This is a genomic window from Colwellia hornerae, from assembly GCF_007954355.1.
Taxonomy (GTDB): domain Bacteria; phylum Pseudomonadota; class Gammaproteobacteria; order Enterobacterales; family Alteromonadaceae; genus Colwellia_A; species Colwellia_A hornerae.
Window position 1 is genome coordinate 115,343 of the sequence record NZ_VOLR01000009.1, and the last position, 49,094, is coordinate 164,436.

40 protein-coding genes (1 of these 40 cut by a window edge) are annotated in these 49,094 nt (G+C 40.4%); 10 read left to right on the forward strand and 30 right to left on the reverse strand.

Features of this window, described 5'->3' with window-relative positions:
* The 11 genes from ESZ26_RS08210 to deoD all read right to left on the reverse strand — a co-directional run.
* A protein-coding gene (locus tag ESZ26_RS08210; protein ID WP_146799258.1) for an NADH:flavin oxidoreductase/NADH oxidase family protein crosses the window boundary here: on the reverse strand, positions 1–823 show its 5' portion. Its footprint begins 410 nt before the window's first position; 823 of the gene's 1,233 nt are visible here — the first part of the coding sequence; its start codon is at positions 821–823; its stop codon lies off the left edge, out of view.
* Positions 824–1,196: 373 nt separating this feature from the next.
* A complete protein-coding gene (locus ESZ26_RS08215) occupies positions 1,197–2,396 on the reverse strand; it encodes a urate hydroxylase PuuD (protein WP_146799259.1) in 1,200 nt (399 codons plus the stop codon).
* 36 nt (positions 2,397–2,432) lie between these two features.
* Entirely contained in the window at positions 2,433–3,758 is a 1,326-nt protein-coding gene (guaD, locus tag ESZ26_RS08220) for a guanine deaminase (protein ID WP_146799260.1), read from the reverse strand.
* Positions 3,759–3,762: 4 nt separating this feature from the next.
* Positions 3,763–4,296, reverse strand: a complete 534-nt coding sequence (locus tag ESZ26_RS08225; RefSeq protein WP_146799261.1) for an ureidoglycolate lyase — start codon at positions 4,294–4,296, stop codon at positions 3,763–3,765.
* Between the two features lies 1 nt (position 4,297).
* On the reverse strand, positions 4,298–4,660 hold the full coding sequence (gene uraH / locus ESZ26_RS08230) for a hydroxyisourate hydrolase (protein WP_146799262.1): 363 nt from the start codon (positions 4,658–4,660) through the stop codon (positions 4,298–4,300).
* A gap of 3 nt (positions 4,661–4,663) precedes the next feature.
* Positions 4,664–5,209 carry a 2-oxo-4-hydroxy-4-carboxy-5-ureidoimidazoline decarboxylase gene (uraD, locus tag ESZ26_RS08235; RefSeq protein ID WP_146799263.1) on the reverse strand — a complete coding sequence of 182 codons (546 nt, stop codon included), beginning with the start codon at positions 5,207–5,209 and terminating at the stop codon, positions 4,664–4,666.
* Between the two features lie 105 nt (positions 5,210–5,314).
* Complete coding sequence (allB, locus tag ESZ26_RS08240; RefSeq protein ID WP_146799264.1) at positions 5,315–6,682, reverse strand: allantoinase AllB; 1,368 nt, start codon at positions 6,680–6,682, stop codon at positions 5,315–5,317.
* Positions 6,675–7,613, reverse strand: a complete 939-nt coding sequence (xdhC, locus tag ESZ26_RS08245) for a xanthine dehydrogenase accessory protein XdhC (RefSeq protein ID WP_146799265.1) — start codon at positions 7,611–7,613, stop codon at positions 6,675–6,677. The genes allB and xdhC overlap by 8 nt, the downstream gene beginning before the upstream one ends.
* Positions 7,606–9,978 carry a xanthine dehydrogenase molybdopterin binding subunit gene (xdhB, locus tag ESZ26_RS08250; RefSeq protein ID WP_146799266.1) on the reverse strand — a complete coding sequence of 791 codons (2,373 nt, stop codon included), beginning with the start codon at positions 9,976–9,978 and terminating at the stop codon, positions 7,606–7,608. Before xdhB ends, xdhC begins: the two co-directional genes overlap by 8 nt.
* Positions 9,971–11,521, reverse strand: a complete 1,551-nt coding sequence (gene xdhA / locus ESZ26_RS08255) for a xanthine dehydrogenase small subunit (RefSeq protein ID WP_146799267.1) — start codon at positions 11,519–11,521, stop codon at positions 9,971–9,973. The genes xdhB and xdhA overlap by 8 nt, the downstream gene beginning before the upstream one ends.
* Before the next feature lie 35 nt (positions 11,522–11,556).
* A complete protein-coding gene (gene deoD, locus ESZ26_RS08260) occupies positions 11,557–12,261 on the reverse strand; it encodes a purine-nucleoside phosphorylase (protein ID WP_146799268.1) in 705 nt (234 codons plus the stop codon).
* Between the two features lie 266 nt (positions 12,262–12,527).
* Here deoD and ESZ26_RS08265 point away from each other — a divergent pair, with 266 nt between their 5' ends.
* Complete coding sequence (locus tag ESZ26_RS08265) at positions 12,528–13,103, forward strand: TetR/AcrR family transcriptional regulator (protein ID WP_223271583.1); 576 nt, start codon at positions 12,528–12,530, stop codon at positions 13,101–13,103.
* Between the two features lie 556 nt (positions 13,104–13,659).
* Here ESZ26_RS08265 and ESZ26_RS08270 read toward each other — a convergent pair.
* Positions 13,660–15,303 carry an endonuclease gene (locus tag ESZ26_RS08270; protein ID WP_146799270.1) on the reverse strand — a complete coding sequence of 548 codons (1,644 nt, stop codon included), beginning with the start codon at positions 15,301–15,303 and terminating at the stop codon, positions 13,660–13,662.
* Between the two features lie 239 nt (positions 15,304–15,542).
* The gene (gene tkt / locus ESZ26_RS08275) at positions 15,543–17,537 is read right to left on the reverse strand and encodes a transketolase (protein WP_146799271.1); all 1,995 of its coding nucleotides are present in this window, start codon (positions 17,535–17,537) and stop codon (positions 15,543–15,545) included.
* A 314-nt stretch (positions 17,538–17,851) separates the two neighbouring features.
* Here tkt and ESZ26_RS08280 point away from each other — a divergent pair, with 314 nt between their 5' ends.
* A complete protein-coding gene (locus ESZ26_RS08280; protein ID WP_146799272.1) occupies positions 17,852–21,091 on the forward strand; it encodes a TonB-dependent receptor in 3,240 nt (1,079 codons plus the stop codon).
* Positions 21,092–21,256: 165 nt separating this feature from the next.
* Here the strand turns inward: ESZ26_RS08280 and ESZ26_RS08285 are convergent, their stop codons facing one another.
* Positions 21,257–22,264 carry an AraC family transcriptional regulator gene (locus tag ESZ26_RS08285; RefSeq protein WP_146799273.1) on the reverse strand — a complete coding sequence of 336 codons (1,008 nt, stop codon included), beginning with the start codon at positions 22,262–22,264 and terminating at the stop codon, positions 21,257–21,259.
* 98 nt (positions 22,265–22,362) lie between these two features.
* Between ESZ26_RS08285 and ESZ26_RS08290 the strand changes: the two genes are divergently transcribed.
* Positions 22,363–22,827, forward strand: coding sequence for an SRPBCC family protein (locus ESZ26_RS08290; RefSeq protein WP_146799274.1), 465 nt, complete (start codon positions 22,363–22,365; stop codon positions 22,825–22,827).
* Positions 22,818–23,639 carry a sterol desaturase family protein gene (locus ESZ26_RS08295; RefSeq protein WP_146799275.1) on the forward strand — a complete coding sequence of 274 codons (822 nt, stop codon included), beginning with the start codon at positions 22,818–22,820 and terminating at the stop codon, positions 23,637–23,639. The genes ESZ26_RS08290 and ESZ26_RS08295 overlap by 10 nt, the downstream gene beginning before the upstream one ends.
* A 34-nt stretch (positions 23,640–23,673) precedes the next feature.
* Here ESZ26_RS08295 and ESZ26_RS08300 read toward each other — a convergent pair whose 3' ends face one another.
* Together ESZ26_RS08300 and ESZ26_RS08305 are read right to left on the reverse strand one after the other, a co-directional pair.
* Positions 23,674–24,915: a CaiB/BaiF CoA transferase family protein gene (locus ESZ26_RS08300; protein ID WP_146799276.1), complete on the reverse strand. Its 1,242-nt coding sequence runs from the start codon at positions 24,913–24,915 to the stop codon at positions 23,674–23,676.
* Positions 24,915–26,096 carry an acyl-CoA dehydrogenase gene (locus ESZ26_RS08305; RefSeq protein ID WP_146799277.1) on the reverse strand — a complete coding sequence of 394 codons (1,182 nt, stop codon included), beginning with the start codon at positions 26,094–26,096 and terminating at the stop codon, positions 24,915–24,917. The genes ESZ26_RS08300 and ESZ26_RS08305 overlap by 1 nt, the downstream gene beginning before the upstream one ends.
* Before the next feature lie 132 nt (positions 26,097–26,228).
* On the opposite strand from ESZ26_RS08305, the gene ESZ26_RS08310 reads away from it, so the two are divergent.
* The 4 genes from ESZ26_RS08310 (at position 26,229) to ESZ26_RS08325 (ending at position 30,311) form a co-directional block, all read left to right on the forward strand.
* Positions 26,229–27,110 (forward strand): LysR family transcriptional regulator, encoded by an 882-nt coding sequence (locus tag ESZ26_RS08310; protein ID WP_146799278.1) that lies wholly within the window; start codon positions 26,229–26,231, stop codon positions 27,108–27,110.
* Positions 27,111–27,347: 237 nt separating this feature from the next.
* The gene (locus ESZ26_RS08315; RefSeq protein WP_223271584.1) at positions 27,348–28,412 is read left to right on the forward strand and encodes a C4-dicarboxylate TRAP transporter substrate-binding protein; all 1,065 of its coding nucleotides are present in this window, start codon (positions 27,348–27,350) and stop codon (positions 28,410–28,412) included.
* 24 nt (positions 28,413–28,436) lie between these two features.
* A complete protein-coding gene (locus ESZ26_RS08320) occupies positions 28,437–28,967 on the forward strand; it encodes a TRAP transporter small permease (RefSeq protein WP_146799279.1) in 531 nt (176 codons plus the stop codon).
* Positions 28,968–28,970: 3 nt separating this feature from the next.
* Positions 28,971–30,311: a TRAP transporter large permease gene (locus tag ESZ26_RS08325; RefSeq protein ID WP_146799280.1), complete on the forward strand. Its 1,341-nt coding sequence runs from the start codon at positions 28,971–28,973 to the stop codon at positions 30,309–30,311.
* 192 nt (positions 30,312–30,503) lie between these two features.
* Here the strand turns inward: ESZ26_RS08325 and ESZ26_RS08330 are convergent, their stop codons facing one another.
* From ESZ26_RS08330 to ESZ26_RS08385, 12 genes are all read right to left on the reverse strand, one after another.
* Positions 30,504–30,938: a GNAT family N-acetyltransferase gene (locus ESZ26_RS08330; RefSeq protein WP_146799281.1), complete on the reverse strand. Its 435-nt coding sequence runs from the start codon at positions 30,936–30,938 to the stop codon at positions 30,504–30,506.
* A gap of 211 nt (positions 30,939–31,149) precedes the next feature.
* Positions 31,150–31,995: a carboxylate/amino acid/amine transporter gene (locus ESZ26_RS08335; protein ID WP_146799282.1), complete on the reverse strand. Its 846-nt coding sequence runs from the start codon at positions 31,993–31,995 to the stop codon at positions 31,150–31,152.
* Positions 31,996–32,243: 248 nt separating this feature from the next.
* Positions 32,244–33,044 (reverse strand): IclR family transcriptional regulator, encoded by an 801-nt coding sequence (locus tag ESZ26_RS08340; RefSeq protein WP_146799283.1) that lies wholly within the window; start codon positions 33,042–33,044, stop codon positions 32,244–32,246.
* A gap of 331 nt (positions 33,045–33,375) precedes the next feature.
* Positions 33,376–34,302 (reverse strand): electron transfer flavoprotein subunit alpha/FixB family protein, encoded by a 927-nt coding sequence (locus tag ESZ26_RS08345; RefSeq protein ID WP_146799284.1) that lies wholly within the window; start codon positions 34,300–34,302, stop codon positions 33,376–33,378.
* A complete protein-coding gene (locus ESZ26_RS08350; RefSeq protein WP_146799285.1) occupies positions 34,299–35,051 on the reverse strand; it encodes an electron transfer flavoprotein subunit beta/FixA family protein in 753 nt (250 codons plus the stop codon). The genes ESZ26_RS08345 and ESZ26_RS08350 overlap by 4 nt, the downstream gene beginning before the upstream one ends.
* 62 nt (positions 35,052–35,113) lie before the next feature.
* Complete coding sequence (locus ESZ26_RS08355; protein ID WP_170246338.1) at positions 35,114–35,548, reverse strand: acyl-CoA thioesterase; 435 nt, start codon at positions 35,546–35,548, stop codon at positions 35,114–35,116.
* A 39-nt stretch (positions 35,549–35,587) separates the two neighbouring features.
* Positions 35,588–36,004, reverse strand: coding sequence for a PaaI family thioesterase (locus ESZ26_RS08360; RefSeq protein WP_146799287.1), 417 nt, complete (start codon positions 36,002–36,004; stop codon positions 35,588–35,590).
* A 10-nt stretch (positions 36,005–36,014) separates the two neighbouring features.
* Positions 36,015–36,749: an enoyl-CoA hydratase-related protein gene (locus tag ESZ26_RS08365; protein WP_146799288.1), complete on the reverse strand. Its 735-nt coding sequence runs from the start codon at positions 36,747–36,749 to the stop codon at positions 36,015–36,017.
* 27 nt (positions 36,750–36,776) lie between these two features.
* Positions 36,777–37,754 (reverse strand): NAD(P)H-dependent flavin oxidoreductase, encoded by a 978-nt coding sequence (locus tag ESZ26_RS08370; protein WP_146799289.1) that lies wholly within the window; start codon positions 37,752–37,754, stop codon positions 36,777–36,779.
* Between the two features lie 81 nt (positions 37,755–37,835).
* A complete protein-coding gene (locus ESZ26_RS08375) occupies positions 37,836–39,932 on the reverse strand; it encodes a 3-hydroxyacyl-CoA dehydrogenase NAD-binding domain-containing protein (protein ID WP_146799290.1) in 2,097 nt (698 codons plus the stop codon).
* Between the two features lie 24 nt (positions 39,933–39,956).
* Entirely contained in the window at positions 39,957–41,156 is a 1,200-nt protein-coding gene (locus tag ESZ26_RS08380) for a 3-oxoadipyl-CoA thiolase (protein ID WP_146799291.1), read from the reverse strand.
* 13 nt (positions 41,157–41,169) lie between these two features.
* Positions 41,170–43,017 carry an AMP-binding protein gene (locus ESZ26_RS08385; protein ID WP_146799292.1) on the reverse strand — a complete coding sequence of 616 codons (1,848 nt, stop codon included), beginning with the start codon at positions 43,015–43,017 and terminating at the stop codon, positions 41,170–41,172.
* 531 nt (positions 43,018–43,548) lie between these two features.
* Between ESZ26_RS08385 and ESZ26_RS08390 the strand changes: the two genes are divergently transcribed.
* Together ESZ26_RS08390 and ESZ26_RS08395 are read left to right on the forward strand one after the other, a co-directional pair.
* Complete coding sequence (locus ESZ26_RS08390; RefSeq protein ID WP_146799293.1) at positions 43,549–44,955, forward strand: hypothetical protein; 1,407 nt, start codon at positions 43,549–43,551, stop codon at positions 44,953–44,955.
* 111 nt (positions 44,956–45,066) lie between these two features.
* On the forward strand, positions 45,067–47,250 hold the full coding sequence (locus tag ESZ26_RS08395) for a prolyl oligopeptidase family serine peptidase (protein ID WP_146799294.1): 2,184 nt from the start codon (positions 45,067–45,069) through the stop codon (positions 47,248–47,250).
* A gap of 226 nt (positions 47,251–47,476) precedes the next feature.
* Here the strand turns inward: ESZ26_RS08395 and ESZ26_RS08400 are convergent, their stop codons facing one another.
* Together ESZ26_RS08400 and ESZ26_RS08405 are read right to left on the reverse strand one after the other, a co-directional pair.
* On the reverse strand, positions 47,477–48,301 hold the full coding sequence (locus ESZ26_RS08400; protein ID WP_146799295.1) for a DUF2059 domain-containing protein: 825 nt from the start codon (positions 48,299–48,301) through the stop codon (positions 47,477–47,479).
* Between the two features lie 378 nt (positions 48,302–48,679).
* Positions 48,680–48,832, reverse strand: a complete 153-nt coding sequence (locus ESZ26_RS08405) for a hypothetical protein (protein ID WP_223271585.1) — start codon at positions 48,830–48,832, stop codon at positions 48,680–48,682.
* Positions 48,833–49,094: the final 262 nt, after the last annotated feature.

Below are 49,094 nucleotides of genomic sequence, written 5' to 3' on the forward strand. Positions count from 1 at the left end.
GTCCATCAGCTGTATTACCCTGCATTGCTGGACTTTCATAGCTACCACCTGACAATTCAACTAAATCTACTTTTAAATGACCAAGTTCTTTTACTACGGCTAAGGCATCTTTTTCATCAAAACCACCGCGCTGAAAATCTGCTGAGTTTAACTTAACTGCTACCGCTATATTTTCAGGGATAACTTGCTTAATGGCTTTAACAATTTCAAAGAGTAGCCGCGCACGGTTTTCAAGACTGCCACCCCAGCTATCATTTCTCTTATTGGTCAGCGGCGATAAAAATTGCGACAACAGATAGCCATGGGCAGCATGGATCTCAACACCATGAAAACCCGCTTCAACCGCACGAGATGCTGTGGTAACAAAGCGCTGAATTAACGCTTCAATTTCAAGCTCTGTCATTGGACTTGGTTTACTGAATAGTTTGCTATGCTTACCCATATTCAACGCTATATCTGAGGGAGATAATACCTGTCCCCCCATAGCGGCATAAACTTGTCGGCCTGGATGGTTGATTTGCATCCATATTTTTGTACCATTTTGGCTTGCTACTTCAGCCCATTTTTTAAAGGGCGCTAAGGGAGTCTTTTCCTCTAAAGCTATGCCGCCTGGACCGGTCATTGCACGGTGGTCGACCATTACATTACCCGTGATAAGCAAACCCGTGCCACCCGCACACCATGTTTTGTAAAGTTGAAAAATATCATCGCCAGGTAAATGCCCCGTGGCAGCCATATTTTCTTCCATAGCGGCTTTTGCTAAACGATTTGGCAGTGTTGCGCCATTAGGTAGGGTTATTGGTGTAAATACAGAGTGACTCAAGTAGAACTCCTGTTAATAAGTTTAACGAGGTGGGTTTAGCGTAATTATAAGCTTAAAGTTGACTTTAATGTCAATAGTATACCGGGATTAACAGCTGAAAATTGCTGAGCGAGCAAAAAAGTGGCATAACGACAAAAACCATACGATGTTATAAACCAAAAGTTTACTCGCTAAGATAAATAAGTCGCATGACAATGTGCACGCCTAGCTACAATGGGGTGTGCTAAGCGGCTAGGTTGAGTTTAACCGGTATTTTATCGCCTTGTCAGCCAGCACAGCAAATCTAAAGAGCAACCTAGTATTAAAAAATTTAAAATTGGCTTAGGCATATATAACGAATCGCTTTATAGATTTGCTTAACTGTTACTTTATTTTAAAGGTTTATCTTTGCTCCTGCTTTGATCCACTGGGCAAGCTGTGCCCTTTCAAGATCAGTGATGTTAGTTTTATTAAGCAAAGGCATATCTTGACTGTCAACAACCCGTGCTTGAATTCTTGGAGCCCATTGCTTAAGTTGTGCTTGAGTATCAAGTACCACACCCGCTGGTGCTAAAGTAAATACATCATCTGAAGGTGTTGCTGAGTGACAGGTCGTACAGCGCTGTTGTACGATAGCCATAGCCATACTCGCATCAACAGGTGCTAAATTACTGGCATCACTGTTTGGCGATTTTGGCGCTATTACTATCGCTAAGGCGACTGTCGCCAAAACGGCAGCAATAAGGATCATCGGTTTTTGTTTACCAAAGTGACGAAGAATAAAATATTGTCTCGCCGCACCGGTAATCACTATGATTGCCACTAATACCGCCCAATTATACGGGTGGTTATAGGTGATGGGATAATGATTTGAAATCATAATAAACAACACAGGTAAAGTGGTGTAAGTATTAAAGGTTGACCGTAACTTTGCTCTTTGGGCATATTTAGGATCAGGTGCTTGGCCACTTTCAACAGCAGCCACTAATGCCCGTTGCGCGGGCATAATACCGCGAAATACATTACCAGCCATAATAGTACCTATAACTGCACCGACATGAATAAAAGCACCTCTGGCACTAAATACTTGAGTTAGTCCGTAAGCAAGACCTGCGCCCATAATCAGTAATATCAGCGCAAAAAACACCGAATTATTGGCAAGCTTAGTTACACACATCAACTCATAAGCTAACCAACTACCAAATATTACTGATAAACCAATAATAATCGCCTGCATTTGGCTAATATCGGCCACGCGAGGGTCGATAAGATAAGACTCAGCACCGACATAATACATAACAATTAACAACGCAAAGCCGGTTAGCCAAGTGCTGTAAGCTTCCCATTTAAACCAATGTAACGTGGTTGGCATTTTTTCTGGTGCCAGCTGATATTTAGCCACTTCATAAAAACCGCCGCCATGAATAGCCCAAAGGTCGCCTTTAATACCTTTGTCTGCTTTCCACTGTGGCGGTGTTTCAAGATGGTTGTCTAACCAAACAAAATAAAATGACGCGCCAATCCAAGCAACACCGGTTACTAAATGTAAGAACCGTAAAATTAAATTAAGCCATTCGGCAATATAAGGATCCATATTTTTTCCTAGTTGTTATTTTTCTTATTGTGGTCACTAATCGTGATTGATCTTGGCTAATTCGCCTTGTATATAAGTGCCTTTAACCGCGCGGTCATCCCCTAATATCGTGAAAGAAAAAAGTTTCTCTGCCAATGTTTGACACTGCTCTACGCGTAATTTCATTAGAGGCGTTGCATGATAATCTAAGACAATAAAGTCAGCCTCACAACCCACTTGAAAATTACCTATGGTACCTTCTAAATCTAGCGCCCTCGCGCCTCCTAGGGTTGCCAAGTAGAAAGATTGTAATGAATCTAATTTCTTGCCTCTAAGCTGCTGCGTTTTATAAGCATCTTTTAAGGTTTCTAATAGTGAAAAACTGGTTCCTGCGCCTATATCAGTACCTAGACCCACTTTAATATTATGTTGCTGGGCAACATCAAGTTTAAACAAACCACTACCTAAAAATAGATTTGAGGTTGGACAAAACGACAGCGCTGAATTCGATTGAGCTAAGTCATTATATTCAGCATCACATAAGTGTATGCCATGAGCAAAAACACTGCGGTTACCGAGTAATTGATGCTTTTTATAAACATCTAAATAGTTTTCGCAATCGGGATTAAGCGACTTAACCCATTCAATTTCTTTTAGGTTTTCAGACAAATGGGTTTGCATATAAACACTGGGATGCTCTTTTAACAATTGCCCTGCCAAGCTTAACTGCTCATCACTGCTGGTCGGCGCAAATCTTGGGGTTATCGCATATTGCAAACGCCCTTTGCCATGCCAATCTTCGATAAGCTGCTTAGACTGCTGATAACTACTTTGCGCGGTATCAAGTAAATAGTCAGGAGCATTTCTATCCATCATCACTTTGCCAGCAATCATGCGGAGGTTTTTAGCTAAAGCCACTTCAAAAAAGGCATTAACTGACTCAGCATGAACAGTGCCAAAAACTAATGCGGTTGTTGTACCGTTAGTCAGTAATTGATTAAGGAAAAACTCACTGATTTTACTAGCATAGGCTTTATCAGCAAACTTTTTTTCGGTCGGAAAGGTATAATCTTCTAACCATTGCAATAATTGTTCACCGTAACTTCCTATCATCTCAGTTTGAGGATAATGGATATGTGTATCTATAAAACCGGGGACGATCAGGCCGTTTTCAATATGTTCGATCGCTATAGCGTCTTCCAAATCCGCTAACATAGCTTCGGCACTACCCAATTGTTTAACCTTGCCATTTTCTATCAGCAAAATACCATCTTCAAAATACTGATGGCTGCTTTGCTCTGCTTGCGCTTTATCTTGGCAAGACGTCAAGGCTGGGTCTTCGATGAAATGTAAAATTTCACCGCGAAATGCTTTTACTGACATCGACTTAATCGCTCCGCTTGTCTAAATTGAAATGTATGGTAATTTTATTATCTAAGGTAATTTCATCGCAGTTTTTGCCAGCACCTTGTCGGTCAACAACTAAAAAGTCAGCGGTTTGACCTAAAGCTAAACTATAATGATGCCAAGTCCCTTTATGGTAATTAACACCCTGATTTGCTGAAGCAAGAAAAACCGCTAACTGAGTAACATCAAATTCGCCCGCTGGTGCAACAACCACAAGATAAGCGTTAGCAGACAACGGGTAAAAAGCCTGACTTGATAAGGGATGACGTTCCATACAATCAAGGGTTAATTGACCTTTACCGGCGTTGATCTGACAAGATTCTTTGGGCGATGAGCGAAAAACACTAATAATGCCTTGGCCTGCTTCCTCACTAATATCTAGGGTAGCTAACGCATGATACCTTTGTGTTAGCCCATAATTGATTGATATTTTTTCCGCTTCATCATTGACTTCAATGACATCACCAAAAGCTTGAAACGCCTTTTGGCTAAGTGGTTTAGCATGTAAAATCATCTTAGCTGCCACGATAGGTTGAGTAACCAAAAGCGGTCAGTAATAACGGAATATGATAGTGTTCACCAGCACCACTGATATCAAAAACAATATCAACGTAAGGATAAAAAGCTCGCTCATTCAGCGCATTAAAATAATCACTTATCGCAAAATGAACGCGGTAACTCCCCGCAGGCAATACCCGATCTTTCTCAAGTAAGGCAGGCACTCGCCCATCACTGTTGGTTTGACCTTCTGCTAATAGCGACCACTGTGCTTGGCTTTTACTGTCACTTGAACCTATAAGTTCAAATAGAGAAATAGTGATACCTGCAGCGGGTTTACCGCGACTGATGTCTAATACATGTGAAGTTATTTGACTCATAGTTTAGCTCTCTTTAACGTTTGAAGCAGGAGTTATAGGCGCAGCCGCAGCCATCATTTTTTCAATTCTTAACTGTAATATTTTTCGTTGCTCTTCTGCTGCATTGATGATTTCTTCAGTGCGATTATTCGCGTAACGCTTTACCAATATCGCTAACATCTGTGTGGCTGTTTTACCTGTGGCACAAACAATAAAGATGAAACCAAATTTTTCTTGATAGTCATCATTCAATTGTTTCAATTCACTTAATGCTTGTTCTGTCGCGGTATTAACTCCCGATTGTTCTCCTGCGGCAATTTTCTCTGTCGAGCGGTATTTTTCTCTTAGGCTAGAGACATCGCCAATTTTAGGATGCCCTTCAAAAGCCTGTAAATAATCGGCTTCTGTCAGGTTTTGCCAGCTAATATCCGCTTGTGCAGTTAACGCCACTAAATTATTATATGGCATGGCAGCCACCATTCGCACCACCCAAGCATTTGCTGTACAACACTGCATAAAGGCCGAATGGGCCGCTTGAGGTTGCAAGGCATTTAATTCGGTAATCAACATAATATTTCCTTATTCAAGGTAAGCGATAATACACTTTTTTTTAACGCAATTATCGCGGTAAAGATATAATGTACGATCACTATTGCCTGGTTTTTATCATTATTTTTAGTAGTCATGTTTTAACAAAGTATGACCTTGAGGTTGACCGATGATGTCTTGCTCGCTGTAAACCAGTTGCCCACGTAAATAAGTTTTATTGACTTCACCTGTGACACGTTTACCGACATAAGGGGTGATTTTGTGTTTATGTTTGATCATGTCGCTACTGATAATGACTTCTTTTTCATCATCAAACACTAAAATATCTGCATAAGCGCCAATGGCAATTTTACCTTTTTTATCATCTAAACCGACAAACTCAGCGGTTGCAGTCGACATTAAATGACTAATATCAGCTAAAGTAAAACCACGCTGCTTTGCTTCGGTCCAAATTAACGGTAAACCAAATTGTAGTGCAGATATACCACCCCAGGCATTTTCTAGATCGCCAGAGTCAATTTTTTTCAACTCAGGAGTACAAGGAGAGTGATCAGAGACGATAAAATCAATATCACCGGCCTTTAATGCTTGCCAAAGCTTTTGTCTGTTTTCATCTTCACGTATTGGCGGACAGCATTTAAAAAGGGTTTTACCATCAGGTATCTCTTCAGAAAATAACGTCAAATAATGAGGACAGGTTTCTGCGGTAAATTTCAAGCCAGCGTTTTTGGCATAAGTGATTTTTTCAAGGGCATCACTCGATGATAAATGAACAATATGAATATGTGCATCGACTCCAACCGCTTTCGCTTCTTCACCTAACGAGACCATCAAATCAATGGCATCGTTTTCCCATTGTCTTGGTCTAGAGTCGAGAAAGCTTTGATACTTATCCCCTATTTCTTGCGGTTCGTTGTGCGCTTTATCCAATTCAGCATGAATAAGATAAGGAACCTGATGTTTCGCCATAATCGGTAGTGCTTTTTTAACATCTTCACCACTGACATTAGGAAATTCATCCACCCCTGAGTGAATTAAGAAACTTTTAGCCCCTAACACACCAGCACTGAGTAATTCATCTAATTGAGCACCATTATTTTCAAGGCTTTCAGGGATAACGCCGCCCCAAAAACCACAGTCTACCCAAAGTTTGCCTTTGAGTGCTTGAAGCTTAACCTCGAGCGCCGCTTTTGAAACTGTTGCTGGAATACAATTAAGCGGCATATCGACTAATGTGGTAATGCCACCCGCTGCCGCTGCCTGAGTTGCGGTATTAAAACCTTCCCAGTCGCTGCGCCCTGGCTCATTAATGTGCACATGAGTATCAACCAAGCCAGGCATTAATACTAAGTTGCCGTGATCAATAAGTTCACATTCAACGCTAGACTGGTAAGGTAAAATAGCCTCAATAAGGCCATTATTAATGATAAGAGTGGCAGCTTTTACCCCTTCTGGGGTAATAACGCGTTTTGAACGTAAGGCAAAGTTATTCATTTATTTTCTCCGTAATCGATTTGCTACCGGTTACTTCATTTTTGCTCTGACGAGCAGCTTGGATTTTAGCCGCGCTATTTAGTAACGGCGTTAATGCCTTGAAACTAATACCTTGCGCGGTAGTTGATGGCTGACTCGCACTGTCATTTTTTTGATATAAACCAATAATTTCAGCCGCGATTGATACCGCAACCTCCATAGGACGTTTACCCGGCACAGCACTTAAACCAATAGGACAAGTGAGCTGTTCAATGGCTTGCTCGCTAAATTCTCGATGCTTTAAGCGATGCTGAAAGCGTTTCCATTTCGTCTCAGAGCCAATTAAACCGGCATAAGCAAAATCACCACACTTTAACAGCGCCTGACATAGTTCAAAATCTAATTGGTGATTGTGGGTCATGATGATAAAAAAACTGCCTGCAGGCATGCTAGCTATTTCATCGACCGGGTTGTCACTGACAATACACTCAATATTAGCTGGCGCATTTGCCAACATCTCGGCTGGAAACTGCTCTCGACGATTATCAACCCATTTTAGCTGGCAAGGTAAGTCAGCAAGTATGGTTGTTAGCGCTTTACCAACATGACCGGCGCCAAAAAGCATAATTTGAGTTTTACAAGCTGCAAAACTTTCAAATAAGACGCTACAGTCGCCGCCGCAACATTGCCCTAAAGAAGCACCTAAAGAAAAGTGCTCAATATGTTGATTGTTATCTTGGTCTGCTAATAATTGTTGCGCTAGCGCGATAGACTTAAATTCTAAGTGGCCACCACCAATAGTGTCATAAGTGCTGTTAGCACTAACCACCATCTTAGTACCTGAATTTCTAGGCGCTGAGCCATGCACGCCAATAATCGTCAGCAGGACAAAGGCCTCTCCTTTAACCTTTAATAAACTAACCGCTTCAGACCAACTTTGACGGTTATTCATCAGTGGCTATGCCTTGCTGCGCGTTTATTAACTGCACAGCTTTTAAAACTCGCTCTGGTGTCGCCGGTGTATCAAGCGATGGAATAACACCTTTTACTCGGTCTTGTACAGGAACAGCATTAGCAATAGCGGCGCGCAGCGCTGACCAGACAGAAATAGCCAACATAAACGGTGGCTCGCCAACCGCTTTAGAATGATAAATAGTCGCTTCACGATTAGGTGAGTCTTTTAACAACTCAACGTTAAAAACTTTTGGTGCATCGCTAATCGCAGGAATTTTATAGGTGGCCGGCCCAGTCGTTAACAAGCGCCCCTTATCATTCCAATGTAATTCTTCAGTGGTTAACCAACCGACGCCTTGAATATAGCCACCTTCAATTTGGCCGATATCTATCGCAGGGTTTAAAGAGTCACCAACATCATGAAGAATATCAGTTTGTAATAACTTGTATTCACCGGTCAGCGTATCGATTAACACTTCAGATACCGAAGCACCCATCGCAAAATAGAAAAACGGTCGACCTTGGGCATTTTCTCTATCGTAATAAATTTTTGGCGTCCGATAAAAGCCAGTCGACGATAAAGACACCCGAGCAAAATAAGCTTTTTGAACTAACTCAACAAAGCTGAGTTTATGTTGACCGGCATCAATAGCATCGTCACTAAAAGAAATATCATCACTGTCAACAGCAAAGTGCTCGACAGCAAAATCAATCAACCTTTGTTTAATCGTTTGTGCGGCGTTTTGGGCGGCTTTACCGTTAAGATCGGTACCAGAAGAAGCCGCTGTTGGTGAAGCATTAGGTACTTTGTCGGTACGTGTTGCCGATACTTTAACGTTATCAACAGCAATACCAAAGACTTGTGCCACGATTTGGGCAATTTTAGTATGTAACCCTTGACCCATTTCAGTGCCGCCATGGGTTACATCAACACTACCATCGGTATAAATATTGATCAGCGCACCCGCTTGATTAAGATGTTGCGCGGTAAAGGAAATACCAAATTTAACCGGTGTTAGTGAAATACCTTTTTTTAAAAATTTACTACTGGCATTAAAGTCATCAATTTCTTGGCAACGCTCGGCATAACGAGAGCTGAGCTCAAGTTTGGTTATCATCTCGGCTAAATTATTGTGCTCTACTTGCTGATGATACGGGGTAATATTGCGCGTATCTGTGCCATACAGATTAGCTTTACGAACAGCAAGTGGGTCTAATCCTAGAGAATAAGCAATATCATCCATGACACATTCAATAATCATCATACCTTGTGGACCACCAAAACCTCGAAAGGCGGTATTGGAGGCGGTATTCGTCTTACAACGATTTCCGGTAATACTGACATGGTCCAAGTAATAACCATTATCAGCATGAAACATCGCTCTGTCGACAATGGCATCTGATAAATCAGGTGAGTAACCACAATTACCATTGACCGTTAAATCTATGCCTTCAATAACACCTTGACCGTTAAAACCCACTTGATAATGATTTTCAAAAGGATGACGTTTACCGGTCATCATCATATCGTCACTACGATTCAAGCGCAGCTTTACCGCTTTTTGGGTTTTATTGGCAAGTACCGCCGCTAAACACGACCAACCAGCCGCTTGTGTTTCTTTACCGCCAAAACCACCACCCATACGTTTCATATCGACAACGACGCGGTTAAAAGGAATACCTAACACTTCAGCGACAAGTTTTTGAACTTCAGCCGGATGTTGGCTAGATGAATAAACGGTCATTCCGCCATCTTCGGTAGGAATAACACTCGCTATTTGACCTTCCAAATAAAAATGCTCTTGACCGCCAATGGCAATTTGCCCACTCAGCTGATGTTTAGCTTGCTCAATAGCACTGGCACTATCACCTCGTTTCATACTGTGCGGTGGACGCACAAAGCTCTTAGCTTTTAACGCCTGTTCAATAGTCAGTACGGGGGTTGTTTCTTGGTAGTCAATTTTTGCCAGCGCTACTGCTTGTTTTGCTAACTCATGGCTCGTCGCCGCAACCGCAAAGATAGCTTGACCATAAAATTCAACGACATCTTTGGTAAGTATCGGATCGCCCGGAAAAACAGGACCAATATCTGTATGGCCTACAATGTCATCTAAGGTAATAACAGCAACGACACCTTGGGCGGCGCGTACTGCCGATAAGTCTATCGCGGTAATATGACCACTGGCAATCGTTGCCATGCCTACAGCCGCGTGCAATTGTCCTAACGACTCTAATTTGTCATCGGTATAAACAGCTTTGCCAGTAACGTGCATTTCAGCACTTTCATGCTTGATCGATTGGCCAACAGCACCGGAACTTTTTTTACCTTTGAGGCCTTTATCAACGTCACTTAATTTACGCATGAGTCACTCCTCTCACGTCTAAGGTATCGACTTCAAAGGTTTCGATTCGGGTTGCTGCATGCGTTTGCTCTAGTTCATAAAAGCATTTTCTCACTAAATTTTTTGCCACTTGTAAGCGATATTCACTACTCGCACGCACGTCTGACATCGGAGAGAAATCTTTTGCTAATGCTGTCATCGCTACAGCAATATTTTGTTCACTAGGCTCTCTACCCATTAAAGCTTGTTCACAGGCAAAAGCGCGCTTTGGAATACCAGCCATACCGCCAAAAGCAATGGTGATTTCAGCCACTTTTTTGTTAGTAAACTTAATATAAAAGCAAGCAAGTACTGTTGAGATATCATCATCTAAACGTTTTGATATTTTAAAAACTTTTAAGTGTTTATTACTGTTCGCTTTTGGAATTTCAATACGTTCAATGAATTCGCCACTTTCGAGTTGCGTCACTTTGTAATCAACAAAGTAGTCTTCAACCGATATTTCACGAGTACGTTCGCCTTTGCGAAGCACTAACCTTGCACCTAAGGCGATTAACACCGGCGGCGTATCTCCAATCGGAGAAGCATTACCAACATTGCCCCCTAAGGTGCCCGAGTTTCTCACCTGCGTTGAGCCAAGACGATACAACATCTGACCAAATTCTGGATAGTACTGACTTAATAACTGATGGCTTTGCTGATAACTCACCATAGCGCCAATAGACAAAGTCTTTGCTGTTTGATTAATTTGCGCGAGCTCGCGTACATTACTCATTGAAATCATGGTTTGTATTTGCGCCATACCTTGGGTAACACTTAACGCTAAATCGGTACCGCCAGCTAACAGTTTAGCTTTCGGGTATTGCTCAACCAGTTGTGCTAATTTATCTAAGGTGTAAGGAAGATAAAGACTCTTGCCATTATTGTGCAGCTCAACAGTGTCTTGTTGCTGAGCAATAAGTTTTAGTTGCGCAATAGTCGCTGCTTGTTCGTGCTCAAACTGATCAACGTCATCATTATTACAAGCTTGTTTTGCCGCTTCCGTAATAGAGCGATAGCCCGTACAGCGACACAAGTTACCCGCTAAGCCATGTTCAATATCTTTGTCTAAATCAACATCAGGAGAATTATCTGTCGCATCGCTGAACTTGGCTTGTGCTAGATTTTTCTTTAATGAAAAAAGTGACATGACAAAACCCGGGGTACAGAAACCACATTGTGAGCCATGACAATCAACCATAGCTTGTTGAACACTATGTAATTTATTACCTTGCTGTAAATCTTCTACTGTGACTAGCTGTTTACCATGAAGTGCTGATAAAAAAGTAATACAGGTATTAATCGATTGATAACTAAGATGTTCTGTTGTTTGACTATTGGCTGATTGAACTACTTCAGCAAGCACAGCTGTACAAGCACCACAGTCTCCTGAAGCACAACCTTCTTTTGTCCCTTTTCGACTCAACTCTTCTCTTAAATAGTTGAGTACCGTCATATTAGGATCACAATTTTCGATAACTTTACGTTCGTTATTTAACAAAAATTGAATTTTATTTTCTGACATATGGTTAATTACCTATACAAATATGCGTGCTAAAACTAAAGAATACTTTCTAGAGTAACTTCAATCATTTCGCCAAATTTTAACTGACGATCTGCTGCTGACATTTTTTCGCCGGTTTTGATATGATCACTTACTGTTAGTAAACAGAGTGCTTTCTTGCCTAATTCAGCGGCAACGCCATAAAGCCCGGCAGCTTCCATTTCTACTGCAAGAATGCCGTATTTTTCTAACGTTGCGAATACTTCAAATTCAGGTACATAAAACAAATCAGCTGAAAAAACATTACCGACTTTTGGCGTTTTGCCTAAACGTTTGGCTGTGCTCATCACTTTTTCTAACAACTCATAGTTAGCTATAGCGGCAAAATCATAATTATTCAATCGTTGACGATTAACATTCGAGTCAGTGCTGGCACCCATAGCAACAACAATATCTTCTAGTTGTATATCATCACGAATTGAACCACAGCTACCAACACGAATAATACTCTCAACACCATAATCTCGGTAAAGCTCGGTCGCATAAATAGACATAGAGGGGATCCCCATACCTGAACCCATCACAGAAATACGCTTACCCTTATATTCACCGGTATAACCAAACATATTTCTAACTTCGGTGACTTGTTTAACATTAGTTAAGTAGTTGTCAGCGATGAATTTGGCACGCAAAGGATCGCCCGGCATGATAACCGTTTCGGCAAAATCTCCGACATTAGCTGAGATATGTGGTGTTGGCATAATATATTTTCCTAATCGTTCAAGATGTTTTAACTATTTTATAGTTACTTAAGTTCACATAATAGAAATAACCTGACACCAGTGTCAAGTAAAATAATAGTTCAGCTAAAATTAAAGCCCAAATTGACTATTAACTTTATTGTTGAAATAGCTTATATTTGCCTCCCTGCTAATAAATGCTGCAAAGATGATTGATTAATATGCCAATAATAAAGAATCAACAACCAAACACGTCATCAACTGGGCGGGTCAGAAAAAAGAATCAATTGATTATTTTAAAAGCTGCTGAGCAAGACTTCTTAGAGCATGGTTTTAAAGGTGCCTCTATAAAAGGCATTGCTGAACGCGCCGGTATTCCACGGGCAAACGTTCATTATTATTATAAAAACAAAGAAGCTATTTACTCTGATATATTATTAGAAATTCTTGCCTTATGGGATTCATCGATTATTACCTCGACCGAAGAGCCTGCAAAAGTCTTAGGCGATTATATTCTTGCTAAGGTTATGTATTCCAAAACCAATCCTGAAGCATCTCGGATATTTGCCGGTGAATTTATCCACGGTGCTCCTCGCTTACAGGAATACTTAAAAACCAGTTTTAAAACCTGGATAGATGAAGTTAAAGCCACTGTTGAAGGCTGGATTAACCAAGGTAAAATGGACCCCATTGACCCACTTTATTTACTCTTTACTATTTGGGGAGCAACGCAACATTATGCTGATTTTGCGCCACAAGTTACCGCAGCTATGGGTAAAGATAAGTTAAGTAATGAAGACTTTGAACAGGTGGCTAAAACCCTTACGCAAATTATTCTTAAAGGTTGTGGTATCAGTAAGTAAGAGTTTACGCTGATTGACTTACTGTTGACGGGCAATATTATGCACTAGTAGTGCGTTACTGCCTTGAAAGACAGGATGTCTGAGAGAGGCCATCCTCGGCTCGGGCATCCCTGCTTCGCTCTACCTCCTGCATCCTTGCAGTCGTGAACATCGTCACTCTTTCACATCCATGTGATCGTGACATACCGTTGACGTGCAAGGATGTACTAATGCCTTGAAAGACAGGATGTCTGGGAGAGGCCATCCTCGGCTCGGGCATCCCTGCTTCGCTCTACCTCCTGCATCCTTGCAGTCGTGAACATCGTCACTCTTTCACATCCCTGTGACCGTGACATACCGTTGACGTGCAAGGATGCACTAATGCCTTGAAAGACAGGATGTCTGAGAGAGGCCATCCTGAACATCGTCACTCTTTCACATCCCTGTGATCGTGACATACCGTTCATCCTGAACATAAAAAAGGCACTTCACCTTTTACAATGAAATGCCTTAACGTTATTTACTTAGCTAAGTTATCTAACGCTTTAACAGCCGTTTATTAGAGAACTTTCCTTAATTAGTTACCCCAAATACTGTCAACATACTCAGGATGGTCAACAAAAGGATTACGGTTGCCTTGATGACCAAGTGCAGCTTCATTACGATCAATTTCTTTTTGACTGACCGGATCATTGGTATGCCAACGCATTAACATTTCTAATTGCCATAATTCAAAGACCTGATTACTACTTCCATCTAAAATAGCATCACCATACACTGAATTATTTTGCCAGCTGCCAATCAAGTTTTCATAACGTGTTGCCATGTAAAATTGTGCGCGGGCTAAATCACCTTTAAATTCATCAATCGGTTCAAAGACCGTACCATTATAACCTAAGGTCGTGGTTGCTGAGCCTACCTTGCTGTTATTGGTTGAAGTAAAAGATGCCGTAGCGACTTCACCATAAGGGAAACCACTGCGTTTTGAATTAACAAAACCATCGGTTGCATAAATATGATGAACATCAGAGTTCATTGGCTCTACTTTACCGCCAAACCAGCTTTTCGGGAAAGTATGCTCTCGATTATAACAACCACCTTCACCGCTATAATTACCACACTGATCGGTGACTTTTATAAAATTATAATTATCACTCGCCAGCGGATTTTCCGAATATATATCTAAAATAGAACCGTCATTTTCAAAATAAACATCTAAAGAATGGTTTGCATAGAATGTCCATAGCGCTGAATAGCCCTGATTTGCATGACCTTTGATTAAATTGTAAAGCTCTGTTTTTAACGGGTAACCTGATGTCGCGCTAATACCGTCATAATATGTACCCGAATAAGTGCCTGAGCCACTGCCCCCTCCACCTGGAATACCGCCGGTGTTGCCTAAAGTAAAGGTTTTGGTTTCACTGCTGGCAAAATCACCCCCACTAATTAATGCGCTTCCGGCAAGAGAAATTTCATAAGAGCCATTACCATAAGTACAACAAATACCATCGCCATAGCTATCATTAATGGTAAAGGTATAATCATCATCGGCTAAACAATAGTTTTCATTATAGCTGGTCGAGCTTTCGTAATTATTACCACTAGCAACTTCTTGATTACTCGTATTGGTTAATGTCCAACTAGTTTCGTAACCGTAATTGTCTGTGGTTAAGCTAAAAGCGACTTCGTTAGTACTGCAACTGTTACTGCCTGTGCCACCGCCTGATGCTTGGGTAGGTTGAAAATAGTCAACATAGACAATTTCAGCACCATCAAAACCGGCAATATCATAGAAACGTAAGCCAACAGCAATATCTGATGTTGAGCTTGCGGTATAACTATGCGTAACTTGCTGCCATTGATTAACTAGACTTTCATTCGAGTAGCCCTGATAGCCATCGATATATAAACGCGCTTTAATACTACCTTCTGTATGGTATACCCAAACAGAAAATTCATAGCTTTGACCTGCTACCACACTGACCAACTGTTGCATGTCGGTAGAGCCTTGTGTACCGGTATTAACGGTAATTTCAGCTGAGCTCGTGCCTTCTTGAAAAATGTTAGTGTTTTTATTTACGCTAATACCTGAATCAATCGTCGTCCAACCCGTAGGAGAGCCTGCCAACCATGTTTCAAAACTTCCATTATTAACGTTTGCAGCAGCATAATGGCTGGTAGCACAGAGTAATAAAGCAGCAATATTATTTTTATAATTCATTTATATACCTTATGTTTTTATTAAATAATGATAGCACTCCCTATATTTTCCATAATGCGTACAGCTCCGTAATAGTACCCGAATAAAACTCACACAAATGCAGTGTAAATTTGACACGACACCAAGGTAAATAATCTTAACCAAGTAGTCAACAAATAACAAAAAGTAATATTCAAGACTGTATATTAATACCACAGCAGAAATTTTTATCTAACCGCTGTGGCATTACGCTTAAACTATCATGATAAAGCTTTAACCGTTTTAATGACCTCATTAACCGTAAAGTTAAAGTGCTCCATTAGCACTTTGCCCGGTGCTGACTCGCCAAAACGACTGATACCAACAACACCGCCACGTAAACCGACATACTTTCTCCAAAAATCTGTATGTGCAGCTTCAATAGCGACCCGTTTGGTGACCGATGCTGGGAGAACCTCTTCCTGATAATCGCTACTTTGCGCATCAAATATATTGGTTGATGGCATCGAAACAACTTGTACCTTCTTTCCTTGCGCGCTCAGTACTTTAGCTGCATCTAATGCGAGTTCGACTTCAGATCCTGTTGCAATTAAGATAATCTCAGGTGTCCCCTGACAAGAGGTTAGGATATAGCCACCCTTTTCAATATTAGCTAATTGTGACTGATCACGTGTTATCGCTGATAAATTTTGACGTGAAAAAATTAATGCACTCGGTGCTTGTTGACTTTTAACTGCCATTTTCCAAGCAACAGCAGATTCAGTAGCATCACAAGGACGCCAAGTCGTCAGGTTAGGTGTAGTGCGTAAGTTGGTTAGTTGCTCTATCGGTTGGTGGGTTGGGCCATCTTCTCCCTGTCCGATGGAGTCATGGGTATAGACAAAAATGTTTTGAATACCCATCAATGCTGACATACGTACAGCATTACGAGCGTACTCCATAAACATCATAAAGGTCGCGCCGTAGTTAATAAAACCTCCGTGTAAGGAAATACCATTCATTATGCCGCTCATACCAAATTCTCGGACACCATAATAAATATAATTACCTGCGGTATCACTTTCTATACCTTTAGCGTCTGGCCATAAGGTTAGATTAGAACCAGCGAGATCAGCAGAGCCACCCATTATTTCAGGTAATATTGCCGCAAACTCAGTAATGGTATTTTGTGAAGCTTTACGGCTCGCAATATTTTCTGCTTTACTTTGACATAACTCTATATAGTCATTCGCTTTTTGTTCAAATTCTGCTGGCAACGCTTTATCAATAACTCGGCGTTTAAATGCTTGTGCAAGTTCGGGGTGTTCTTCGCTATAGGCCGCGAACCTTGCTGACCAATTATCACTATTGTGTTGACCTTGCTTTTTATGATCCCACTGGGCATAAATATCATCAGGTATGGCAAAAGGCGTTTCATCAGACCATTGTAAAAATTGACGTGTAGCGGCAATTTCCTCATCACCTAAAGGAGCACCATGGCAATCATGAGAGCCTGATTTATTGGGAGAGCCAAAACCGATCACCGTTTTACAACAAATCATAGTTGGCTTATCAGTTACGGCTTTCGCTTGCTCAATTGCACTCGCTATTGCTGCTGCGTCATGACCATCGACACTAAGCACATGCCAGCCATAAGCAGAAAAACGTTCAGGTGTATTATCAGTGAACCAACCTTTAACCTCGCCATCGATAGAAATACCATTGTCGTCCCAAAAGGTGATTAACTTCCCTAGCTTCAAGGTTCCCGCTAACGAAGACACTTCATGCGAAATTCCCTCCATTAGACAGCCATCACCTAGAAAGCAGTAAGTAAAATGGTCAACAATTTGATGTCCAGCTCGGTTAAATTGACCGGCAAGTGTTTTTTCCGCTATCGCCATGCCAACTGCATTAGCAATGCCAGCGCCTAACGGCCCTGTTGTCGTTTCAACACCTGGGGTATAGCCATACTCTGGGTGGCCCGGTGTTTTTGAATGTAACTGTCGGAAATTTTTTAGATCATCTATTGATAAGTCGTACCCTGACAGATGCAATAGTGAATAAATCAACATAGAGCCGTGACCATTGGAAAGCACAAAACGGTCACGGTCACACCACTGCGGGTTATTGGGATCATGCTTAAGAAAGTCTCGCCATAACACCTCGCCAATATCAGCCATGCCCATTGGCGCACCTGGATGCCCCGACTTTGCTTTTTGAATGGCATCCATTGTTAATATTCTAATGGCATTGGCTAACTTTTTACGTGACAACATGATTACTCCTATTGAGGGCTGCTTTATTTATGATATTATTATCTATTATTTAAAATAGTATTTTCTTGTCCAATTGGTCAAGTAAAACTTGACACATATGACAAGATAGTATTATTTTAATGATGTCTCTATAGAGAAAAAATGCTGCTCGATATTGAAAAATATTGCTAAATAAAGCTTAAGGGCAAAAATAATTATTTGAAACGTTGATTACTTTGTAGAGATTAACTGAACTAACGGATTGCTGATATTTCAAGCGAAAATGTTAAAATATAGCGTTAGTTCTTTTTAAAAACTTAGGGAACAAATATAAAATGAACAAACTAAGACTGTCAAAAATAGCCAGTGCGATTGTTATCGCCGTTGGCTTATCGACTTCTGCAATGGCTGCAGACACCTCGTCTTCAATGCGTGGTAAAATTCTAAGCCCAACGGGCGAAGCCGCTAGTAATGTAAAAATCACTGTCATTCATGAGCCTTCAAAAACTAGCCGTGAGTTTATGACAAATGCCACAGGTACTTTTACCGCTAAAGGTTTACGTGTTGGCGGCCCTTATACGGTTATTATTGATTCAGACACTTATAGTGATACCACTTTAGATAATATCTTTCTTAATCTTGGTGATACTCATCGTATTAGCCAACAACTACAAGCAGATAATATTGAACGAATTCAAGTAACAGGCTCAAGTTTTCTTCAAACATCAGGTGGCTCAAGCAGTATATTTGGTGCAGAGCTTATTCAGAATACACCAAGCTTTAACCGCGACATTAAAGACATTGCCCGTTTAAACCCATTAGCAAGTATCAATGGTAACGGCGAGTTAATCATTGCCGGCGGTAACCCACGTTCAAACAGTTTAACCGTTGATGGTATTGGTCAGAATGATGATTTCGGACTTAACTATGGCGGTTATCCCACAGAGCAACCACCTATTTCATTAGATGCTATTGCGCAAATCTCGGTGGATGTGTCACCTTTTTCAGCACAAAAAGGCAACTTTGGTGGTGGTACTATCAATGCGGTGACTAAATCAGGTTCTAATGAATTTAAATTTTCTGGTTTTGCTGAAACATCAACACCAGACATGGCCGGTGATGTTCAAAAAATCGATGTAGCAACTGAAGTTTATTACTCAGATTGGGACGTTGATAAAACACAACCCAAAGTGCGTAATATATTAGATGATGATGACCATCAAACATTTGTCACGAAAACGGTTGCTCCTATTAAGACGCAATCACGTTTTGGTTTTAACGTTGGCGGTCCTATTATAGAAGACAAACTATTCTTCTTTGTTAACTATAGTAACTGGTCTAGCGAGCTTGCCATGGATTATGGTTTTCAAGGCAGTGGCGCAACCCATGAGTATGATATTTCTCAAGAGCAGTTTGACCAATTCAATACAACGTTGAGTGATGTTTATGGTCGCACAGATTCTTTAGGTGGCAATCAAGAAGACACCAATGAAACCTTATTAGCTAAATTAAGCTGGAACATCAATGATGATCACCGACTTGATTTCACCTACCAATGGCAAGACGATCAAGATGAGCGTAATGCAGGTACAGGTGGCACAACCGTTACTATGGCATCAAACCGCTATACTTACGCAAGTATCGTCAATAACTTTGCTACTAAAATTTATTCAAACTGGACTAATGATTTCAGTACTGAAGTCGGTATTAGTTATAAAGATGTCTCAACAGACAGTAAAACTAATAGTGATATCGGTCAAATTACCGCTATTACAGAATATCGTGGTCCAAAGTTTGTTTTTGGTCAAGACCAATTCCGCCATGCCAATGAATCAGCAACTGAAAACTTAACGTTGTCTTTAGCTGCGACTTACTTAATGGATGACCATGAAATTAATTTCGGTCTCCAATATGAAAATTTAAGCTTATATAATTTATTCGGGGCTAATTCATTAGGTTCTTGGGAATTTGCCAGCTCTGAAGATTTTGCCGCACGTGATTTAGCTAGATACGGTGAATTTACTTACCAAAATGCTTATACCGGCAATACCCAAGACCTCGCTTACGATGTGTCACGCAATCAATTATCACTTTATGTTGAAGATAACTTCGACCTAACAGACGATATCAATGTTACTGCGGGTGTTCGTTATGAACGATTATCATCAAGTGACAAACCAACGCTTAATTCGGCATTCCAAGAAACGTACGGTTACAATAACCAAGAAAACCTTGACGGTTTAGATATTATTTTACCGCGTGTCAATGTTGAATGGATATTCTCTGAAAAGTTAACACTTTCTGCCGGCATTGGTCGTTTCCAAGGTGGTATACCAAATGTTTGGTATAATAACCCGTTCCAAAATGACGGTATCACGCTCGTTGCGGCATCAAGTAATGCCATTGACGATTATTATCAAGATAGACTTGTTGATGCTGATTTCAATGTTCCTAGCGAAATAGTCAATTCACTTGAGAAAGGTGCTGGTAGTACAAATTATACTGACCCGAATTTCAAACTTCCTTCAAGTTGGCGTAGCCGCATTGCCGCAGATTATACCTTTGACATTGATGGCTTAGGCGAAAATTTTAACTGGTCAACAGAATTGATGTACCACGTTAAAGAAAATGAAGCTGTTTGGAAAAATACCGCATTACTTTATCCTTATACCGCGGCTGATGATGAACGTCTTATCTATGAAAGCCGTTACACCGGTGATATAGAAGATAATTTTGATATTCAAATGACTAATGCAAAAGGCAATGGTCGCTCTATTATTTTCTCAACAGCGTTAGCCAAACGTTGGGACAATGGCTTAAGTATGACCATGTCTTATGCCAATCAAGATGTTGAAGAAAATCACGCAGGCTCTTCATCACGTGCACAAAGTAACTACAAAAATAATGTTGTTAAAAGTCGTAATGTTGATTTCGTTGCTCGTGGTAACTATGAAGTTGAACATAACTTAAAAATTAATTTAGGCTATGAAACTGAATTTTTTGCTGGTTATAAAACCAACATCAACTTATTTTTTGAACGTCGCTCAGGCCGCCCATTTAGCTGGGTAACGGGCAACTATAAAGATAAAGACTTTGGTGATACTCGTGACTTTTATTCTAACTCGGCTTACTTAGCGTACATTCCAACAGGTGTTGAGGATCCAAATGTAAATTGGATAGAATCAGGAATGAATTGGAACGAGTTAGAGGCACTCTTAGACCGAGCAGGTATTAGCGAACGAGGTGAAATTCTTGACCGTAATACTGGCACACAGCCTTGGGTAACAACAATGGATTTAAGCATTAAGCAACAGATCCCAGGTTTTGCAGAAGGTCATAAAGGTGAAGTATTCTTGATGGTCGACAACTTTGCTAACTTGTTAAATGATGACTGGGGAGTTGAGAAGCGAATGGGCTATCCACAACAAGCTATTTATGATTTTGGCGGCTTAGATAGTGATGGCAAATATAAAATTGATAAAGTTTATAATGGCTCAGATACTCGCAGCTACGATCGTACGGTATTAGGCTCATCTGGCTGGCAGATGAAAGTAGGTATTAGCTACAAGTTCTAATGCCAATCAATAAAACTGATTGATAACAGTTTTGTATAAAATAATCGAACGGCTTTGATTTAATTCAAAGCCGTTTTTTTATTTTACAGCTAACTTTTAACTGATAATAAGGATCACAAATAGCTTATTTTGCGGGGGTTATCTAGCTACCCCAAAAGAATAAACTTATGTTTTAATTGATTTATATTTTAAGTAATACAAAGGGCTGCAACCATACCAACGTTTAAATGCGCGATTAAAAGAACTTTGATCATTAAAGCCAAGTTTCAAAGCGACAATACCTAAGGGATATTTACCAAGATAGCCTTGTAGCCGCCTTTTTCGTTCGTTTTCGAGTAAACAAACAAACGAGGTATCTTGTTGTTTTAACTGACGTTGCACGGTTCGAACTGTCATATTTAAGGCACTTGCGGTGCGGATCAGATTGCAATCATCCAAATCATTTTTAGCCATCAGGAGATGACTTATTTTTTCAGCTAAGCGCTGTTGGCTTTTAAAGCCTGACAATTGCTGCGCCGATACTTGTTTAAGTGCTAAATTAATAGCTGCGTTATCAGTTTTAAAAGGCAGCGCTAAATAGCTGCTAGGAAAGGTAATTTGATTATATTGTGCATTAATTTTAATCGGGCAATTAAACCATTTAGCGAGTCTTTTTATTTCATTATCAGGCCAAGATTCAGTAAAAAAAATGCTACTGGGCGAAAGCTGAGGATTCAGTAATTGGCGAATAACACTGACCCAAGCGGTCATATTACGTAAGATAGCCTGCGAGCTGCAGCTTGCGTCAGGTAACCATCGAATAATAGCGATACCTTCTTGTTGTTCAAACTCAGCCTTACCGATATCGGCAACCAAACGGTCATAAATTAGCAGCGATGAAATTGCGCTTGCTAAGTTATTACTCGATTCGATGAGATAACCCAGCACACCAAAATCAGCAGCTCTGATTTGCTGGCCTAATTTAAAACCAAATAATGGCTCATTTAAGGTCTGTTGCGCATGATCAAGCAGTGCATTATAACTGCTTAAACTAATGCGCGGTGCTAACTGTTGCGCTTGTTTATTCGCGTATTCACTAAAGTGTATCGCCGACAAAACGCTTTGACTGTCTAAACCAAGCGTTTCAAGATAATCAAGGCAACTTGTATAGTAATGATCGGCCAACGTGGTCATTTGTCACCTAAAGCTAAAAAATGGTCATCTATAAGCAAGTCTGCCACGGAAGTTTTTTTTATACTAGTGGTAATTATCAAGAGTGGTGTGTTGTAACTATGATCTCAATAACCTTAAAACAGAATATTAATGCAACACGGCAACAAATTTGCGAGACCTTGCTAGAGCACCAGCAATTAAGTCGTTTTTTTGATGCAACTTTTAGTCTGATTCAACCACAAAATAAAACTGAATTAAAAGGTGGCAAAGGCGCTATTAGGCAAGTAAAAATCAGTGGTATTACATTTTCTGAACGTATTATTAGCGCTGACCATCATCATATAAGTTATCAAATAATCGGTAATAAACCCGTTGCAGAGCATCGCGGCAACATTCATTTTAATGAAAATGATTTAGCTAAAGATAGTAACATCCCAGCAAGCACTGAAGTTACCTACCATATTAGCTGCAAAGCCCCCTGGTGGTTACCCAGCTTGATACTGGCTTTTTTTATCAAAAAAGATTTAGGGCAAGCACTTAAAAAATTAGCCAGTCACTTTCCAGGTGAAATAGTATGTCCATAGAAATTATTTTACTGGCGCTAAGCCCTGTCTTTGTTATTTTTGTTACCTTAGAATTTATTAACTATCGCCGCTATTACGATATTAAAGACAGCTTGGCCAACACGGCACTAGCTCTTATGCATCAAGGTGCAGATGCTATCGCCTTACTGATATTAATGCCCTTTTTTTATTGGCTTTATGATTATCGATTATTTGATATAGCGCTAACCCCTCTCAGTATTTTTGGCGCCTTTATCTTGCAAGATTTTTTGTATTATTGGTTTCATAAGGCATCGCACCATATTCATTGGTTATGGGCCGCACATGTTGTTCATCATAGTTCGACAAAAATGAATTTTACCACCGCCTTTAGACAGAGCTTAATGTATCCGCTGGCCGGTATGTGGCTGTTTTGGCTGCCGATGATATTACTAGGTTTTGACCCCATTACCGTATTTACCGTCGTCGCCCTTAATTTAGCTTATCAATTTTTTGTCCACACTCAAATTGTCAATAAGTTAGGGTGGTTCGAAAAAGTCTTTAATACCCCTTCGCATCACAGGGTTCATCATGCAATAAATGCCGGTTACCTTGATAAGAATTTTGCTGGAGTACTGATTATTTGGGATAAATTATTTGGCAGCTTTGCCGAAGAAGCGTCAGATAAGCCTTGTAAATACGGCATTGTTGGACAGCTGCACAGTAATAACCCACTGACGATTACCTTTCATCAATGGCGTTATTTAATAAGCACTATGTTGACCAGTAAAGGCATTAAAGCAAAGCTGAAAGTACTCTTTGGTTATCCGACCAGCTCAGTTAAAGAGAAATAAATGAGCTAACCACTAAACTTTGCAGATTTTACCACTAAGCAACAACACCTAGCTGATAAGCACTTGCGATACTGGCATCATCATAGTTAAGTACATCCTTTAAAACGGAGTAGGTATGCTGTCCTAACTCGGGTGCTGCACTATGGTATTGCACAGGTGTCGCCGAGAGATTAATGGGTGATGCAACAACATCGATTAGATCGCCATCATCGTTTGGCAGTTGCTTAACCATAGCTCGGTGCTTTATTTGAGGATGATCAAATACTTGCTCTAGGGTATTTACCGGTCCACAAGGTACTGATATCAATTCAAGTTGCGCTATCCACCACTGCGTTGTTTGTGTTTTAATTTTTTTAGCCAGTGTCGACACCACATCGTCTCGGTGAAGAACCCGTTGGGCATTCGTGCTATAGCGGTGGTCTGCTGCAAACTCGTTTAGCTGACACAAATGACAAAACCTTGAAAATTGGCTGTCATTGCCGACGGCTAAAATTAAGGCACCGTCTTGGGTGGTAAACGTTTGATAGGGCACAATGTTTGGGTGTGCATTACCTAATCGAGATGGATTTTCATCAGTGGTTAAGTAATTCATCGCTTGATTTGCCAGCATTGCTGTTTGAACATCAAGTAAAGCCATATCAATATATTGACCACATTGGGTGTGATGCCTAGCCATAAGAGCGGCTAAAATAGCGTTACAGCTATAGAGCCCGGTCATAATATCCACGACGGCAACCCCAACCTTCATTGGGCTGCCTTGCTGTTCACCGGTAATACTCATCAGGCCACCCTCGCCTTGTATCATGGCATCGTATCCGGATTTGTGAGCATAGGGACCCGTTTGCCCATAGCCAGTAATTGAGCAATACACTAATTTAGGATTAATTTTCTTCAATTCAGCATAATCTAAACCATATTTAGCTAAATCACCGACTTTAAAGTTCTCAATAAAAACGTCTGACTGCGCCACTAAATCTTTAATGATCTGTTGACCTTGCTGACATTTAATATCAATGGCAATAGATTTTTTGTTACGATTAGCGCAATGAAAATACGCCGCTTGTGGCGGTTGACTGGCTGTTGAAGGTTTTACAAAAGGAGGCCCCCAAAAGCGGGTGTCATCACCTACTTTTGGCCGTTCAACTTTTATCACCTCAGCCCCTAGATCAGCGAGCATTTGCGAGGCCCAAGGCCCCGCAAGGATCCGGCTTAAATCTACTACCTTGATACCGGTTAATGCCGATGGAGGGGTTGGGTTGGACAGCGTATCTGTCATTAGCAAAAAGCTTGCAAACCGGTAATGGCACGACCTAAAATTAAGGCATGAACATCATGGGTACCTTCGTAGGTATTAACCGCTTCAAGATTCATCATATGGCGAATAACCCCGTATTCATCACTGATGCCATTGCCACCGTGCATATCACGTGCAACACGCGCAATATCAAGCGACTTACCACAATTATTACGTTTCAATAGTGAAATTAATTCAACAGGACATTGACCCGCATCCATTAACCGTCCCATTTGTAAGCAACCTTGTAAACCAAGACTTATCTCAGTTTGCATATCGGCAAGTTTCTTTTGAATTAATTGGTTAGCAGCCAAGGGGCGACCAAATTGCTCACGGTCTATCGTATACAGTCTTGCGGCATTAAAGCAGAACTCTGCAGCTCCTAAAGAGCCCCAAGCGATACCATAGCGCGCTTTATTTAAACAACCAAAAGGCCCTGCTAAGCCTTTAATCTCTGGGAACATATTTTCATCGGGTACAAAAACGTTATCCATAACAATTTCGCCGGTGATTGAAGCACGTAAAGAAAATTTACCATCAATTTTTGGTGCTGTTAACCCTGCCATCCCTTTTTCAAGCACAAAGCCGCGGATGATCCCTTCAAACTTTGCCCAAACAACAAACACATCAGCGATAGGCGAATTGGTGATCCACATTTTACTGCCCGTTAAAGCATAACCACCCTCAACTTTCTTGGCGTGCGTGGTCATTGAAGCAGGATCGCTACCCGAATTAGGCTCAGTTAAGCCAAAACAACCCACCCATTCGCCGGAAGCAAGCTTAGGTAAATATTTCATCCGTTGCTCTTCACTACCATAAGCATAGATAGGATGCATAACGAGTGATGATTGCACACTCATCGCGCTACGATAGCCACTATCTACGCGTTCTACTTCACGAGCGATCAAGCCATAGCTAACATAATTAACTTCACTGCCACCATACTTAGCAGGCAAGGTCGCTCCTAATAACCCCAATTGACCTAATTCACGCATTATTTCTCGGTCAAAATGTTCATGTCGATTGGCTTCGAGTACTCTGGGCATCAATTTTTCTTGGCAATAATCAAACGCCGTATCACGTATCATACGCTCTTCTTCGGTTAATTGATTATCAAGGAACATCGGGTCTTGCCAGTTGAAAGGCGTTAATTTGTCGCTCATCGGGTAACTCCATTAGTAGGCGGTTATGCGCTAAAGTTTTTATTTATGCATTAACTCTATCCTTAAAATAATAATAAATATAATATATAGTTATTATAGTTACCATAACTTTTATTTATCACTGGTCTTAATATGAATTTAAAGCGTTTAGCATATTTTTGTCAATTAGCCGTATTAGGCAATTTTACCCGGGCTGCAGATAAAATAGGTATTGCTCAGCCAGCATTGAGTATAGCTATTCAAAAGCTAGAACAAGAAGTTGGATTAAAGCTAATTAATCGTACCGATAAAAACTCATTATTAACCACTGAAGGTGAAGTGCTCTATAAACTGGCAACACAATTATTAAGCCAAGCAAAACAAGTTGAATTAGAGTTAGAAGAACTTAAAGATTTAGAACGAGGTACCGTTCGTTTTGGTGTTTCCGCTATGATGGGCTCTTATTACTTTCCCAAAGTATTGACGGCATTTAAGCAAAAGTATCCAAAAATAAAAATACACTTGATTGATCAAGGTACAGCGGCACTTGAGAAAATGTTAATAAATGGCGAACTCGACTTAGCCTTGATCCGTGGTGATTTAGAGAATCAACAACTGCGTTATACCGAGCTTATTGATGAGGAAATTGTTGCTGCTATGGCAATTTCACACCCACTAGCGAAAGCAGAAACCTTGTCATTGGCACAATTTTGTCAAGAGCCGCTGGTGTTGTTTCATCAAGGTTATTTTTTACGTGAAGTGGTTAGCCAATATGCAAAAGCGCATAACTTATCATTAGACATACGTATGGAAACAAATCTTATTGAACTGCAAAAGTCATTGGTTCGCAATGAAGTTGGCATCACTACCTGTTTATCGCGTATTTTGCAAAATGAACAGCAGATAACATCAATTCCGTTTGAACCCAAACTCGCCTTTAAATTGAGTTTGGCCTGGAAAAAAAACCATTACCTGTCGAAAGCCAGTAAAGCTTTTATGACTTATTTAACCTCGACTCTCGAACCAAGTAATTAAGTATTATTCTTTGGCAATATCTTAATGCACACAGAAAGGCTTATGCCGGTACTCACTCCCTTCGTGTTGATGTTTGTGCCATAACACTTCAACACGACACTTTCTAAAAGCTTTTTAAATTAATTTATAAAGCACTTTTTTCTACTTGCAGCGCTATGTTGGTTATTGTACAGTAATGCCATTGGTGGCCCACAAGTTCCGCCAAGCGAAACGTTAGACTTCTTATCAGGATCATAAATGAAGATAATTAACCAGTTTTTTAAAGCAGCAACATTAACAACTGCTTTGTTGAGTGCTCTACCCGCTGACGCAGCAACCGTGCTCACCTATGGTGAGCCAGGACCCAATAGGGGCGCACGTGCTGGCGCCACAAAATGGTTTGCACAAGAAGTTGAAAAACGTTCTGGCGGTGATTTAAAAATTGATATTATGTGGGGTGGTGCGCTGTTTAAGGCAAATGCCTCTCGCCAATCTATTGCTGCAGGTGTAGTAGATATGGGCACCATTATTCAAGATTACTTTCCAAAAGAAATGGTTTCTTTCTCATTAACTAACTTGCCCTTTGAAAACCTAGATCCCTGGGTTGGCTTAAAAGCAAGTTATGACCATATGAAATCAGCTGAAGTCTCTGATAACTTAGCCAAACAAAATTTAGCCTTTGTCACTTCTTACATGCTTTCCAGCGTTATCTTGATTTGCAAAGGTGATGCTGTTCGCTCTCTTGATGACTTACAAGGTAAAAAAATCCGTGGTGTCGGTACCTTTGGTAAAATCTTCGGTGACTTGGGCGCAAATTTAGTCAGTATGAGCATTTATAAAGCTTACCAAGGGCTGGGAAATGGCTTACTTGACTGTAGTCAGGGTTATATGGACGCTACCATTGCACTTAAGCAACATGAAGCCGCCGACAGTTTAACCAAGCTCAATTGGGGGATTTACACCGGTTTGGGCATCTTTATCAATCAAAATTCGTTGATGAAATTGAGCCCGTCACAGCGAAAAGTGCTAGACGAAGTAGCTGTCGACTTTTTAAATCACCTTGGGAAAAATGTCATAATATCTGACAATAAAGCTGAGCAACTATTGACCCAAGGCATAGATGGCCATCATATGGAAATGATCAGTCTTTCGCCTGCTGACTCAAAAAAATTGCACGCAGCCAGCCAGTCTCACATTATAAAATGGCAACGAGAAGCGATAAAAAGTGACCTCGATGGCAAGGGTATGATTGAAAAATACAAAAAATTCCTGACTAAATATAGCCAAGAAAGAGATCGACAAGGCTACCCTTGGACACGTTAATTTACTTACTTTGAGGTGCTTATTATGCTGAAAAAATTTGAACAAGGGGCATTGATTATAGCAGGCCTGTGCATTGTAGCACTGGGCTTAATGATCACCCTAACAGTGGTAACACGTAACCTTTTTGGTTGGGGAATTACCGATGATGTCGTTATTGTCCGGGAGCTTATGGTTGGGGCAGTATTTCTTCCTTTGGCTTATGTTACCGCTGATTATAGCCATATCACCATAGAGTTTTTATTTAAAAGATTAGGCAGTCACGCCAAATTATGGCTGCTTGCGATTGGCTCACTTATCAGCCTGTTGATATTAATGCCGCTTGCCGTATCGTCATGGCAGGGATTCTTTCACGCGGCCACTAGCGGCGCCTATTTCTTTAGCGAATTAGACCTACCAGAATGGCCGGGAAGATTTGCTTTTTTTATTGGTGCGGCATTATTTGTTGTTCGTTTATCAATAATTTTTGTTACGGATATTCGAGCGGCTGTCTGTGGTGATACTAAGTATCTCGTGCAGCGAACAAACGCAAAGCACGATACAATTGAAGAGGGTTAAACTGTGGATCCATTGATTCTTGGGCTCGTCGGGTTTGCCTGTACGTTGCTGTTACTGATCGTTCGTGTACCCATTGCTTTTAGTTTGGCAGGTGTTTCAACGACATTTATATTTTTATTTTTTGCCATGCGACACGGCGGTTTTGACATTGACAGCGCTATAGCACCAACGCTGTCGATGGTGTCTTCAAACGCCTTTGACTTAGTTCATTCTTATGATCTAAGTATGATCCCCTTGTTCGTTTTATTAGGTCATATCGCCTACCATACCGGCATTACTACAGATATCTATCATGCCGCACGGGTTTGCTTAAAGCGTTTACCCGGTGGTGTTGCTATGGCTTCTGTTTTTGGTTGTGGTGGTTTCTCTGCTATTACCGGTTCAAGTATCGCCTGTGCGTCGGCTATGGGTAAAATATGTGTGCCTGAGATGCTACGTATGGGTTACGATAAAAGGCTGGCGACTTCCACCGTCGCCGTTGGTGGCACACTAGGCTCGCTGATCCCACCGAGTGTTTTATTTATTGTTTACGGTATATTTACCGAAATGTCAGTCAGCCGGTTATTTTTAGCAGGTGTCATTCCAGGATTAATCTCTTTAGCGGGTTTTTTAGTGGTCATTTACCTTTGGGTAAAACGTAACCCTGAAGATGCGCCGGTAGATAATACTATCCTTGCTAAGGGTGAACGACGAAAAGCCGCTATAAGCTGTTGGCCGGCACTGTTGCTGTTCACTATTATCATTGGTGGAATTTACGGCGGCTTTTTCACCGCAACTGAGGCTGCCGCGATAAGCGCATTTTCAGTCATTATTATTGGTTCTCTACAAAAAAGACTTAATTGGTCGCAGTTTATACTCTCAATTAAAGAAACATGTACGCAGACGACGGCTATCTTTTTTATTGCCGCTGGCGCCAAAATTTTTGTTGGCTTTGTTGCTTTAACGGGTATGGCACCTGCTCTGGTAGGACTTATTGAGGCGGCAGATGTTTCGTTATGGTTATTGTTGATAATGATCGCTGCTGTCTACTTCCTATTGGGAATGTTTCTCGACCCTTTGGGTATTATGGTACTTACCCTGCCATTCTTAATTCCGATGGTGGAAGGTTATGGTTTAGATTTAATTTGGTTTGGCGTGGTGGTAATAAAGTTACTTGAAATAAGTTTAATCACTCCACCTGTCGGATTAAACGTTTTTGTTATCGCCAGTGTGACTAAACCTTCGGTAGCGGTTTATGATATTTTTGTTGGCGTAACGCGCTTTCTTATCATGGATGTTCTGGTATTGGCAGCGATTATTGCCTTCCCAATACTGTCGTTACTCTTACCCAACCTGATGATGTAGCCAAAGCATCAACGACGAAAGCGAACATTTTAGCTGCAAAGCTTATGTTCGCTGTTCACACCTTAAAATATTGCTGCTTGCGTTCAGGTTTCACATCACTAAGACATCGATATAACAGACTAAAAATGGTTAACGACTTATGCAAGGCACAAGGCGTTTGTAATGGTCTTTATTTATTTATCTTGATTTACTTTATGTTGAACTTAGTAAGCCAACGTCTATTGCCTGTTGTTCATTGCTAAAAATAGCCATCGCCGTATTCATTTGTTTAAAGCCAAGCTTTTTATAAAAGCCTTCTTTACCCGGATTAGCATACAATATTATTTTTTTATGACCGAAAGATAACTCAACTAATTGATTAATAATTTTACGCCCTAACCCCATGCCCTGATATTCAGGATGAATGGCAACATCACATATATATGAGCAATCAAGTCCGTCAGCTAAAGCTCGCCCTACACCAATAAGTTTTTGCTTTTTATAAACGAAGCACTTAAATTTACTGTTTGAAAAGACGATATTAAGATCGTCTGCGGCCTTATTACCTAAAGGCGCAATACGATATAACCTTGATAACTCCTGCCAATCAATGCTGGCTTGGTCGTAGACCCATGAAAAACTATGCATATATTCCTTAGTTAACATCACCGCAAGTGGCTAACCATTGTCGGCTATCATCGTAAAATGAGGGCTAATTTTTATCATCTTTTATCAATATGAAAGAAACAGTAAGACGATATAAAGCACTATTGGTTGTTTCAAACAACTAAATTTAGTGATTGCCCTTTTTAATAACGTCTCACTTTCAAGCGAATAGCAAGTACGGCGTTGATAAATACTATTGTCTATTATTTATCTGGTTGAATAATAATGCGGCTAAAATAATGCCCGCGCCAATGCTTAACTTCACTAGGTCGGCATCTCTGTTCCAGATAAGTACGTTCACAATAATACCGGCTGGGATCAGTAAATTATTCATCACGGCTAATGCACCGACATTAACTAAGGTAGCACCTTTATTCCAGCCAAAGTAGCCTAAACCCGACGCTACGATGCCTAAATAAATAAGTACCCCCCATTGCGTTGCTGTACTGGGTAACTTATCTGAATTGCCGAATAAGGCATAGCAGACAACAGCAACGATTAATGCACCAATAAAAAACCAGCCAAAGACAGTTTTATCATCTAACTTGCTATTAGCCATTAAGCGTTTGTAAGTCACTTGTCCGGTTGCAAAACAAATGTTGGCGGCTTGGACGAGCAGGAAGCCGGTCCAAAAATTGCTGTTAATACTTTCATAGCGGATAGCTACCGCGCCACCGACGGCGATAACGGCAGTTAGAAAAAATTTAGGGTTAAAGTGTTTTTCAAGGGCATCATTTAATAGCGTGATATAAATAGGCGTCATTACGGTAAACAATAAGACTTCCGGTACAGATAAATATAAAAAGGAATGATAATAAAAGCTATACATGATGCCGAGTTGTACAGCGCCTATCATCATAAGCTTTAGTGCTAAGGGCTTTGGTGTTTGTGTTAAGTTCAAAAAAGGTAAAAAGACTAAGGTAGCGAGCGCGATACGCATTAGTACACTAAACCATGCATCAACCTGCCCTGCCAAATAAACACCAATTAAACTAAATGAAAATGCCCAAAGCAGAGTAACTGCAAATAAATAGCCCATAAATTCTATCGTTAAGTAATTAATGACGGCAGTCTAGCTGTTATATATAGCGGTATAAACAACAAAAGCTCACAAGTGCATTATTTATTCAGCATATAAGCTTTTTATTTAGCATTAACTAGCGCCGCTATTGTTAATTTATCACTGGCTCGACTAAATTCGTTCCCTGGTTAAGGCAAAAAGGCCTTTGCTATAAACAAAGGCCTTTTAACACTAAAAAATCGGTAATAATCAACAGCAAATAAATGCTAGAAGCGAATTAAGGTTGCTTCGATATTACGTACCATACTTTTTAACTGTGGGGCGACTTCTGCACTCAAAAACTCTTTCGACAATCGAAAAGCAGGTCCGCCAGCATTAAAGACATATATTTGCCCTTGCGTTAGCTTTAAAGGCACGGCAATGGCATGCGTATCACGCTCCCAGTCACCCCAAGAATAACAGTAGCCATACTCTTTATAGCTTTGCACCGCTTCATCAATGCCGGCTTTAACGGCATCAAACTTGTCACCCAATTTGTCTTTAAAATGGCGTAAAAAGAAATCACGCTCTTCTTCTGATAACGCCACTAAATAAGCTCGCCCTGCTGCTGTGGTTGCCATAGGGATTTTATCGCCAATATCTTTTTTAAAGGTAACAATATCTTTTGGCGCGCAATGGTCAACATAAATCATATCTAATCGGTCTCGGTCTGCGAGGCCTATTGAGGTACCGGTTTCAATGGATAGCTCTTTCATTAGCGGGTTCGCCACTTGACGTATCGCTAGATTAGAAACAAAGGCATAACCCAAAGCCAATACTCCAGCCCCAAGCTGATATTTTTCTAAGCGCTTAGAGTAAGTTAGGTAACCTAATGTTGTTAACGTATAAGTTAAGCGAGATATACTTGATTTTGGCAATCCGGTACGTTGCGCGATCTCCTGATTACCCAGAAATCCGTCTCCTGGGTTAAATGCCCGTAATATATCTAATCCACGGGCAAGGGCTTCGACAAACTTACGATCGACTTCCCCATTTTCTTCTCTTGGCATACCGGTCAGCGTATTCATGTTGAGCTACTCAATTATTTATCACACTAGGCGTACTGACTTGATATCGCTGCCAATACGTTTTCTGATTATGGCTATTATAATCTCATTATTTTCAATAAAAATAAAGATTATACAGAGCTTTAAGGATAAAACTTGCAGATTAACCGCAAGAAGTTAGGTCAATAACATAAAACTATTTTGTCATATAATTGCTAATGCATACGCATATTTTAGTAACAGGGCATAAATTACTGCCGGTGATTGTAATTTTTAAGACGGCTTAAATTGCTCATTAATCGTTTATCATCGTCAAACTACCCCCTTCAAGAATGAGGGGGGATATCATGGCTTACAAAGCCTTTTCTAATTCAGGTAAAGCCTCAAACAGGTCAGCGACAATACCATAGTCTGCCACTTGGAAAATTGGCGCTTCTGGGTCTTTGTTGATCGCGACGATAACTTTCGAGTCTTTCATGCCAGCAAGATGTTGAATTGCACCCGATATACCCACGGCAATGTATAAGTCTGGCGCGACAATTTTACCGGTTTGCCCGACTTGCATGTCATTAGGCACGAAGCCAGCGTCGACCGCAGCGCGTGATGCGCCAATCGCCGCACCTAACTTATCAGCAATACCATATAATAACTTGAAGTTATCACCGTTTTGCATACCACGGCCACCTGAAATAACAACCCGTGCTGCGCCTAAATCAGGACGCTCTGAAACCGTAATTTCATCACTGACATGACTTGAAATACCCGCATCGAAAACCTGTGCTAGGCTAATAATTTCTGCACATCCATCAGTTTCGACGGCATCAAAACCTGTTGAACGAACGGTGATCACTTTTTTAGCATCTAAACTTTTTACGGTTGCAATAGCATTACCGGCATAAATAGGACGCACAAACGTATCAGCACTTTCTATAGCAACAATATCTGAAATTTGAGCGACATCTAGTAATGCAGCAACGCGTGGCATAAAGTTTTTGCCTGTCGTCAATGCTGTGGCCATAACAACGTCATAATCGCCAGCGAGCTCAGTAACTAACAAACCAATATTTTCAGCAAGTTGATGTTGATATACGTTATTGTCAGCGACAATAACTTTACTGACACCATTAATTTTTGCGGCTTGCTCTGCAACCCCTTGGCACTGATAACCAGCAACTAATAACGTGATATCACCACCAATTTGTTGCGCTGCTGCAACTGTTTTTAGGGTATCAGCTTTTAATTCACTGTTATCGTGCTCTGCGTAAACTAAAATGCTCATGAGATCACCTTTGCTTCATTTCTTAACTTTTCAACTAATTCATCTACAGAATCAACAAGGATCCCGGCTTGACGTTCGCTCGGTGGTACAACCTTTATTAACTGAGTACGCGGCGTTAAATCAACATCAAAATCACTCGCCGATCTTACAAGTAAGGGTTTACGTTTTGCTTTCATGATATTGGGCAAAGAGGCATAACGAGGTTCATTTAAACGTAAATCAGTAGTAACAATCGCTGGTAAAGTTAACGAAACGGTCTGTAAGCCGCTGTCTACCTCACGGGTTACCTTAACAAAGTCGCCATCAACTTTAACTTCAGAGGCAAACGTGCCTTGGGAAAAACCTGTCAATGCGGCCAGCATTTGCCCGGTTTGATTATTATCGCTGTCGATAGATTGTTTACCTAAGATGACCAATTGAGGCTGTTCTTCTGCAACAATTTTTTGTAATAACTTGGCAATATTTAACGCATCGACTTGTTGATCCGTATCAATTTGTATCGCACGATCGGCGCCAAGGGCCAGTGCTGTACGCAATTGTTCTTGGCAGCTTTTATTACCGACTGAAATAACAATAACTTCGCTTGCTGTTCCTGCTTCTTTAAGACGTACGGCCTCCTCTACGGCAATTTCACAAAAGGGGTTGATCGCCATTTTAACATTAGCTAAATCAACATTTGAGTTATCAGATTTAACGCGAACTTTGACGTTATAGTCAATGACACGTTTTATTGGCACCAGTACTTTCATTAAATTTACTTCTCCTCGATGAGTTATCAGACAAAATTGTCGTTGTTGTCGCTTTAAATTTATTAACCCGCGCGGGCTAATTCATTTGCTAACAGGGTTAACGCCCTGCTTGGCAAATTTATCTTACTTTGTCGTTCATGGCTAAATGAGACGATAATACTTTCACTTTTAGCCGCTATTTTTTGATGGTTTTCACTGTAGATAATTTGACTTAAGGTAAATCTGTCGTCACTTATTTTTTCAACTTTTGTCGCTATGATAAGATTATCGGGATAAGTCACCGGGAACTTAAACTTACAATCAATATAAGCAACAACGAAGCCAAGCTTTTCCTGTCCAGCAACGCCTCTAATTTCGCTATCGGTAAAAAAATGAACTCGACCTTCTTCACAATAGCGAAAATAATTAGTGTTATTAACATGTCCTAACATATCGATATCACCCCATCTAACAGGATGTTTTAGTTGATGAGGGTAATGATGTAATTGATCTTTCAAGGCTTGCTCCTGGTCTGTCGTTAACTTGTTAATGGCTTTTTATCGGGTAGCATCAGTAGACTCTTTTCTCCAGCGAAAAACGCCTTGCCCAGAAGCAATAAGGTTGTCAAAAGAGTCGAACACTTCAGCAGAGCCATAATAAATATTTCGCCCCGACGCGGTCACTTTGCCAATCGCATAAAGCTTGTTGGACTGCGCTTGCCCTAAGTAATTTATGTTCAGAGATAAAGTTAATGCTTTTTTATAATCAAGTGGGTCGTCACTATGGGCACCCGATAATGCCGTGGCGGCATCTAATAAGGCCGAAATAAAGCCACCGTGTGGGATCCCTGAACGATTGAGATGCTCTGGTTTAAGCAAAGCGCTAATTTTAATATGCTTTTCTCGCCATTCTTCCACCACAAAACCTAAATGGTTATTAAAGGCTGGCATGGGTTTATTTGCCCAAGGTTTCATGTAAAACCCCTTATTTCTTTGTTCTTGCGACGATAGATTCGTCACTGTTAAGTAACGCAGCAAAAATCACTAACTCATTTTTTATAACATCACCAACCAGTGTCTGCTGAGTAGCTTTGAGCATTTTTTTAGTGGTTCTCAGAGCATTCTGGGGTTTCAATGCTAAGGCCTTCGCTTTACTTAAAGCAAAGTCAAATACGTCCAATTTGGCTATTTGTTGATTAACTATGCCAAGACTGATTGCCGTTGCTGTATTAAAAGCATCACCGAGCATTAAAATTTCAGCCGCTTTGCGATGGCCCGCTAACTGAGGAATAAGCAAGCTTGACCCCCCTTCAGGACAAACCCCTAAATCAACAAAAGGCATTTTAAAATAAGTTTCAGAGGCATAGACCAAATCAAAGTGCAGCAACATGGTGACCCCTATACCTATGGCAAAGCCAGATACAGCGCCAACAATGGGTTTAGGGTAATGATGTAATTCATCTAACAAAATCGCTGCCGGTGATGGCTTATTAACGTCACGATTATTAAAATCGTTTAAATCATTACCCGCTGAAAAGGCTGCTTGAGTACCGTGTATCAGCACCACATTAATGGTTTCGTCAGCAACACTCTCTTGCAATGCTTTAGCCATAGCAGCATACATTACACTGGTTAAGGCATTTTTTTTCGCTGGTCGATTAATCCCTATCTGTAAAACCCCATGCTCTTTATGAATTAAGATATCTTGTTGTTCATTCATCTGAAAAGTCCCTCTTGTTCGTGCTAATTACTGATGATTTAGACTGTTTAAACGCGATAGCGCCAAATCATATTCTGTTTTAAAGCGTGCAACGATTGTCTCGACCGTTGTAATTTCGGTAATACTGCCTAAACCTTGACCTGCACCCCAAATGTCTTTCCAAGCTTTAGTTTTACTGCCCCCTGATGAGCCAAATTTCATTTTATTTTTATCACCTTCTTCTAATTCATCAGGATTTAAGCCAGCATTAATAATACTGGGTTTGAGATAATTGCCATGCACGCCGGTAAATAAAGAACTATAAATAATATCTTTTGCGCTATGCTCAACTAACATTTGTTTATATTCTTGCTCTGCGTTGGCTTCTTTAGTAGCGATAAAAGCCGTACCAATATAAGCAAAATCAGCGCCTAAGGCTTGCGCTGACAAAATAGCAGCGCCATTAGCAATAGCGCCCGATAAGGCAATAGGACCATCAAAGAATTGTTTTATTTCACTCACTAAAGCAAAAGGGCTTAACGTACCTGCATGACCTCCTGCGCCAGCACACACTAAAACTAAACCATCAACACCCGCTTCTATGGCTTTTTCAGCATGGCGAATATTAATAATATCGTGAAAAATAATGCCGCCATAAGCCTGAATACGTTGCACTAAGCTAGGGTCTAACGCGCGTAAACTGGTAATAATCACCGGTACTTTATATTCAATACAGGTGTTTACATCAGCTTCTAAACGGTCGTTACTCTTATGAACAATTAAGTTAACCGCATACGGGGCAACGATGGCATTAGGGTTAGCCAGCTGATACGCAGCTAATTCATTATTAATAGTGGTTAGCCACTCTGCCAATAAAGGTTGTGGCCGCGCGTTCAGTGCAGGAAAAGAGCCAACGATACCCGCTTTACATTCTGCTATAACCAGTTCTGGTCCTGAAATGATAAACATTGGGGCGCTAATAACAGGTAAGGATAATTTATTTTCTAACGTTTTTGGAATTGACATCTTGTTCCCCTAAAATAAAGCTGATGTAATTAGAACAATGTGCTATGCCGGTAAACCGACATAGCACATTTGATAACTGTCTTAACGATTAGTCCACTCGGTTAAGGTTTTTCCTTCTGCAACAAGTTGCTTTAACAGTGATGCAGGTTGCCAAAATTCTTCACCGTAAGTTTCGCCAAATTGACAGATCGTTTGATATATTTTTTCTAAACCTAGGCTCTCAGCATAGAACATTGGACCGCCTCGAAAAGCAGGAAATCCGTAACCAAAGGCATAAACCACATCGATATCACTGGCACGTTGGGCAATACCTTCTTCGAGTATTTTAAAACCTTCGTTGATCAAAGCAAAAGTTAAACGCGCTAATATCGTATCGTCATTAATCGCTTTGCGCTCAACTCCTCTTTGCTTGGCTTGTGCTTCAATCACTTCAAGAACTATTGGGTCGGCTATGCGTTGTCGGGTTTGTGCATCGTATCGGTAATATCCTGCTCCAGTTTTTTGACCTAACCGGCCCATTTCATATAAAGCATCGGCAATACAATAGGTTCTAACATCGCCTTTTTCTACATCAGTTAAACCTTCTCGCGCTTTGTAGCCAATATCTATACCGGCTAAATCACCTACCGCTAAGGGCCCCATTGCCATACCAAAGTTTTGCATTACGGTGTCTATTGCTTCGGGGGTTGAGCCTTCTAGCAAGCACAATTGTGCTTCACGGGCATATTGACGCAACATCCGATTGCCAATAAAACCATAACAAACACGAGATAATGCTGGAATTTTTTTAATCGTTTTAGCCATAACCATCGACGTAGCTAATACTTGCTCAGAGGTTTTGTCACCTCGAACTATCTCGAGTAACTTCATGACATTTGCTGGGCTAAAAAAATGTAGACCAATGACATCTTGGGGACGAGAAGTTGACTCAGCAATTAAATTAACGTCTTGATAAGAGGTGTTACTGGCTAAAATAGCGCCGGGTTTACAGACACTATCAAGCTTGGCAAAGACTTGTTTTTTGATCGCTAGATTTTCAAAAACCGCTTCAATCACCAAATCCATATCAGCGAGATCGTTATAATCAGTTGTCCCTGTGATCAGTGCTTGGCGTTGAACAGCAAGTGCTGTGGTCAACTTGCCTTTTTTGACCGTCGTCGCGTAATTTTTAGCGATGATATCTTTACCGCGTTGCAATGCTTGGTCGTTAATTTCTAATAAAGTGACGGGGATACCGACATTAACAAAATTCATTGCTATGCCGCCACCCATAGTACCGCCGCCAATAATACCGACACGTTTAATATCTTTAAGCGGGGTATCTTTGGCTAATCCTTTAATTTTTGATGACAGGCGTTCGGCAAAAAACAAATGACGCAAAGCTGCTGACTGTGTTGATTGCATGCATTCAACAAAAAGACGCCGTTCTACTTTAAGACCTTCTTCAAAAGACTTACTTATCGATGCTTCAATACACTCAACAATACGTTGTGGGGCTTGTTGTTGACGAAAACGTTTACTCAAATGAGCTCGACACTCAGTAAAGAAGTCAGCTGAAATGCCGGTTTTATCTACGTCTATATCACTGACTTTTTTAAGTACCGCACCCTGAGCAATAACTTCTTTTGCAAAATCAAGTGCTCCACTGAGTAAATCACCTTCTAACATTTTATCAATTAAACCGATATTTAGCGCTTTAGTTGCCGAAATAGGCGTGCCTGTGGTGATTAAATCAACTGCCGCTTTGACACCGGCTAATCGAGGTACTCTTTGGGTGCCACCCGCGCCAGGTAATAGGCCTAATTTAACTTCAGGTAAACCTACCTTAGCGCTAGATAAGGCACAACGATAGTGACAAGCCAATGCTGTTTCTAAACCACCACCAAGTGCCGTACCATGAATTGCGGCAATAATAGGTTTTGTTGACGCTTCAATAATATCAAGCAAGCCTGGTAATGAAGGCAACATCGGGGCTTTACCAAATTCTGAAATGTCTGCCCCCGCAATAAACGTACGGCCTTGACAAATTAACACTAAGGCTAAAGAAGCATCGTTTTGTGCTTGAGCTACAGCATCTTGAATACCAAGACGTAATGCATGAGAAAGCGCGTTAACTGGCGGGTTATTTAACCGTATAATACCAATGTCGCCTTCTAGTTGATAACTAACAACTGACATAAATTCATTCCTTACTTTGAGAAATTAAACGCGTTCAATAACGACAGCGATACCTTGGCCAATACCAATACACATGGTTGCTAACGCATAACGTCCACCCGTTTTTTCTAATTGGCGTAATGCCGTCATCATAATACGCGTACCACTAGCGCCCAAAGGATGACCTATGGCAATCGCACCACCATTTTGATTAACACGAGGGTCATCAAAAGCGATACCTAATTGCTTCATGCAACCGAGTGCTTGAACAGCAAAAGCTTCATTAAATTCTAAAACATCCATATCCGCGAGCGTTAAACCTGCTCGCGCTAAGGCTTTTTGTGATGCTGGTACTGGTCCTAAACCCATAACACGTGGTGGTACACCGGCAATAGCGCCCGCTATAATTCTGCCACGCGGTTTGATGCCGGCTTTTTCCCCAACTTCTTTGCTACCAATAATCATTGCTGATGCGCCATCGTTAATGCCTGAAGCATTACCTGCGGTAACGACGCCGTCAAATAATGGTCTTAATTTACCCAAAGCCTCGGCCGTTGATGATGGACGTGGATGTTCATCAGCTACAACAGAAAGTGGCGGTAGCTTGCGGCCTTGTGACACTTCTATGGCGATAATTTCATCATCGAAATAGCCCGCTACTTTTGCCGCTTGATATTTAGCTTGAGAGCTGGCAGCAAATTCATCACAGTCTGTTCGACTAATCTCTAAATCACTGGCAATGTTATCAGCTGTTTCTGGCATAGAATGACCGCCATAGGCTTTAATAATCTCAGGATTAGTAAAACGAGCCCCCATAGTGGTGTCAAACATTTCTTGCTGACGAGCAAAGGCTGAGCTTGCTTTAGCCAAAACGAAAGGCGCACGACTCATAGATTCAACACCACAAGCGACAAATAAATCACCTTCATTGGCTTTTACACAGCGAGCGGCATCTAACGCAGCTGATAAACTTGAACCGCATAAACGGTTAACGGTTAAACCACCCGTTTCAATTGGTAAACCCGCTAATAGCCCAGCAAAACGCGCAACATTACGGCTGTCTTCGCCTGCTTGATTGGTACTACCAGCAATAACATCTTCATAAAGGCTTAAGTCAAAGTCGTTACGTTGTACTAAAGTTTTTATAAGGTGGGCAAGCATATCATCGGGTCGAACAGAGGATAAAATTCCGCCATGACGTCCAAAGGCGGTTCTTGCCCCATCGTATATATACGCATCTTTCATAGTTTTTCCTAATTTATAAAGTTGTATAATTAACCAATACAGGAAAGGCGATTAATAGCGTCGCCACTTTCTCTTTGTCTTGGATATTTGCTAATTGAATATGAACGACTTGTCCTTTTTCTGGATCAAATTCTGCGCTAACGTGGCCAGTGATATGATGGCTTTTTAATAAAGCATTGACGCTAAATTCGGTCGCTTTATTACGTAATAAAGGTTTAAACACTTTACCCACCGCGGTGAGCGGAAAACTGTCGAGTATGTCGATACGCTTTGGAATGGCGGCTCTTTCGTTAATATACGTTTGGCAATGGAGTAATAATTCAACGGCTGTCGTTTGCTGGGGATCTTTTACCACCACATAGGCAACCGGTATCTCTCCTGAATGGGCATCGGGTTGCCCAATAGCCACGGATTGAAGAACTCCCGCATGTGCCATTAAGGCATCTTCAATGATCTGGGGATCAATATTATGTCCACCGCGAATAATTAAATCTTTTGCGCGGCCAGTCAATTGAATATGTCCTAGGTCATTTATCAAACCTAGGTCTCCGGTATTAAACCATTCATCGTCAACCCATGCCCCTTCATTATCACTCTCGTTCAAATAGCCTTGAAAGATATTAGGCCCTTTAACCAGAATAATGCCGGGTTCATTGGCGTTACAAACACGACTAATTTTATTATCAATAACTTCAGCGGCAATCACTCGACTATAAGGTATACCATTACCCACTGAAACGCCTTCAACGTCATATCCGGGTAATACCCTAGCAACCACGCAAGATGATTCAGTCATACCGTAACCATTGGTGACATTACAATTAAAGCGGCGCTGAAAAGATAATTTTAGCTCAATAGGTAAAGGTGCAGATCCGCAAGCCGCATGTTTAAAACAACTAAGGTCGAGTTCCTCATCGGGTTGCTGCAGTAGAACAGAAATGATAGTCGGTACTGTCGGGAACCAGCACACTTGATATTTATGAACAAAATACCACCAGTTTTTAACTGTATTAGGGTTTCTAAATCCTTCGGGGGTCATAATAACGACCGTGCGACCAGCACAAAACATCGCTAAACTGGCGGCAATAACACCAAAAACATGAAATAAGGGTAAGGCGTTTAATACCGCAGAGTTACCATGATAGGCATTAAAACCGGCATAAACTTGTACAACAAAGCTAATATTATCATGAGATAGCTTAGCGACTTTAGGACGGCCCGTTGTGCCTCCGGTATGAAAGTACATCGCAATATCATCACCTTTTGGTTGAGAAGATCGCGCCAATCGTTCACTTGATTGTCCGGCTATCGCAAGATTAAAGTCTGTAACAGTAACCTGTTCATTACTCCCCTCACCATGACGGCTGTCGAGCACAAGTAACTGTTCAAGCGATGGTACTCGTGCAATAATTTCATGTACTTTTTTGCCTAATTCAGTCGTCCCATCAAGGGATACAGTGACTAATATTTTTGATTTTACTTCATTTAATATTTCAACAATGTGATCAACTTGCAAAAGATAATTAATCGGATTGGCAATACCCACAGCTTGAGCAGCCCATAAACTAAGATGATTTTCAGTTAAATTAGGCAGAAGAATGGAGACAACGTCATTGCGCTCAACACCAAAGGTTTTGTAAAGGTTGGCTGTTTGATTAATTTTTTTTACTAAATGGGTAAACGTTAATTCTTTAGCAACTTCATCTCGAGTAGCGGTTAAATGCTCGGCAATTGCTATATTTGTAGGATATCCATCTTGGGCATGGCAAAACACATCATAGGTAGTTTTACACTGATATCGCTCTTGGTAGCTTATTTTTTCTAAATCTGCCAGTAACTCTAATTCGTTTGGTTTAGACATTTAACGCTCACTCTAATACTCGTTGTCATTATTTATTATTACTACGACTGTAACCCAATAGTAATGTAGCTCACACATTCTGCAATGCGGAACTGTATTTTGCAAGAGTTATTTAAAAGACAATTTAAAAGACACTAAAATAGAATTAACTAAGTAATTACATAGCCTTAATTACTCTTCAATAATAAAGAGTCGAACATATCGCTTTAATTTTCCCTAATTGGATCATTTCACTTTTAACAACTGGCACTAATCTCAGTAAAAGAGGATAATTGCTAGATAATACAAACGAGCTTAAACGGCTATTAAGAGTATATACCTAATGATTTTTAATGATTAACCACTCAAGTTTACAAACCTTACTACAGAAATAAATAGAATTAGATTCCGCCAAGCGGTACCGTGTGATATGTTATTTTTAATACCCAAAGCTCATAATTTAATACTCGACAAAATAAAGCCACTAATGAATAAAATTAAACGGTTCTCGCATAAATCTGGCTCAAGAATAGCTATTGTCGAGTATGCAAAATGACAAAATATTTTGCTTGGTTATCGCCACTTTGCTTAGTCATTATTTTTATTGCAACACTAATCACTGAATGGTCCGGTTATCAGCCAACGGCCATGTTAGCCTTGTTTTTCTTAGTATTATTTATTTTACTCGAATGGAAAAATTTAGATTTAACCAGCAAAGTCATAGTATTGGTTGCGATTAACCTGACACTTCTCTTGTTGTTATTTTCACAGATATCACTATTACAATTAAATATATTATCGCGTGGCGTTGCTTTCTTTGCCTTTTTTTTAATTGCCCTCGGTCTTTTAAAAGAAGCCGCTATGACCTCAAATTCAGTCAATTTAACCGGTCTTATGCTCCTGCAACAACAACCTGTTAGGCGATATGCACTACTGACCTTTGCTAGTCATATATTGGGGATACTGATGAGTGTTGGCGCTATTAATTTACTTGGCACTATGATCCAACGAAGTTTAGATGATAATAAAGACATTGTTGATGCCCGTATCATTAATGCAAGACAGCGCCGTATGATGCTAGCAGTATTACGCGGATTTTGTAGTGTACCCCTGTGGGCGCCAACCTCAATCACTATCACTCTATTAGTTACCACCATTCCTAACTTGCAGTGGATAGATATTATTCCCTACGGCTTATACCTGACCTTTGCACTACTTTTATTCGGAATTTGGCTGGATAAAGTTCAAGCACCTAAGAATCTTGGCCATCTTGTACCGACAATGTCGAATAATTTGGCTGACTTGAAGGTCAGTTATCCAATTTTAATGGTGGTAATAACCTTAGCACTCGTTGCTGGCGCATTGATGTTAAGCACCTCTCTGCGCCCCATTGCTGCCGTATTAGTCAGTGCGCCATTGGTCAGTGTTGCTTGGATTTTTAGCCAGTATCAACGCAAAAATAATAAATTAAACGCCTTGCAGCTCACTGTAAAGCGCTTTAGCACCGACATTTTTTTTAGATTAGCGCTACAGCGTTCAGAAATCGTTTTCTTTACTAGCTCAGTGCTCATCGGACGCTTACTACTCACTGTGGTTGATCTTGACTGGTTTGCTCATCAGTTAGATCTTTTAGATATATCTGCAGCACTGATATTAATTGCGGCTTCATGGATAATTTTTATTGCGGCGCTGTTATTTATCAGCCCAATGATTTCAGTGACTTTAATGGCTGGCGCTTTATCTCAATTACCCAGTGTCGAAAATATGCCCGTTACCCTTGCCTTGGTGATGATGGTGACTTGGGCTGTCGTTGCAGGTAGTTCACCTTCTACTACCTCGGTTCGAATTAACGCCAAAATTACTCGAATATCTCCGACTCAAATGGGCCTTCAATGGAATGGTCTGTATAGTATATTAGTACTCTTGCTATTAGACTTTTTTGTTATCCTAATGGTGTAATAAATAATCACTAAAACACGCTAAATCAATTATTTCCGCTGCAACTTGTATGTAAAGCCGAACTCTGTTTATATTGATGTAAATTAAGCACAATCTGACCAGAAGGGAACTATGTCTGTATTGAATCACCCCAAGAAAACACTCTTATTATGCGCAGCACTTTCACTCACCGCTTGCCAAAATGATAAAGAACCTAATAAGGCCCCAGTAATGAAAGTGGAAAACCCTGATAAAACTATTAGCTATGACATCTTAGGAAAAACTGACCAAGATCATCTATATCTTGAAGAAGTTCTCGGTGAACAAGCATTAACTGAAGTAAAAAGCTGGAATACCCGCACCCTCGACCGCTTAATGGCAGACCCTTTATTTGAAAAAATGAATAGCGAAGTATTGGAAATTGTTAACAGCAAAGACAAAATTCCATACGCGTCTTATCGAAATGGAGAAGTGCATAATTTTTGGCAAGATGAACAACATGAAAGGGGGATATGGAGAAAATCAACCATGAGTAGTTACCTTTCTGACACTCCGGTTTGGCAAACTGTTTTAGACTTTGACGCGCTGTCAAAAAGTGAAAATAAAAACTGGGTCTACAAAGGCAATAACTGCCTTTCCCCTGATTATGAAATTTGCATGGTCAGCCTTTCTGATGGCGGTAAAGATGCCGTTATTCAACGTGAGTTTAATACCAAAACACAAACTTTTGTAACCGATGGTTTTATCACCCAAGAAAGCAAAGGCAGTATAGATTGGCTTGACAAGAACACTTTGATTATCGGCGTGGATTTTGGTGAAAACACCATGACAACGTCTGGTTATCCGATGGTTTCGAAACTATGGCAACGCGGTACTCCGTTATCGAGTGCCGTTGAAATTGACCGTGGCAAACAAACAGATGTCGGCTATTGGGGTGGCGTAACAGAGCTAAGTGATGGCCGCCGCGAAATCATTACTACCCGTGCATTAACCTTTTATGACACCGAGTATTATTGGTTTCCACGTAAAAGTGATGGCAGCATCAGTGAAAAAATAAAATTACCTATACCTAAAAAATCCAATTTAAGTGGTGAGTTTAAAGGGCAAATGATTGTCAAATTAAACGAAGACTGGCGTGGCTTCAAACTAGGCGACTTAGTCAGCTTTAACATTGATAATTTTATCAAAGATGGCAAAATTGACCTTATTAACCTTGTTTTTAGTCCTGATGAAAAATCTTCAATTGGTAACTTTGGTGTGACAAAGTCGAAAGTACTGATGAGCATCTACCATGATGTAACTGGCTCTGCTTATCAATTTGATTGGCATGACAATAAATGGACCGCTAAAAAATTAGACTTTCCATCTAATGGTTCCGTCTCAATTGGCAGTACCAACAGTAAAGAAGAAATTGCTTTTATTTCAGCAGAGAGCTTCCTTGATCCTGACACACTTTATACTTACAACACCGCAACAGGTAAAAAAGCTAAAGCGAAATCTTTACCTAGCTGGTTTGATGCTGCAAGCATGATCAGTGAACAATTTTTTGTTTCTTCAACCGACGGTACTCAAGTCCCCTACTTTGTGGTTAGACACAAGAACACAACGTTAGACGGTAAAAACCCAACCCTTTTGTATGGCTATGGCGGCTTTGAAGTTTCTCTAAACCCAAGTTATTCAGCGACTCGCGGAAAGTTATGGTTAGAAAGAGGTGGTGTCTATGTCCTAGCCAATATTAGAGGCGGTGGCGAATATGGACCTAAATGGCATCAGGCTGGTTTAAAAACCAATCGCCAACGTATTTATGATGATTTTATTGCTGTCGCTGAAGATTTAATCGCCAAAAAAATAACCTCTCCTGAGCATTTAGGTATCGAAGGTGGCTCAAATGGCGGCTTGTTAATGGGGGTGATGTTTACTCAACGTCCTGATTTATTTAATGCAGTTATATGTGCTGTGCCCCTGCTTGATATGATGCGCTATCATACCCTGTTAGCCGGTGCCTCATGGATGGGCGAATATGGCGATCCTGAAAATGAAATTGAAGGAAAGTTTTTGCGCAGTATTTCACCTTATCATAATATTGACCCTGGCGTAGATTACCCAGAAGTCTTCTTTATAACCTCGACTAAGGATGATCGTGTTCATCCTGGACATGCTCGAAAAGTGGCGAAGCGCATGGAAGATCAAGGACATAAATTTTTATATTATGAAAACATTGATGGTGGCCATTCTGCTGCTGCCAATCTTAAAGAAACCGCTAAGCGAATCGCACTGCAACATACTTATTTAATGCAAAAGTTAGCAAGTAATTAACAGTTTTATAGCGTAAAACTGATTGTAGTGCCAAGATAATTAGCAGTATTTGTCTAATCATAGTCGGTTTATTAAAGTCTGTTTAACGTTGTTAAACAGACTTTATTATTAATAGCAGTAACGAAATTTTCTCATCAATAGCTATAAGAAATTTCGTTTCTGTACCTTTATTTAAAGCACCTTGCTAGGCTAATATGGGTGAATAAATATCCATAACCTTAAAATTCTAGCTTTTCTCTTTAGATATCTGATGAATAAGTGATATACCCCACTCACTCATCCCATCGCCAATAGCACCGACCATTAGCGACAAATACTTTTTCCCGGTAGCTTGCTTATAAAAGTGACTATACTCATTTAAATCTTCATTACTGATGTCACGATAAATAAAATATGATGTTAAAACCATTTGCTGTTCCATAGCAGGTTTTATATTGACAGCCATTTGTTCTAATTGAGCATCGAGCTGCGTAGCAAGCTCAACATTTTCTGGTTGGGTGACTTTCAAAGCTTCAAACATATTTTCTAACATTGTCATCATCAAATTCATCCCTTGTTCGACTATTTCTGATGACTCAACATAATGAATAATTACTTTTGTTCTCTCGGGAGATGGCGGGGTTGATTGTAACTCAGCCATATAAAGCATTAAATTTTGCTGGAACTTTGGATCGGTAGATTGAAGTTCAGCACTTACAACGCGAGAAGCAAGATCACTATCCAACCATGAAAGAATCGCCTGTAGTTCAGCTAATGAAACATTTTTCCTTATGTTTTCAGTCATTTTTTTAAGCATCACATCAGGATTGAATGACGATACAAACACTTGCATAAATCTTTCATGTTCAACTGGGTTTTTAGCCGTTAAAGCCATTTGCTGTCCCATCGCTTGCAACTGTAGCGGTAGTCCTTCAATTGACTGGGTTACCCCTGACTTATCCATTAACTGATATATTTGTTTATCCGTTATCTGATCATTTGCATACGATGTTGTGATGATAAACGACACTAAAATAATGCAGAGACCTATAAACGTGGTAAATTTTTTCATGTTGTTCTCCTGGTTTATTAAACAATATGTTTAAAAATCTTTAGTGACTTTACCATTAGAAGTAAGTCGCTAAATTCCATTACAGACTATCTATAAATACAAGTTATGCCCCCTTATGTTGCTTTGGATTTAAACTAATAATGAGTAAGCATTTGCCTTTACTCATTATTGAATGACTCATTGAGTATAGTAAATAAATCAATCATCGGATTACATTTAGTGCAACAGCTACAAGAGCAAATATAAAATGAGTACTGGCAATCGAATTTGATATTTAAAAGCTTAGCAAGATCTCAAAACTAAAACGTAACATATCACCCGATAAATTACTGTTAGAACTAAACCAGATATAAATACCTTATTGTTTATGCAAGTTTATCAACCTAATAAGCTAGTCGCTTTTGTATTGCCAATAATGGCTAATTGAAACTTATCAAGCGGTTGTTTGTTCGAATATGTTTGAGTTAATAAGGTCCCTTTGAATAATTGATGCCAACGTTGTAATACCTCTTCGGTTGACCAGCTTTTCATCTGCTCACTGTCGTAAGCGTCTGGGGAAAGGCATCTAGCCTTGTTTGAAGTTCCAAGGTAACAGATGAGTAAGGTTTTCAGGCTTCTTAGCAAGTTCATCTAGACATGTTTGTAAATAGTTATCGACCAGCAAGCCGTAAGGGTATAGCTAACGACACCTAGCCGCGCTGAATATTCCAGGGTAACAGCGGTTCAAGGTTGTTTGGTTGCTCTGCAATATGTTGTAAGCACTGTGATATATAGTCATGCACGACTATGCCGT

Coding starts and splice junctions, on each gene's coding strand:
- ESZ26_RS08215 (WP_146799259.1), bottom strand. CDS start 2,396: ATGGATCCTTATATTGCCGAATGGCTTAATTTAATTTTACGGTTCTTA.
- guaD (WP_146799260.1), bottom strand. CDS start 3,758: ATGTCAGTAAAAGCATTTCGCGGTGAAATTTTACATTTCATCGAAGAC.
- ESZ26_RS08225 (WP_146799261.1), bottom strand. CDS start 4,296: ATGATTTTACATGCTAAACCACTTAGCCAAAAGGCGTTTCAAGCTTTT.
- uraH (WP_146799262.1), bottom strand. CDS start 4,660: ATGAGTCAAATAACTTCACATGTATTAGACATCAGTCGCGGTAAACCC.
- uraD (WP_146799263.1), bottom strand. CDS start 5,209: ATGTTGATTACCGAATTAAATGCCTTGCAACCTCAAGCGGCCCATTCG.
- allB (WP_146799264.1), bottom strand. CDS start 6,682: ATGAATAACTTTGCCTTACGTTCAAAACGCGTTATTACCCCAGAAGGG.
- xdhC (WP_146799265.1), bottom strand. CDS start 7,613: ATGAATAACCGTCAAAGTTGGTCTGAAGCGGTTAGTTTATTAAAGGTT.
- xdhB (WP_146799266.1), bottom strand. CDS start 9,978: ATGCGTAAATTAAGTGACGTTGATAAAGGCCTCAAAGGTAAAAAAAGT.
- xdhA (WP_146799267.1), bottom strand. CDS start 11,521: ATGTCAGAAAATAAAATTCAATTTTTGTTAAATAACGAACGTAAAGTT.
- deoD (WP_146799268.1), bottom strand. CDS start 12,261: ATGCCAACACCACATATCTCAGCTAATGTCGGAGATTTTGCCGAAACG.
- ESZ26_RS08270 (WP_146799270.1), bottom strand. CDS start 15,303: ATGAATTATAAAAATAATATTGCTGCTTTATTACTCTGTGCTACCAGC.
- tkt (WP_146799271.1), bottom strand. CDS start 17,537: ATGTTGTCACGTAAAAAGTTAGCCAATGCCATTAGAATATTAACAATG.
- ESZ26_RS08280 (WP_146799272.1), top strand. CDS start 17,852: ATGAACAAACTAAGACTGTCAAAAATAGCCAGTGCGATTGTTATCGCC.
- ESZ26_RS08285 (WP_146799273.1), bottom strand. CDS start 22,264: ATGACCACGTTGGCCGATCATTACTATACAAGTTGCCTTGATTATCTT.
- ESZ26_RS08290 (WP_146799274.1), top strand. CDS start 22,363: ATGATCTCAATAACCTTAAAACAGAATATTAATGCAACACGGCAACAA.
- ESZ26_RS08295 (WP_146799275.1), top strand. CDS start 22,818: ATGTCCATAGAAATTATTTTACTGGCGCTAAGCCCTGTCTTTGTTATT.
- ESZ26_RS08300 (WP_146799276.1), bottom strand. CDS start 24,915: ATGACAGATACGCTGTCCAACCCAACCCCTCCATCGGCATTAACCGGT.
- ESZ26_RS08305 (WP_146799277.1), bottom strand. CDS start 26,096: ATGAGCGACAAATTAACGCCTTTCAACTGGCAAGACCCGATGTTCCTT.
- ESZ26_RS08310 (WP_146799278.1), top strand. CDS start 26,229: ATGAATTTAAAGCGTTTAGCATATTTTTGTCAATTAGCCGTATTAGGC.
- ESZ26_RS08315 (WP_223271584.1), top strand. CDS start 27,348: ATGAAGATAATTAACCAGTTTTTTAAAGCAGCAACATTAACAACTGCT.
- ESZ26_RS08320 (WP_146799279.1), top strand. CDS start 28,437: ATGCTGAAAAAATTTGAACAAGGGGCATTGATTATAGCAGGCCTGTGC.
- ESZ26_RS08330 (WP_146799281.1), bottom strand. CDS start 30,938: ATGCATAGTTTTTCATGGGTCTACGACCAAGCCAGCATTGATTGGCAG.
- ESZ26_RS08335 (WP_146799282.1), bottom strand. CDS start 31,995: ATGGGCTATTTATTTGCAGTTACTCTGCTTTGGGCATTTTCATTTAGT.
- ESZ26_RS08340 (WP_146799283.1), bottom strand. CDS start 33,044: ATGAATACGCTGACCGGTATGCCAAGAGAAGAAAATGGGGAAGTCGAT.
- ESZ26_RS08345 (WP_146799284.1), bottom strand. CDS start 34,302: ATGAGCATTTTAGTTTACGCAGAGCACGATAACAGTGAATTAAAAGCT.
- ESZ26_RS08350 (WP_146799285.1), bottom strand. CDS start 35,051: ATGAAAGTACTGGTGCCAATAAAACGTGTCATTGACTATAACGTCAAA.
- ESZ26_RS08360 (WP_146799287.1), bottom strand. CDS start 36,004: ATGAAACCTTGGGCAAATAAACCCATGCCAGCCTTTAATAACCATTTA.
- ESZ26_RS08365 (WP_146799288.1), bottom strand. CDS start 36,749: ATGAATGAACAACAAGATATCTTAATTCATAAAGAGCATGGGGTTTTA.
- ESZ26_RS08370 (WP_146799289.1), bottom strand. CDS start 37,754: ATGTCAATTCCAAAAACGTTAGAAAATAAATTATCCTTACCTGTTATT.
- ESZ26_RS08375 (WP_146799290.1), bottom strand. CDS start 39,932: ATGTCAGTTGTTAGTTATCAACTAGAAGGCGACATTGGTATTATACGG.
- ESZ26_RS08380 (WP_146799291.1), bottom strand. CDS start 41,156: ATGAAAGATGCGTATATATACGATGGGGCAAGAACCGCCTTTGGACGT.
- ESZ26_RS08385 (WP_146799292.1), bottom strand. CDS start 43,017: ATGTCTAAACCAAACGAATTAGAGTTACTGGCAGATTTAGAAAAAATA.
- ESZ26_RS08390 (WP_146799293.1), top strand. CDS start 43,549: ATGACAAAATATTTTGCTTGGTTATCGCCACTTTGCTTAGTCATTATT.
- ESZ26_RS08395 (WP_146799294.1), top strand. CDS start 45,067: ATGTCTGTATTGAATCACCCCAAGAAAACACTCTTATTATGCGCAGCA.
- ESZ26_RS08400 (WP_146799295.1), bottom strand. CDS start 48,301: ATGAAAAAATTTACCACGTTTATAGGTCTCTGCATTATTTTAGTGTCG.
- ESZ26_RS08405 (WP_223271585.1), bottom strand. CDS start 48,832: ATGAAAAGCTGGTCAACCGAAGAGGTATTACAACGTTGGCATCAATTA.